At 62.2% G+C, this 57,671-nt stretch carries 39 protein-coding genes and 2 riboswitches (1 of these 41 running past the window's edge); of the genes, 21 read left to right on the forward strand and 18 right to left on the reverse strand.

The genetic code is table 11. From position 1 onward, the window contains the following. Window positions 1–169: 169 nt before the first annotated feature. Complete coding sequence (ileS, locus tag J4721_RS12595; protein ID WP_211002912.1) at window positions 170–3,100, reverse strand: isoleucine--tRNA ligase; 2,931 nt, start codon at window positions 3,098–3,100, stop codon at window positions 170–172. 255 nt (window positions 3,101–3,355) lie between these two features. Between ileS and J4721_RS12600 the strand changes: the two genes are divergently transcribed. Both J4721_RS12600 and J4721_RS12605 read left to right on the forward strand, forming a co-directional pair. Continuing rightward, window positions 3,356–4,921 (forward strand): pentapeptide repeat-containing protein, encoded by a 1,566-nt coding sequence (locus J4721_RS12600; RefSeq protein WP_211002911.1) that lies wholly within the window; start codon window positions 3,356–3,358, stop codon window positions 4,919–4,921. 96 nt (window positions 4,922–5,017) lie between these two features. Beyond that, on the forward strand, window positions 5,018–5,428 hold the full coding sequence (locus J4721_RS12605; RefSeq protein ID WP_027247953.1) for a group III truncated hemoglobin: 411 nt from the start codon (window positions 5,018–5,020) through the stop codon (window positions 5,426–5,428). Between the two features lie 93 nt (window positions 5,429–5,521). On the opposite strand, the gene J4721_RS12610 is transcribed toward J4721_RS12605, so the two are convergent. From J4721_RS12610 to J4721_RS12620, 3 genes are read right to left on the reverse strand one after another with little or no spacing between them, the layout of a single operon-like run. Then, window positions 5,522–6,577: a YcjF family protein gene (locus J4721_RS12610; RefSeq protein WP_102874764.1), complete on the reverse strand. Its 1,056-nt coding sequence runs from the start codon at window positions 6,575–6,577 to the stop codon at window positions 5,522–5,524. Continuing rightward, window positions 6,574–7,128 carry a GNAT family N-acetyltransferase gene (locus tag J4721_RS12615; protein WP_211002910.1) on the reverse strand — a complete coding sequence of 185 codons (555 nt, stop codon included), beginning with the start codon at window positions 7,126–7,128 and terminating at the stop codon, window positions 6,574–6,576. Before J4721_RS12615 ends, J4721_RS12610 begins: the two co-directional genes overlap by 4 nt. Beyond that, on the reverse strand, window positions 7,125–8,540 hold the full coding sequence (locus J4721_RS12620) for a YcjX family protein (RefSeq protein WP_014879214.1): 1,416 nt from the start codon (window positions 8,538–8,540) through the stop codon (window positions 7,125–7,127). Before J4721_RS12620 ends, J4721_RS12615 begins: the two co-directional genes overlap by 4 nt. A gap of 145 nt (window positions 8,541–8,685) precedes the next feature. Between J4721_RS12620 and truA the strand changes: the two genes are divergently transcribed. Both truA and J4721_RS12630 read left to right on the forward strand, forming a co-directional pair. After that, a complete protein-coding gene (truA, locus tag J4721_RS12625) occupies window positions 8,686–9,459 on the forward strand; it encodes a tRNA pseudouridine(38-40) synthase TruA (protein ID WP_211002909.1) in 774 nt (257 codons plus the stop codon). Window positions 9,460–9,613: 154 nt separating this feature from the next. Continuing rightward, entirely contained in the window at window positions 9,614–10,285 is a 672-nt protein-coding gene (locus J4721_RS12630; protein ID WP_211002920.1) for a PAS domain-containing protein, read from the forward strand. A gap of 37 nt (window positions 10,286–10,322) precedes the next feature. On the opposite strand, the gene queF is transcribed toward J4721_RS12630, so the two are convergent. The 8 genes from queF to J4721_RS12670 form a co-directional block, all read right to left on the reverse strand. Then, window positions 10,323–10,787 (reverse strand): preQ(1) synthase, encoded by a 465-nt coding sequence (queF, locus tag J4721_RS12635; RefSeq protein ID WP_014879211.1) that lies wholly within the window; start codon window positions 10,785–10,787, stop codon window positions 10,323–10,325. Window positions 10,788–10,812: 25 nt separating this feature from the next. Next, window positions 10,813–11,610, reverse strand: a complete 798-nt coding sequence (gene queE / locus J4721_RS12640; RefSeq protein ID WP_244915643.1) for a 7-carboxy-7-deazaguanine synthase QueE — start codon at window positions 11,608–11,610, stop codon at window positions 10,813–10,815. After that, window positions 11,607–11,960 (reverse strand): 6-carboxytetrahydropterin synthase QueD, encoded by a 354-nt coding sequence (gene queD, locus J4721_RS12645; RefSeq protein WP_027247959.1) that lies wholly within the window; start codon window positions 11,958–11,960, stop codon window positions 11,607–11,609. Before queD ends, queE begins: the two co-directional genes overlap by 4 nt. Beyond that, window positions 11,960–12,658, reverse strand: coding sequence for a 7-cyano-7-deazaguanine synthase QueC (gene queC / locus J4721_RS12650; RefSeq protein ID WP_211002908.1), 699 nt, complete (start codon window positions 12,656–12,658; stop codon window positions 11,960–11,962). The genes queD and queC overlap by 1 nt, the downstream gene beginning before the upstream one ends. 261 nt (window positions 12,659–12,919) lie before the next feature. Further along, complete coding sequence (locus J4721_RS12655) at window positions 12,920–14,158, reverse strand: acyl-CoA dehydrogenase family protein (protein ID WP_211002907.1); 1,239 nt, start codon at window positions 14,156–14,158, stop codon at window positions 12,920–12,922. 145 nt (window positions 14,159–14,303) lie between these two features. Next, the gene (gene gcvP, locus J4721_RS12660) at window positions 14,304–17,153 is read right to left on the reverse strand and encodes an aminomethyl-transferring glycine dehydrogenase (RefSeq protein ID WP_211002906.1); all 2,850 of its coding nucleotides are present in this window, start codon (window positions 17,151–17,153) and stop codon (window positions 14,304–14,306) included. A 141-nt stretch (window positions 17,154–17,294) separates the two neighbouring features. Then, window positions 17,295–17,657, reverse strand: coding sequence for a glycine cleavage system protein GcvH (gcvH, locus tag J4721_RS12665; RefSeq protein ID WP_014873653.1), 363 nt, complete (start codon window positions 17,655–17,657; stop codon window positions 17,295–17,297). Window positions 17,658–17,981: 324 nt separating this feature from the next. Continuing rightward, window positions 17,982–18,050: riboswitch (glycine riboswitch) on the reverse strand. Window position 18,051: 1 nt separating this feature from the next. Then, window positions 18,052–18,157, reverse strand: a riboswitch (glycine riboswitch). A gap of 123 nt (window positions 18,158–18,280) precedes the next feature. Then, the gene (locus J4721_RS12670) at window positions 18,281–19,732 is read right to left on the reverse strand and encodes a glutamine synthetase family protein (protein ID WP_211002905.1); all 1,452 of its coding nucleotides are present in this window, start codon (window positions 19,730–19,732) and stop codon (window positions 18,281–18,283) included. Window positions 19,733–20,085: 353 nt separating this feature from the next. Here J4721_RS12670 and J4721_RS12675 point away from each other — a divergent pair, with 353 nt between their 5' ends. From J4721_RS12675 to J4721_RS12690, 4 genes are all read left to right on the forward strand, one after another. Further along, window positions 20,086–20,904: an IclR family transcriptional regulator C-terminal domain-containing protein gene (locus tag J4721_RS12675; RefSeq protein WP_014873651.1), complete on the forward strand. Its 819-nt coding sequence runs from the start codon at window positions 20,086–20,088 to the stop codon at window positions 20,902–20,904. A 187-nt stretch (window positions 20,905–21,091) separates the two neighbouring features. Further along, window positions 21,092–21,922 (forward strand): bifunctional allantoicase/(S)-ureidoglycine aminohydrolase, encoded by an 831-nt coding sequence (locus J4721_RS12680; protein WP_199538319.1) that lies wholly within the window; start codon window positions 21,092–21,094, stop codon window positions 21,920–21,922. A gap of 261 nt (window positions 21,923–22,183) precedes the next feature. Then, on the forward strand, window positions 22,184–22,534 hold the full coding sequence (locus J4721_RS19745) for a hypothetical protein (protein ID WP_371816068.1): 351 nt from the start codon (window positions 22,184–22,186) through the stop codon (window positions 22,532–22,534). Window positions 22,535–22,654: 120 nt separating this feature from the next. Beyond that, a complete protein-coding gene (locus J4721_RS12690) occupies window positions 22,655–23,644 on the forward strand; it encodes a type I glyceraldehyde-3-phosphate dehydrogenase (protein WP_211002903.1) in 990 nt (329 codons plus the stop codon). A 105-nt stretch (window positions 23,645–23,749) separates the two neighbouring features. On the opposite strand, the gene J4721_RS12695 is transcribed toward J4721_RS12690, so the two are convergent. The 3 genes from J4721_RS12695 to puuE form a co-directional block, all read right to left on the reverse strand. Then, complete coding sequence (locus J4721_RS12695; protein ID WP_211002902.1) at window positions 23,750–25,177, reverse strand: uracil-xanthine permease family protein; 1,428 nt, start codon at window positions 25,175–25,177, stop codon at window positions 23,750–23,752. Between the two features lie 135 nt (window positions 25,178–25,312). Beyond that, window positions 25,313–25,798 (reverse strand): ureidoglycolate lyase, encoded by a 486-nt coding sequence (locus J4721_RS12700; protein ID WP_102870792.1) that lies wholly within the window; start codon window positions 25,796–25,798, stop codon window positions 25,313–25,315. 28 nt (window positions 25,799–25,826) lie between these two features. Continuing rightward, on the reverse strand, window positions 25,827–27,242 hold the full coding sequence (puuE, locus tag J4721_RS12705; RefSeq protein ID WP_211002901.1) for an allantoinase PuuE: 1,416 nt from the start codon (window positions 27,240–27,242) through the stop codon (window positions 25,827–25,829). 154 nt (window positions 27,243–27,396) lie between these two features. Here puuE and uraH point away from each other — a divergent pair, with 154 nt between their 5' ends. Then, window positions 27,397–27,768 (forward strand): hydroxyisourate hydrolase, encoded by a 372-nt coding sequence (gene uraH, locus J4721_RS12710; RefSeq protein WP_014879198.1) that lies wholly within the window; start codon window positions 27,397–27,399, stop codon window positions 27,766–27,768. An 84-nt stretch (window positions 27,769–27,852) separates the two neighbouring features. Here the strand turns inward: uraH and J4721_RS12715 are convergent, their stop codons facing one another. Continuing rightward, complete coding sequence (locus J4721_RS12715) at window positions 27,853–28,827, reverse strand: LysR family transcriptional regulator (protein WP_102874777.1); 975 nt, start codon at window positions 28,825–28,827, stop codon at window positions 27,853–27,855. 197 nt (window positions 28,828–29,024) lie between these two features. Here J4721_RS12715 and J4721_RS12720 point away from each other — a divergent pair, with 197 nt between their 5' ends. The 3 genes from J4721_RS12720 to J4721_RS12730 all read left to right on the forward strand — a co-directional run bounded on the left by J4721_RS12720 (window position 29,025) and on the right by J4721_RS12730 (window position 36,010). Next, complete coding sequence (locus J4721_RS12720; RefSeq protein WP_211002900.1) at window positions 29,025–30,257, forward strand: urate hydroxylase PuuD; 1,233 nt, start codon at window positions 29,025–29,027, stop codon at window positions 30,255–30,257. Window positions 30,258–30,404: 147 nt separating this feature from the next. Next, window positions 30,405–32,348, forward strand: coding sequence for an autotransporter assembly complex family protein (locus J4721_RS12725; protein ID WP_211002899.1), 1,944 nt, complete (start codon window positions 30,405–30,407; stop codon window positions 32,346–32,348). Further along, complete coding sequence (locus tag J4721_RS12730) at window positions 32,345–36,010, forward strand: translocation/assembly module TamB domain-containing protein (RefSeq protein WP_211002898.1); 3,666 nt, start codon at window positions 32,345–32,347, stop codon at window positions 36,008–36,010. Before J4721_RS12725 ends, J4721_RS12730 begins: the two co-directional genes overlap by 4 nt. A gap of 26 nt (window positions 36,011–36,036) precedes the next feature. Here the strand turns inward: J4721_RS12730 and J4721_RS12735 are convergent, their stop codons facing one another. After that, entirely contained in the window at window positions 36,037–36,987 is a 951-nt protein-coding gene (locus tag J4721_RS12735) for an ROK family protein (RefSeq protein WP_102874780.1), read from the reverse strand. A 172-nt stretch (window positions 36,988–37,159) separates the two neighbouring features. Here J4721_RS12735 and J4721_RS12740 point away from each other — a divergent pair, with 172 nt between their 5' ends. After that, window positions 37,160–38,269 carry a glycosyltransferase family 2 protein gene (locus J4721_RS12740; protein ID WP_211002897.1) on the forward strand — a complete coding sequence of 370 codons (1,110 nt, stop codon included), beginning with the start codon at window positions 37,160–37,162 and terminating at the stop codon, window positions 38,267–38,269. After that, window positions 38,269–39,252, forward strand: coding sequence for a glycosyltransferase (locus J4721_RS12745; RefSeq protein ID WP_211002896.1), 984 nt, complete (start codon window positions 38,269–38,271; stop codon window positions 39,250–39,252). Before J4721_RS12740 ends, J4721_RS12745 begins: the two co-directional genes overlap by 1 nt. Before the next feature lie 19 nt (window positions 39,253–39,271). On the opposite strand, the gene J4721_RS12750 is transcribed toward J4721_RS12745, so the two are convergent. Further along, window positions 39,272–40,024: a WecB/TagA/CpsF family glycosyltransferase gene (locus J4721_RS12750; protein WP_211002895.1), complete on the reverse strand. Its 753-nt coding sequence runs from the start codon at window positions 40,022–40,024 to the stop codon at window positions 39,272–39,274. 161 nt (window positions 40,025–40,185) lie between these two features. Between J4721_RS12750 and J4721_RS12755 the strand changes: the two genes are divergently transcribed. The 7 genes from J4721_RS12755 to J4721_RS12785 form a co-directional block, all read left to right on the forward strand. Next, window positions 40,186–41,649 (forward strand): membrane protein, encoded by a 1,464-nt coding sequence (locus tag J4721_RS12755; RefSeq protein ID WP_014873635.1) that lies wholly within the window; start codon window positions 40,186–40,188, stop codon window positions 41,647–41,649. 266 nt (window positions 41,650–41,915) lie between these two features. Then, window positions 41,916–48,404 (forward strand): type I polyketide synthase, encoded by a 6,489-nt coding sequence (locus J4721_RS12760; RefSeq protein WP_211002894.1) that lies wholly within the window; start codon window positions 41,916–41,918, stop codon window positions 48,402–48,404. After that, on the forward strand, window positions 48,401–49,471 hold the full coding sequence (locus J4721_RS12765; RefSeq protein WP_014873633.1) for a glycosyltransferase family 2 protein: 1,071 nt from the start codon (window positions 48,401–48,403) through the stop codon (window positions 49,469–49,471). Before J4721_RS12760 ends, J4721_RS12765 begins: the two co-directional genes overlap by 4 nt. Further along, window positions 49,468–54,102, forward strand: coding sequence for a MupA/Atu3671 family FMN-dependent luciferase-like monooxygenase (locus J4721_RS12770; protein WP_211002893.1), 4,635 nt, complete (start codon window positions 49,468–49,470; stop codon window positions 54,100–54,102). Before J4721_RS12765 ends, J4721_RS12770 begins: the two co-directional genes overlap by 4 nt. Next, a complete protein-coding gene (locus J4721_RS12775; protein ID WP_014873631.1) occupies window positions 54,099–54,812 on the forward strand; it encodes a 4'-phosphopantetheinyl transferase in 714 nt (237 codons plus the stop codon). Before J4721_RS12770 ends, J4721_RS12775 begins: the two co-directional genes overlap by 4 nt. Continuing rightward, complete coding sequence (locus J4721_RS12780) at window positions 54,809–55,711, forward strand: hypothetical protein (RefSeq protein ID WP_211002892.1); 903 nt, start codon at window positions 54,809–54,811, stop codon at window positions 55,709–55,711. The genes J4721_RS12775 and J4721_RS12780 overlap by 4 nt, the downstream gene beginning before the upstream one ends. Next, window positions 55,708–57,671: the 5' portion of a hypothetical protein gene (locus J4721_RS12785; protein WP_211002891.1), read on the forward strand. Its footprint extends 607 nt past the window's final position; 1,964 of the gene's 2,571 nt are visible here — the first part of the coding sequence; the start codon lies at window positions 55,708–55,710; the stop codon falls past the right edge of the window. Before J4721_RS12780 ends, J4721_RS12785 begins: the two co-directional genes overlap by 4 nt.

Genomic DNA, 57,671 nt, shown 5'->3' on the forward strand with positions numbered 1-57,671 from the left:
AGGCACCCTGACCGCCCACACCAGATGGCCCCCCACCCCCCCCCCCCCCCGCCCAAACCCCCCGCGCCCCCCCCCCCACCGCCCGGCGGGGGCCGCGCAGATCCCGTCTGGGATCTGAGATCACCGCTATCCGGGCCGGATCATCTGCCGATCCGGACTGATCCCTGTCTTAGCTGAGCGCTGCGTCGCAACGACCACAGACGCCCGCGTGACTGTGGTTGCCCACATCCGGCAGGATTTTCCAGCAACGCTGACACTTGTCACCATCGGCCTTCTCAAACACCACCGATACGCCGTCCACCTCGGGCATGCGGAAGGCTTCCGCCGGGGCCGGATCACCGCTAAGGGCAATATCAGAGGTGATGCAGACATCAGCGAAATTCACCGATTTCAGCGCCGCCAGCACCTCCGCGTCGCGCACATGCACCACCGGCGCGGCCTCCAGCGAGGCGCCGATCACTTTGTCCACGCGCTGCACCTCAAGGGCGGCGGTGACGACGCGGCGGGCCTGACGGACCTTGGCCCATTTCGCGGCCAGTGGCTCATTCAGCCAATCCGCAGGGGTGGCCGGAATGTCCTGCAGATGCAGCGAGCTGTCATCACCGGGGAAACGCTCCAGCCAGACCTCTTCCATGGTGAAGACCAGGATCGGGGCCAGCCAGGTAGTCAGGCGGTGGAACAGGATGTCCAGCACGGTGCGGGCCGCACGGGCGTTTAGCGTGTCACCATCGCAGTAAAGCGCGTCCTTACGAACATCGAAGTAGAAGGCCGACAGATCCACGGTGGCAAAGTTGAACACCGCAGAGAACACGCCCTGGAAATCATAGGCCTGATAGCCGGTGCGGACCTTGTGATCCAGCTCCGCCAGACGGTGCAGGACCCATTGTTCCAGCTCCGGCATATCCGCCGGATCTACGCGCTGATCCTCAGAGAAATCCGCAAGGCTGCCGAGCATGTAGCGCATGGTATTGCGCAGGCGGCGATAGCCATCGGCGACGCCTTTCAGGATCTCCGCCCCGATCCGCTGGTCGGCGGTGTAGTCGGTCTGCGCCACCCAGAGACGCAGGATATCAGCGCCATACTGCTGGACGATTTTCTCGGGCACGATGGTGTTGCCGAGCGATTTGGACATCTTGTTGCCCTTCTCGTCCAGCGTGAAGCCATGGGTGACCACGTTGCGATAGGGCGCGCGGCCTTTGGTGCCACAGGCCTGCAACAGCGAGGAGTGGAACCAGCCACGGTGCTGATCGGTGCCTTCCATGTAGACGTCGGCGATACCGTCCTCGGTGCCGTCCTCGCGGTCGCGCAGCACAAAGGCGTGGGTGGAGCCACTGTCGAACCACACGTCCAGCACGTCAAACACCTGATCGTAATCCTCGGGGTTCGCGATGCCGTCGAGCATCTTGTCCTTGAAGCCATCCGTGTACCAGACATCGGCGCCGTGTTCTTCGAATGCGGCCACGATGCGGGTGTTCAGCGCCTCATTGCGCAGAAGGAAATCGGGATCGGTCGGCAGCAGGCCCTTCTTGGTGAAGCAGGTGAGCGGCACGCCCCAGGCGCGCTGGCGCGACAGCACCCAATCCGGGCGGCTCTCGATCATGGAATAGAGACGGTTGCGGCCCGTCTGCGGGGTCCAGTGCACCAGCTGGTCGATGGAGTTCAGCGCACGGGTGCGGATGGTGTCGCCCATCTCGCCCATGCCGTCGTCCAGCTCGCGGTCCACTGAGGCAAACCACTGCGGGGTGTTGCGGAACACGATCGGCGCCTTGGAGCGCCAGGAATGCGGGTAGCTGTGGGTGACGCGACCACGGGCAATGATGCCACCCGCCTCGACCAGCTTGGCGATCACGGCGGTGTTGGCTTTGCCTTCCTTGCCCTTTTTGTCAAAGACCTGAAGCCCGGCAAAGAACGGCACATGTGGCAGGAACTCGGATTCTTCACCCACGTTATGGGTCATCCGGTCGATCCAGTTGCGCGCCACGAAACACTCATAGTCATCCGCACCATGGCTGGGCGCGGTATGCACGAAACCGGTGCCCGCATCATCGGTGACATGGTCGCCGTCGATCATCGGCACGTCATAGTCCCAGAAGCCGTCGGCCCCCTCGATGCCTTTGAACGGATGGTTCAGGATCAGGCCATCGAATTCGGAGGCCTCGACATCGCGGACCTTGGTGAATTCGGTGACGCGGGATTTGCCAAGCGCATCCTCGGCCAGCGCATCGGCAAAGAGATACAGCTCACCCGGAGTGGTCCAGCTTTCCTCCTGCGTGGCATCCACGCGGTAGAGGCCATAAGCCACCTTCGGATTATAGGCGACAGCCTTGTTCGACGGGATGGTCCAGGGGGTCGTGGTCCAAATCACGACGCGGGCCTCCGCCAGATCGCCAGTTGCATTGGCAGTACCGAACGGCACCCAGATGGTATGCGACTTGTGGTCGTGATACTCAATCTCTGCCTCGGCCAGGGCGGTTTTCTCAACCGGTGACCACATCACGGGTTTGGAGCCCTGATAAAGCGTGCCGTTCATCAGGAACTTCTGGAATTCCCCCGCGATCACCGCCTCGGCGTGGTAGTTCATGGTCAGATAGGGATCATCCCAATTGCCGGTGATGCCCAGACGCTTGAACTCCTCGCGCTGGATGCCAACCCATTCATCGGCAAAGGCGCGGCATTCCTGACGGAAGTCGACAACCGGCACCTCGTCCTTGTTCTTGCCCTTCTTGCGGTACTGCTCTTCGATTTTCCATTCGATCGGCAGGCCGTGGCAGTCCCAGCCCGGAACATAACGCGCGTCAAAGCCCATCATCTGGTGCGAGCGGACAATCATGTCCTTGATCGTCTTGTTCAGTGCGTGGCCGATATGCAGGTGACCGTTGGCATAAGGAGGGCCATCGTGCAGGGTGAAGGGCTTGCGCTCAGCATCGGTGCCCTTGGCGGCGGCGGCCTTTTCGCGGAGTTTGTCATAGACGCCAATCTGCGCCCAACGCTCCAGCCAGCCCGGCTCACGCTTGGGCAGGCCCGCGCGCATCGGGAAATCGGTTTTGGGCAGATTGAGGGTGTCTTTGTACTCAGGCGTCTGAGGCGTGTCGGCACACATGTGCAGCGTCCTTTGGATGATCTGGTCGTATTTTGGGATATTCGGTTCGGTGCGATGGCTCAAGCACCTTTGCCCGGCGGCTCACGTCTTCAGAGCGCCGGGGATATAATTCGAATAATGATGGCCGCAACATGGGACATGAGGGCCTTATAGGGCGGCACGGCAGGAGGGTAAAGCGGCAGATCGAGGTTGGCAGATACATATCAATGCGCAATGCTATCAACATTCTTTCAAAATCATTGAGCTATCAAACGTATGCCCTCAACTGATGCCGTTACTATTTCGCTCCCCTTCACGCATCATCAGCTAACAATGCTTCTGGCGACAGTCGGCCTTGTTGGTCTGCTGCTGCTAGCCTGGTACGCCATATCCGTGCCGACCTACAAACAAAAGAAACACCGCTGGACCGGTAACAGTGCTCTGCTGAGTTATGGACTCTGCGTGCTGCCAATCTGGGCCTTTCTCCTGTTCCAGACAGTTTCCGCACTATGGCTTTTATCGGGGAATTTCCCGCCAGATACTGGCGTCGATCTGCGTTGGCATGTGCTTGCCTTTGTGGGGCTGGTGACTGCCACCGGAGGCTTAGTTGGCGCCCCCTTGGCGCTGTTGCGCGTCTGGGCAAATGAGCGTCAGACCCGAACCGCCGAGCAGAACCATATGACCGACCGCATCACCAAAGCTGTGGAACAGCTTGGTGCAGAAAAGACCATCAAACGCGTCATAGGTAATGAGGCTAGTGAAGCGGGATCTGCGCTTTCGCAGATACTAGCAACACCAAAACCAGTCATCGAGGAAGTTACCGAGCCAAACATCGAAGTCCGTATTGGTGGGTTACTTGCATTGGAGCGAATATCACGGGATTCGATCACATATGATCGCGGCCGGGACCACCTGTTGGTCATGGACATTCTCTGCGCCTATGTCTGCAATAATTCACCGCTGAGCGCCGCCGAGGAGGTTGCCAGAGGGCGTTTCATCCGCATGAAAAACAACCATGTGATTTCACCTCCGGATGATCTGCCCGAGTCTGAGTACACGGATATCCACGAGAGAGTTTTCGATATACCAAGCCCTCGCTCCGACATCGCTTTTGCGATCAAGATCCTCGGGCGCCGTACCCCTGAACAGATCCAGCATGAAAGGCGGCATTGCTACCGCCCGACACTATCACGCTGCAATCTTCAGCGAGCGGATTTCTCGGACGGTGACTATTCATACATGAGTTTCTTCGAGTCACGTATGGAAGGAGCCTATCTGAATCGCGCCAATTTCTCTCACTGCAACCTGTCAGGAGCAGTTGTGACACGAGGGTTTCTTAGCAAGACTGTCCTAGATTTCGCTAAGCTGACAAACGTCGATTTTAGTCATGCTCAATTACACTCAGTCTCATTGAGGAAATGCATCTTCTCTTTCACCTATTTCGACCAAGCATATATCGAAGATGCGATTTTTGATATTGAGCTAGAGCCGGGATCGGTAAATGCTGTACGTCTAGTCAACCCAAATCTACGCTCAGCTCAATTCGAGGGTACGATGGAATACACATTTAGCGGCTATCTGAAACCAGTCCATAAACATGTACCGCGCAAATGGAGCGCCGTTGTTTTCAGAAATGCGACGGTTTCCTCCGCTGCGCTGCATTTTTTTGACCCTCATCGCACCTTTGGGGATGGCTCTGTCACTCTGACGAGTGGACAACGGCCGGACCATTGGGTCGATGAAAGGTTGGACGATTTTGCATTTGATGACGCAGTGCAGGTCTGGGGCCAAACCTATGAGAGATTGCCTGAGGAAGACGGTGAAACAGGATTGCCACGGTAGAAATAATTGCACAATTGGTCGCAGGGGTTGCCCTGCGCGGTGGGTGTACCGGCGGGGCGCTCTGGTGTAGCGACGGGGTGGAAAGGCGGAGTTCACATGACCCAGACGTCCCTCGCGCGGTTTGATATTACGGCGGAACAGATCGCCTATGTGGTGGATATATTCTATGCCCGCGTGCGCGGCGACGCGGTGCTGGGGCCGGTGTTTTCGGCGCATGTTGAGGATTGGCCGGAGCATGAGGCGCTGATCACCCGGTTCTGGCGCAATGCGATCCTGCGGGAGAAATGCTATGGCGGCAATCCGATGCGGGTGCATGTCAGCAGGCCGGATGTTAGGCCGGAGCATTTTGCAATCTGGCTGGGGCTGTTTCACGAGGTCTTGCAGGCGGAACTACCGGAACGAACGGCCCTGCAATGGGGCGCTCTGGCGGATCGGATCGGCGAAGGGTTTCGTACCGGGATCGTCGCCATGCGCCAGCCAAAAAACGCCCCACCCAAGCTGTTCTGATCCTAAGACACAGGCCCTCCCGCATCTTAGGATCCCTCGCATCCTTGCAGCCTTGGGCGTGGCTCATGCTCTGCATGAGCCTGAGGCGTGTGGCTAGGCGTCCTTGGTGAACAGGCCGGTGAGGGCGCGCTGAATAACCTTGCGGGTCCGGGGTTTCTGCGCCTTGGAGAAGGCCATCGGGCGGCAGACTTCCATGGCGGCGATGCCGACGCGGGCGGAGAGCGCGCCATTCACCAGACCTTCGCCAAAGCGGCGGGAGAGCTTTGACAGGAGCGATCCGCCGAGCACCGGTTCCAGCAGGTCATCGCCAACTGCAACAGCGCCGGTGGTCACCAGATGGGCGAGCACCGCGCGGGTGAGGCGCCAGGAGCTGAAGAATCCGGACCGCCCGCCGTAGATCTCGGCGATGCGGCGGATCATCCGCAGCGAGGTCACCAGCGCCGTCACCACATCGGCCAGCGCCAAGGGCACCAGCGCGGTGACCGTTGCGACCTGCCGCGCGCCCCCTTCGACCACGCGCAGGGCGCGGGCATCCAGCGGCGCAAGCAACTCCGCCTCTGCCAGCTGTAGCAGCGCGTCGGCGTCCATGATGTCGCTCTTGCGCTCCCCCAGCCGGGCCAGTCCCCATGTGAGATCCTTGCGCCCGCGATAAAACCGTTCCAGCCCCGCCACATAGCTGCGTGCAGCCTTCAGATCAGCGGTGGCATCAGCCGTCTGACCCGGTGCGGAGGCCGAGGGATCCGCTGAGAGCAGCGGCTGCGCGTTGCGCAGACTCTCGACCCGGCGCAGGCGCGAGAGGGCCGCGAGTTCACGCAGGCCCATCAGGAGGGCCAGAAGAACGGCCACGGCAAAGCCTGCGGTGATCGCCCAGCCCAAGAGCGGCACGCGGTCAATCAGCCCGGTGACGAAATCCCAGGCCGCAACCGAGATGACAGCGCCGATCAGTGCTGTCAGACAGGCCCAGAACCAGCGGGCCAGTCGCGATGGGCGACGGCTGGCCAGCGCGGCGGCCTGCGCCAGTGCGGGCTGTGGCAGGTCGCTGCTGGCGCCATCCAGATCCGGGACCGGCGGCGCGCTGGCCACATCCGGGGCGGTGTCTGCGGTGGCGCTGTCCGTGAGGTCGAAGAGGACGGCATCCTTACGGGTCATGCGGTGTCCTTTTTCTTGTCAGGTGACGTCGCGGCGGGCGGTTTTGAAGCGGAGGATTTTGTCGTTTCCGCTGCGCGGGATTTGGGGTCAGACTTTGGCAGGGGTGTGGGCCAGATATACTGAATATCCGGCAACCCTTCGTCATTGCCCGCGCCATCGGTGCGGCTCTGTTCGACAAAGCCTTCGCGCAGGTAGAACCGCTGCGCGCCCTCGTTGGCCGCAAAGGTCCAGAGCTGAAGCGGCGACTGCACCGATTTGGCGTGATCCAGCAGCAACCGTCCAAGCCCCTGCCCGCGCGCCGTGTCGCGCACATAAAGCGCGCAGATCTCCGCGCCTTCAAGGGCCAGAAACCCCTCTACCCGCCCGTCGATCTGCGCGATGGTGACCCAACCGCGATCAATCATGGTGCCGCAAAAGCTGATCGCCTCTGCGCCGGTGTGTTGCTTGGGCATCCAGGGGGTATCGACCTCGAAGCGGTGCAGGATCTCGGCGACCTTGCCGGCATCGGTGCTGCGCGCAGCGCGCAGGATGGGCTGGGATGAGGCTGTCATAGGCGATCTCCGATCAGGAATTCCGCTGCCCGGTCCAGGCGGATGTGAGGCGGGCCATCGCCGGGCCGCAGGGTCAGAGGTGCCGGGGCAAAGGCCATGGCCTGATACTCCCCGTCGAGCCAGCTTTCGGCGCCCTGACGGGCTGGGGTCAGCAGATGCGAGGGATCCTGTGGCAGTGCGCCGGGATAAAACGCGGCGGGCTTGCCACTGTCCAGAAGGGTGCCGCGCACGCAGGGCAGATCACTGCCGTTGTGGCTGCGCAGCTCCTCCGTCGTGGCGCGCAGAGCAGCGAGCGACAGGGCCGCTGTCTCAGCCCCGGCGAAGCGGGCACGGTCACGGGCATCGCGGGTCAGCGCCTCGATGATGGCGGTCAACTGCGGATGCTGCTGGTGATGCAGGTGATCGGCCTTGGTCGCCGCGAACAAGATCTTTTCCACCCGTTTGCCGCGCAGGATCTGGCGCAGAAACCCGTTGCGGCCCGGACGGAAGGCCGCAAGGATATCGGTCATCGCATGCCGCAGATCCTCCACCGCGCGGGGGCCCGAATGGATGGCGCTGAGCGCATCGACCAGAACCACCTGCCGGTCAATGCGGGCGAAGTGATCGCGAAAGAAGGGTTTGACGACCTTGGATTTATAAGCCTCAAAGCGGCGCTCCATCTCGCGGTGGAGGGACCGGCGAGGGGCGCTGTCCGACAGCGGGATCGGGGCAAAGGTCAGCACCGGAGAGCCCGCCAGATCACCCGGTAGCAGGAACCGCCCCGGCGTGCAGTCATAGTAGCCAGCGGCGCGGGCGGCCTGCAGATAGGCCGCGAAGGCCCCGGCCAGCTCCTGCGCCAGCGGCTCGTCATGCGGGGCAGTGGCGTCGGCTTTCTGCGCCAGATCCAGAAAGCCCTGCGCCTGCGATCGACCGCGGATGCGGGTCAGCACCTCATCGCACCACTGAGCATATGATTTATCCAACAACGCCAGATCCAGCAGCCATTCGCCGGGATAATCCACGATATCCAGATGCAACGTACGCGGCCCTTGCAGGCCCGACAGCAGACCGTTGGGCTGAACCCTGAGGCTGAGGCGAAGCTCGGAGACGGCCCGGGTGCTGTCGGGCCAATAGGGACGCGGACCTGTGAGGGCGCCAAGGTGGTTTTCGTAGTCAAAGCGGGGCACGGTATCGTCCGGCTGGGGTTGCAGAAACGCGGTCTCGATCCGCCCTTCCCGCGCAGCGGAAAGCTGCACCATACGGCCCCGGTTCATCAGATTGGCCACCAGCGAAGTGATGAACACTGTCTTGCCCGCACGAGCCAGCCCGGTGACCCCGAGGCGGATCGACGGTTCAAACAGGCTCTCCGATAGCGAGGCGCCCGCGCCTTCGACGCTGCGCAAAACCCCGTCTGCCAGTGATGATAGTCCCAAAGGTTTGCCCCGCCCTGCCGACCCTGCCAAAGGCCGGATCCGTGTTCAATTTGACCAAGATAGGGGCTGGCGGAGCGTGATACCACCCCGGTCAGCTGCTGTCGGGGACTTGTGCCGCAGCCCCGGCCGCGTTACTTGCCCGCCCATGCCGCGTTTTGCTCTGAAAGTCGAATATCACGGCGCCCCCTTCGCCGGGTGGCAGCGCCAGAAGGATCAGCCCTCGGTTCAGGGGGCGATCGAGGATGCGCTTGCGCGGCTGGAGCCGGGACCGCACACGATTGCGGCGGCGGGGCGCACGGACACCGGCGTACATGGTCTGGGTCAGGTTGCCCATTGCGATATGGTGAAGGACTGGGATCCCTTCCGCCTGTCCGAGGCGTTGAATTTCCACCTGAAACCAGCCCCGGTGGCGATTGTCGATTGCGCCCGTGCCGAGGATGACTGGCACGCGCGGTTTTCTGCGGTTGAGCGGCAGTATCTGTTTCGCATCCTGATCCGGCGCGCACCGGCGACCCATGATGCAGGGCAGGTCTGGCAGCTCAATCATGATCTGGACGCCGGAGCCATGCAGGAGGCAGCCAATCATCTGATTGGCCAGCATGACTTCACCACATTCCGCTCGTCGATCTGTCAGGCCGCCAGCCCGCTGAAGACACTGGACGAACTGCGGATTGAGCGGGTTCAAGGCTTCTCCGGGCCGGAGATTCATTTCCATGTGCGCGCACGGTCTTTCCTGCACAATCAGGTGCGCAGCTTTGTCGGTACGCTGGAGCGGGTCGGCGCAGGGGCGTGGTCGCCTGAGGATGTGAAATCTGCGCTAGAGGCCGAGGATCGCGCCGCCTGCGGTCCCGTCTGCCCCGGTCACGGGCTCTATCTGGCACGCGTGGGCTATCCTGAAAACCCCTTTGAAGTCGCGTAATTAGTTCCCTGAACCAGGCCACATTTGGCTGCTCTGGCCAAATCTGAACCACGTGCGCAACTTTTTTGCTCGCGACCGGGAACCAATTCTCACCCCGTGCGTTTTCTTCCCAGATTTCGGTCCAGAACAAACAGGTGGCTACGTGGACAAAGAAATGAATCTTCTTGGCAGTCTACTGCGATATTCTTCGTTGCCTCTGTCGCTGATCAACCCGGAAGCGGAGGAGCTGGAGTTGTCCTTCGTCAATCCGGCCTTTGAAAAAGCGACCGGCTACAGGGCTGAGGACGTGCTTGATCGACCTTGCCCGCTGTTCGATGGGCCGGCGGTGAAGCAGAGTACGATCCGCGAGCTGAAAATCGCCCGCGACCGCTGCAAACGCATCTCGCGTACGCTCTGGAATTATGATGCCAGCGGACGCTCCTTCGAATGCCTGACCTACATCGATCCAATCACCGTCACACCCGGCAATATCGTCTTGCTGGGGTGTCATTTTATGCTGTCACCGGAGCTATCGTCATCCCCGCCTCTGACTCACACGGAAGATACAGGTGTTGCGGATCGGGTATCCGCCAATGGGCCTACCGGTGGCGAGTCGGAGCGCGCGGCTGAACTCCATGATCTGGAGAACCAGAAGGACGAGCTGTTGGATTATGCCCGCAAGGCGCTGCTGCGCTGTCTGGAGATGCGCCGCAACACGCTCTACAGCCGGATTGATCTCTACTTCAATCGCCGTCGCGGCAATCTTCTAGGAGCGGAACCGCAGGATGTTGATGCCGCCGCCATGGCCCGCGATCCGTTGCTGGGGCAGCGTGAAAATCAGGCCTGACGGCCTGATTTCGGGGTCCTGCGCCTGCAGCACCGGGTCAGCCGCGACCGCGGTAAGGGGGTACGCCCTGATCAGGGATCCAGACGCCTTCGGGCAGAGGACCGGTTTGCCAGAACACATCAATCGGGATGCCTCCACGCGGATACCAATAACCGCCGATCCGCAGCCACTGCGGATCAAGGAAATCTGCCAGACGGCGCGCAATGGACACCGTGCAATCCTCATGGAATGCTCCGTGGTTTCGGAACGACCCCAAGAACAGCTTCAGGGATTTACTCTCCACCAGCCATTTCCCCGGCACATAGTCGATCACCAGATGGGCAAAGTCGGGCTGGCCGGTCATCGGGCAGAGCGATGTAAACTCCGGCGCGGTGAAGCGTATGTTGTAGGCCACATCAGCCTGCGGATTGGGCACCCGCTCCAGTTCAGCCTCTTCGGGGCTCGCGGGCATCACAGTAGCACCGCCCAGTTGTTTCAGGTTTTTATAGATATCATCAGTCATCTTGTTGTCTCCTCGTTCCGCGCGTTCAGACGCCGCGTTTGTTGCCCCAGACCAGCACATGCAGCTGCGGCAGCACACGGGGGGCAAACCAGCGGTCAGCGGTTACTTTTTCAATCAGCCAATGCAGCCGTTCGGTGGCGGCGGTCAGATCCACCGGAGTCTCTGGATCGACCTCCGGGTTGCCCGGTTGCAGGTAAAGCGGCAGGTCAGGCCGACGATTTGCCACTGCCTTGGCCCAGTCGTAATCGCAGTCATCGAAGATCACGATTTTCAGCACGATCTGATCACAGCCCTTGGCGGCCGCCAGGCAGTGGTCGAACTTCTGCCAGTCCACACGGTGACCGCTGGAGGGAGGTTTCGGGCTAAGCACAAGGGTGTCGAGCGCGGCAAACCAGGGCTGGCTGATGGAGCCTTGCGTCTCGCAGGCGAAGCGATAGCCGGCCTCCTTGCCCTGGGCGATCAGCGGCGCGAAATTCTGGATTGCCGGGTTGCCACCTGAGAGCGAGACGGTCAGCGGCTGACCACCGCTGAGGCGGGTCACCTCCTGCCAGACCTCATCCGTGGCCATCGGGGCCCAGGTGTCGCGATAGCGGCTGTCGACCGCATGCAGGCTGTCGCACCAGCTGCAGCGATAGTCACAGCCCCCCGCGCGGACAAACACGGTGGGTTCACCAATCAGCGCACCTTCGCCCTGGATCGTCGGGCCAAAGATCTCCGCGATCCGCAGGGTGGTCGGCGCCGACCGACTGGCCCCTTGCCTGTTCACAGGGGATGATGTGTCACCTGCCGCACGCACGGCACGCGGTATCAGAACCTCGGTCATGGGCGGTACTCAGCCCATGTTTTCGGGGTCTCCGACACCCGTACTGCAGCGGTTTCGGGCCAGCGCGCGACACACCATTCGTAAAAATGACGGGCCATGTTCTCAGCGGTGGAGGGGCCCTCCATAACATCGTTCAGATGGCGATGATCGAAGCTGCCGTCGATGTAATTCTTCAGCGGCGCCAACTCGTGATAATCGCGGACAAAACCATCGCTGTTCAGCTCAGCGCCCGCCAATTCGACCACCACGATATAGTTGTGCCCATGCAGTCTGGCACATTGATGATCTGCTGGCAGATGGGACAGCTGATGCGATGCGGAGAAGTGGAATTCTTTGGTAATCCGAAACATCATACGGCTCCTTCTTTGATGGCGGTGCGCCAAAAGTCGGGATCCTGGTAGATTGTCGGATCCTCAACCCCTGCCAGATCGAAGGCCTCACGGCGTTCAACGCAGGTGCCACAGCGCCCGCAGTGGTGCGCGCCGCCCTTGTAGCAGGACCATGTCTCGGCAAAGGGGGTGTTCACGGCTGCGCCTGCGGCGACAATATCCCCTTTCGAGCGATGCACGAAAGGCGTCACCAGCGCGACATCGGCATAGCCATCCAGCGCCATGCGCTGCATCACGTCGAAAGCATCGGTGAAGGCCGGGCGGCAGTCCGGGTAGATGAAGTGATCGCCGCCATGCACCGCCGTTGCCACGGCCGTGTCGCCCTTGGCGGCGGCAATTCCATACGCAATGGTCAGCATGATGGCATTCCGGTTGGGCACGACTGTGACCTTCATGGTCTCTTCGGCGTAGTGGCCGTCCGGCACATCAATATCATCGGTCAGCGCCGAGCCGCTAAGCGCGGCACCGATCGAACGCATATCAATGATCTCGTGGGGAACCCCAAGCCGTTGCCCGCAGGCGGCAGCATAGTCGAGTTCCTTGCGGTGGCGCTGTCCATAGTCGAACGACACCAGCCGCGAGAGCTGCCCTTTGGCAGCAAGAATATGGGCAAGGGACACGGAATCGAGCCCGCCCGAGCAGATGACAAGTGTTTTCAAGTTTTCAGTCCTTGTTTTGATATCCGGGTAGGCTGCGACCGGAAGGCGTGCGTATAGCGACTGCCGTTAACCACGGCAAGATATCCACAGAAAATTTCCGCAACGTCAGGATCTGGAGCGTTCGAATTTCTTGTGACCTATTTTTGTTTTATTTTCAGCGCATTAATCCAAACACAAAAAGCGCCCTCCTGATGGAGGGCGCCTGAGAGTGATTTTGGAGATCCGTTTCGCCAGAGATCCGCGAGGATCCCGGGCAGAATGTTAACCGAGATCTTCCTGGCTGTAGGCTTTCAACTCAGCCCGCGCGACCTGCCTGCGGTGCACCGCATCCGGCCCATCGGCGAGACGCAGGGTGCGCACATGGGTCCAGGCCTGCGCCAGCGGCGTGTCCTGGCTGATGCCCTGCCCGCCGTGCATCTGCACCGCCTCGTCGATCACCTTCAACGCGACACGGGGAGCAACCACTTTGATCTGGCTGATCCAGGGCGCTGCTGCGCGGGCATCCCCCTGATCCATATACCACGCCGCCTTGAGACAGAGGAGACGGGCCATTTCGATCTCCATCCGGCATTCGGCGATGATGTCGTAGTTGGCGCCAAGCTGGGCCAGCGGCTTGCCAAAGGCCTCGCGGCGCAGCGAGCGGCGGCAGAGCTGTTCCAGCGCGCTTTCGGCCTGACCGATGGCACGCATGCAATGGTGAATGCGGCCCGGCCCAAGGCGACCCTGCGCGATTTCAAATCCGCGCCCCTCTCCCAGCAGCATATGGTCTGCCGGAATGCGCACATCTGAGAAGCGGATATGCATATGACCATGGGGCGCGTCATCGTGACCGTAGACCTCCATCGGGCGCAGCACCTCGATCCCCGGCGCATCCGCAGGCACCACGATCATCGACTGGCGCTTGTGTTTGGGCAGGTCGTCGCCGCCGGTGCGCACCATCACGATATAGACCTTGCAGCGCGGATCCCCAGCGCCTGAGGCCCACCATTTCTCGCCGTTCAGCACATAGTCATCGCCGTCGCGCACGCAGGACATGGCAATATTGGTGGCATCCGAGCTGGCGACGTCCGGCTCCGTCATCAGATAGGCCGAGCGGATCTGCCCCTGCAGGAGCGGCGCCAGCCATTGCTGTTTCATCACCTCGGTGCCGTAACGTTCGAACACTTCCATATTGCCGGTGTCGGGTGCTGAGCAGTTGAAGACCTCTGCCCCCAGCGGGGTTTTTCCCATTTCTTCAGCAAAGTAGGCATATTCGACGGTCGAGAGGCCAAACCCCTTGTCACTGTCGGTGAGCCAGAAGTTCCACAGGCCCTGCGCCTTGGCCTCGGCTTTCAGACCTTCTAGGATTTCGGCCTGCCGGTCGGTGTACTGCCAGCGGTCGCCCTTGCCGATTTCCGCGTGATACTCGGCCTCCAGCGGCATGATTTCATCGCGGATCATCGCCGCCACCCGATCCAGAAGCGCGCGGTTTTCGCTCCGCATTCCCAAGTTCATGTCCATCCCGGCGCCTCTTTGTGTTGTTTCCCTTGGGTGCAGCATGGCGCGGGGGTTGTGGCGCTGTCCAGCCGCGTGACGGGACGTCACGGAAGGATGACCGCAGCAGAACAAAAGAAAACGGACCCCGAAGGGTCCGTTTCGTAAGCGGTTACTCTGCCGCCTCGGCGTAGTCTTCCATCGGTGGGCAGGTACAGACCAGATGGCGGTCACCGTAAGCATTGTCGACGCGGTTCACCGGCGGCCAGTATTTGTCGACCCGGAAGGCCCCCGGAGGGAAGCAGCCCTGTTCACGGGAATAGGGGCGATCCCAGTCTTTCACGAGGTCTTCCATCGTGTGGGGGGCGTTTTTCAGCGCGTTATTGTCCGCATCCATCTCGCCTGCCTCGACCGCACGAATTTCCTCGCGGATCGACAGCATCGCCTCGCAGAACCGGTCCAGCTCGGCCTTGGTCTCGGACTCTGTCGGCTCCACCATCAGGGTGCCAGCAACCGGCCAGGACATTGTTGGTGCATGGAAACCGCTGTCGATCAGGCGCTTGGCCACATCATCAACAGTGACATTGGCGCTGGCCTCAAACGGGCGGGTGTCCAGAATACACTCATGCGCGACGCGGCCCGTGGGGCCCTTGTAAAGCACGTCATAGGCGCCTTCGAGACGTTTGGCGATGTAGTTGGCGTTGAGGATTGCCACCTTCGTCGCCTGCGTCAGGCCCGCACCGCCCATCATCAGGCAGTAGGCCCAACTGATGGTCAGAATGGAGGCAGAGCCAAAGGGGGCCGCAGAAACCGGGCCTTCCTGTCCGCCGGTTTCCGGGTGGCCGGGCAGATGTGGTTGCAGATGCGCCTTGACGCCAATCGGGCCCATGCCGGGGCCGCCACCGCCGTGGGGAATGGCAAAGGTCTTGTGCAGGTTCAGGTGGCTGACGTCGCCGCCCAGATCGCCGGGACGGGACAGGCCCACCATGGCGTTCATATTGGCACCGTCGATATAGACCTGACCGCCGTGATCATGGGTGATCTTGCAGACCTCATGCACGGTTTCTTCGAACACGCCGTGGGTCGAGGGGTAGGTGATCATGCAGCCTGCAAGGTTTTCGGCGTGTTTCTCTGCCTTTTCGCGGAAATCCTTGAGGTCGATATCGCCGTTTTCTGCGGATTTCACCACGACAACCTTCCACCCCACCATCTGGGCAGAGGCCGGGTTGGTGCCATGGGCCGACATCGGGATCAGACAGATGTTGCGATGACCCTGACCGTTGGCCCGGTGATAGGCCGCAATGGACAGAAGGCCTGCGTATTCGCCCTGCGCGCCAGAGTTGGGCTGCATGGAGATCGCATCATAGCCGGTGATCTGGCATAGCTTCTCGGAGAGATCGCTGACCATCTCTGCATAGCCCTGCATCTGGTCAGCAGGGGCAAAGGGGTGGATGTTGGCGAACTCCGGCCAGCTGAGCGGCATCATCTCTGCCGCGGCATTGAGCTTCATCGTGCAGGAGCCAAGCGGGATCATCGCACGGTCCAGCGCCAGATCGCGATCTGCGAGGCGGCGCATGTAGCGCATCATCTCGGTTTCCGCCCGGTTCATGTGGAAAATCGGATGGGTCAGATAGTCAGACGTGCGGTGCATATTTTCCGGCACGCGATATTCAGGCGTGAAATCATCGTCGCTGCGGCGAATACCAAAGGCGCGCCAGACGGCTTCGATGGTCTCTGAGCGGGTCACCTCATCCAGGGTGATACCAACGCGGGTTTCACCAACCCGACGCAGGTTCAGCCCCTCGTCCACGGCGGATTTCAGCACCGCCTCTTGCAAGGGACCGACGTCCACGGTGATCGTGTCGAAGAAGGATCTGGGATCCACCTTGAAGCCCGCTTCCTCCAGCCCCTTGGCCAGACGCACGGTCTTGCGGTGGATGCGCTGCGCAATGGCTTTCAGGCCTTTGGGGCCATGGAAGACCGCATACATAGACGCCATCACCGCCAGCAGCGCCTGTGCGGTACAGACGTTGGAGGTCGCCTTCTCGCGGCGGATGTGCTGTTCGCGGGTTTGCAGCGACAGGCGATAGGCGCGGTTGCCATGAGCATCAACCGACACCCCGACAATGCGGCCCGGGATCGCGCGTTTATAGGCATCCTTGGTCGCCATATAGGCCGCATGCGGGCCACCGGCGCCAACCGGCACGCCAAAGCGCTGGGTCGAGCCGACAGCTATGTCTGCACCCATCGCGCCCGGTTCCTTCAGCAGGGTCAACGACAGCGGATCTGCCGCGACAACGCCGATGGCATTATGTGCGTGCAGCTGGGCGATGTGATCGGTGAAATCGCGCACATGGCCATAGGTGCCGGGGTATTGGAACAACGCGCCAAAGACCGCTGAGGCGTCCAGCTTATCCGGGTTGCCGACAATCACCTCGATCCCCAGCGGCGCGGCGCGGGTCTGGATCACGGCGATGTTCTGCGGGTGACAGTCGCGGTCGACAAAAAACGCTTTGGCCTTCGATTTGGAGACCCGCTGGGCCACGGTCATCGCCTCGGCGCAGGCGGTGGCCTCATCCAGCAGAGAGGCATTGGCGATTTCCAGACCGGTCAGATCCGAGATCATGGTCTGGAAGTTCAACAGCGCCTCAAGACGGCCCTGCGAGATTTCGGGCTGGTAGGGCGTGTAGGCGGTGTACCAGGCCGGGTTTTCCAGAATGTTGCGCTGAATGGCGGGTGGGGTCACGGTGCCGTGGTAGCCCTGCCCGATCAGCGAGGTTTTCAGAACGTTCTTCCCTGCGACCTCACGCATGTGATGCAGCAGTTCCCGTTCCGACAGAGGGCGGCCAAACTCCAGCGCGGCGGCCTGACGGATGGTGGCAGGCACGGTGTCGTCAATCAGCGCGTCCAGATTCTTGGCGCCGACCACGGCAAGCATGTCGTCCATCTCTTCGGGAGACGGGCCGATGTGGCGGCGATTGGCAAAGTCGTACGGCAGGTAGTCCGTGGGTTCAAAAGACATATGTCGCCCTCTTCAGCAACAGGAGGTTAAGGCAGCAGGATGCTGCGGGCAGGCCCGATCTTGCGGCTGATGGCCACGATCTATGCGGGAACAGCGATCAAAAAACCCCGCCGCGCAAGAGGCGCAGGCGGGGCAGAAGGATCAGCCGATGAAGTCCTTGTATCCGGCTTCATCCATGTAATCGTCCATCGGGGACAGATCAGCAGGTTTGATCTTGAAGAACCAGGCGTCGCCCTGCGGATCCTCGTTGATCTTGCCGGGATTGTCGGCCAGTGCCTCGTTCACCTCGACGATCTCACCGTCCAGCGGCGCCAGAATATCGGAAGCGGCTTTGACGGACTCGATCACAACGATCTCATCATCCTTGGAAACCTCGGTGCCGACCTCGGGCAGCTCCACAAACACGACATCACCCAGCTGCTCAGCTGCGTGGCTGGTGATGCCCACTGTGATCAAATCGTCGCCTTCCGGCAGCAGCCATTCGTGTTCTTCGGTAAATTTCATCAGTCTCTTCCTTTGGGGGTGGCGCTGGCGTCAGCGTCTGCAGCGGCCCGCCCGGTTGGACGGTCGCGGTTTGGTGGTAATTATCTGCGGCATCATGGGGATGATATCGGCGGCCTCTGCCCGGTCCCGACCGACAAGGTCGACGCAGGGCAGACCAGCGCCGGGGACCCCACGCACATCGGCGAGGGGGATATCTGGTTGTCCCGAGGTCTCAGCAGCCATGCCGATCCATCCCATGTGTATCAGGGCCGGTCCGATCCGCTGTGGTGGCTTGGTCCCGGCATCAAATCGTGCGCGCAGGCAATACCTGCACGATGTGATGCCCCCTCTGTCCCTTTGCCTGAGATCGTTATCCCTTCGGCGCCCTGATGTGGTCAGGATCTCTCCAGAGTGTGTTGCGCCTGCGGTCCCTGTGGCCTGAGAGTTTCCGGGGCGGTTGCTCCTTCGGCACCAAAGTCGACGATGAATTACCGCCGCGTTGGTTCTCCCGCATACGCCTGTATACGCTACCAATAATATCGTTTCTCTTCAAGCTGCAATGCCGTCATCAGGTGGCATTTCCGACAGCTGGCACCGCCAAATCCGACAACCGCCAAGCACCGGGATAGTGTTGCACATAACCATCAGTAAAGATTGAAATATTCGGCCTGTTCCCACTCACTTACCGTATCCAGATAGCGGGCCCACTCGACCTCCTTCAGATGGGTGAGATAGTCGACCACATCCTCCCCAAGCGCGCTGCGAAACAGCTCCGATGAAGAGAAGGCCTGCAAGGCCTGACCAAGCGAACGCGGCAGCTTCTCCGCGTCGTCAGAATAGGGAGAGGCGGTGGGGGCCAGCGCACGCCGACCGGCCATCATCCCCTCGCTGCCCGCGATAATCTGGGCAGCCAGCGCAAAATATGGATTGGCGGTGCTGTCAGGGGCGCGGTTTTCCACCCGGCTGGAGGGGTCACCGGGGCGCATCAGCCCCCGCAACATTGCACCGCGGTTGTCTTCCCCCCATTGCACACGATTGGGGGCTAGTTGATAGGGCAGATAACGTTTGTAGCTGTTCACGGTTGGCGCCACCAGAATTGAGGCGGCCTCCGCATGGGCAAGCAATCCCGCGATCCAGCCGCTGGCTTCGGCGGTCAGCTCGCCCGCGACCTCTGGCATGAAGAGGTTGCGTCCGCTCACGGTGTCGATCAGCGATTGATGGATATGCCAGCCGTTGGCCATGGCGTGGTCCTGCCGGGGCTTTGCCATGAAACTGGCATGCAGCCCGTTTGCGGCACAGACCTCCTTTGCCATGGTGCGAAACATCACCATAGCATCTGCCTGCGTCATGGGGTCAGCGGGATCAAAGGTGAACTCGAACTGGCTCGGCCCCATCTCGATCTCCACGGTGCGCACCGGCAAGCCAAGTGCCTGCGCATGACGCCGGAGGGCATCAAGAATGCCCTCAGCCTCAGCGTAGCGGGTTTCGGTCAGATACTGATACCCCTGGATAAGGTTGCGTGTCTCAATCGGGGCCCCCGGCATGCCCTGCTGGGCGTGGCCCAACGCAGGGTCGACTCGCTCAAAAATCTGGAACTCGACCTCCAGCCCGACGACCGTCTGAAGGCCCTGCTCCGCCAGCGTTGCCACCGCACGCTCCAGCACATGGGCCGAGCCGAAGGGCACGGTTGCACCGTCATGAAAGGCCACATGACAGAAAATCCAGGCCGAATGCGGCGACCAGGGCAGCACGCGAAAGGTCTCCGGACGTGGCACCAGCAATACATCACTGGCGCCCTGCATCGGCGTCACCACCTCTTCCGGGTTTTCGCTCCACACCGGGAAGACGGTGCGATGCGCGGTGTCTTTCAGCAGCAGCGTCGACGGCACCGCAATCCCCTGCTCGAACAGCGACCGCAGACCTGCGGCAACCAAGGTCTTGCCCCGCAGAATGCCATGTTGATCGGCAAACAGCACCCGCACGGTTTCCACCCGCGCGGCCTCGCATTGCGCCAGCACCACCTCTGCGTCGTGACAGGCCTGGTCCGAAAGCAGCCCGTTGCGCGCCAGCGCGCCCCTGTTGAGCGATGTTGTCATCTTGTGATCCGGCCTTCTTCCTGTCCGCTTCCTGTCCGCGCCTTCGAAATCTTCACCGCCAACAGTGACGTTGCGTCCGATGAGCCCATAGCACAACCTCTGCCACAATTCTGTTATGCAAATGGATAATTTAAGCTTGAACTAAAAAACTAGTTCAGGTCCAGTCTCTTATCAGGAGCCAAGTGGAAAAACCGCAAATTTAGCAAAGATTTCCGCACGTAGCCAAAGAACAAAACCAACGTACTACCCAAGGTGGCGAAAACAGGGACACTAATAACCGCGCCGATCATGCAACAGGTCCAATGGACGTCGCGCTAGCTGCGCACAGGCCTGAAACGTTCCAGTTTGATTGCATGTTCCGGCGAACGGAGGGGCGCTGCCGCGTATTTGTGGAAGAGACAATGAGTGAACAAGACCGAAATATTTCCTCCAGCTTTGCCAAGGGGCTGGCTGTTCTGGCTGCATTCGATGCTGCAACGCCAACGCTGACGCTGGCTGATATAGCCCGGCGCACGGGCCAGGATCGCGCCACCGCGCGGCGCGGGGCGCTGACGCTTGTGCAGGCGGGTTATCTGCGCCAGCAGGGCCGTGTCCTGTCGCTGACACCACAGGTGCTTGCGCTGTCGGGCGGTTTTCTTCAGGCCAATCAGTTCGGCCGCAAGGTGCAGCCAGTGCTCAACCGTCATGCGCGCAGTCTGGGTGCGGAAATCACCCTCGCAACGCTGGATCAGGGGCGCGTACTGCTGCTCGCACAGTCCACTGTCGAACATGCGCCTGTCACTTATGGATTTACGGCCGGCGCACATATCCCGCTGGTTCACACCAGTTTGGGCCGGATGCTGATGGGGTGCCTGCCGGAAGAAGACGCCGCTGAAACGCTGGCGACTGCGGATATACCCCGCCATACCGAACAATCGCTGACCCAGCCGGATCAGATCCTTGAGCGGGTCGCAACGGCGCGACAGCAGGGGTATGCAGTCACCGACAGCGAGTTTGAAACCGGCATTATCGGCTATGCGGTGCCAGTGTCGCGCCCGGAGCAACGGCCGATTGTTGTTGGCAGCTCATCTCCGCGTGGGGTGAACCCGGCGCAGGATACCGAACAGTCCCTGCGGGCCCTGCAACTTTGCGCCGCCGAACTGCGCCAGAGCCAGGCGTTGGCAGACCTCTAACCAGAGATGCGGCGAATGGGGGCAGATGCGCGCGCTGCCCTGTTTCACGATTCGCCTCTGCTGCCGCCAGTCACGCGCCTGTCGTCCGATATTCAAAATTTCGCGAAGGATGTTATCCGCAGCGCCCCCCTTGGAGCGCCCCGCGCAAGCCCGCATAAATGCGGTGTGCATCACGAAAGGACCGCCGATGACCGCGCCGCGCTATTACACCCCTCAGGGAGGCCACCCCGGTCAGGAGCAGCTGCTGACCGACCGCGCCATGTTCACCGATGCCTATGCGGTCATCCCCAAGGGAACGATGCGCGATATCACCACATCCTATCTGCCGGGTTGGCAGGGCATGCGCATGTGGGTCATCGCCCGCCCTTTGAGCGGCTTTGCCGAGACTTTCTCGCAATATATCGTCGAGCTGCAGCCCGGTGGCGGGTCAGACGCCCCCGAACATGACATCGCTGCACAATCCGTGCTTTTCGTGACAGAGGGCGAGATTAGTCTGACCCTCGACGGGGCACAGCACACCCTGACGCCGGGCGGCTATGCCTATATTCCGGCAGGCGCGGGCTGGACCCTGCACAACAGCAGCGGCAGCGCGGCAGGGTTTCACTGGATCCGCAAACGCTGGGAGGCGGCACCGGGTGTCGAGCGGCCCGCGCCGCTGATCACCAACGAGCGCGACATTGCTCCGACAGTGATGCCGGACACCGAAGGCCGCTGGGCAACCACCCGCTTTGTTGATCCGGCGGACATGTCCCACGATATGCATGTCACCATCGTGACCTTTGAACCCGGTGGCGTCATTCCGTTTCCGGAGACCCATGTGATGGAACACGGGCTCTTTGTACTGGAGGGCAAGGCCGTCTATCGCCTTAACCAGGATTGGGTTGAGGTGGAGGCCGGTGACTTCATGTGGCTGCGCGCCTTCTGCCCGCAAGCCTGCTACGCTGGTGGGCCGGGGCGCTTCCGCTATCTGCTTTACAAAGACGTCAACCGGCATATGCCGCTGAGCCCACCGCGCTAACCAAGGGCACGCACAACCATTGCCAGAATGCGCAGCACCGTTAAGGTGTCAGGAGAACCTGAACCCTTGAACGCGGGCCGGTCCCGGCCCGCCCAGATGGAGCCTGCGCCCATGTCGATCTTATCTGCCGCGTTCACAGTCTTGGCTCTGGGGCTATCGGCCCTGCTGGCGGGTCTCGGTAGCCATCACAGACAACCAGCATCTCTTGTCGCTTCTGCCCGGCCAAGGCCCGGACCCCCGCGCAGACGATCAGCGCGGCGCGTGGTTGGTCTCGCCCTCGTGGCCGCCCTCGGCCCCGCCATGCTGACCCTGCCCACCGCAGCCGGTGCCGGATCAGACCCGACGGCGCAGGTGAGCGTGGTTCAGGTTCTGGGTCGCAGCTGGCATGTCGCCCCGATGGCTGAAATGCAAAGCGAGAGCGGTCGTCTCAGCTCCGGGCGCTACATGGCGCAGCGCCAGAATGCAGAGCTTGATCCGCTGCGCCCACCTGCGGTTCTGACCGCCAAACAGGCCGTCCGTGCGTTTTACGCGGAAACCGGTTGCCGCGCACGGATCGACACCATGGTCCGCTCGATCAACGGGACATATTTCGCAGATCTGGTCTGTCGTTAGGCCCCGGTCAGACGGGCAGCGGCCCATTGAAACACGACGCGGGAAAATGTGACCGAAACGGGGGGCCGATTGCCGCTGTTGCGGATTGAGCCGGATGCCGCGCCCTGTCATAGCTTGGCCATGAAACTTGCCATCAACGGATTCGGCCGTATCGGCCGCGCTATTCTGCGCCAGATCCTGACGACGCCGCGCGGTGCCGGGATTGAGCTGGTTTGCATCAACGATATCGCGCCCTTGGACATGTGCGCCTATCTGTTTCAATACGACAGCACCTTTGGCCCCTATCCTGACCCGGTGGAGATCGACGGCGACAGTCTGCGCATTGCCGACCGCGTGATCCGGTTCCACCAGAGCGCTGATCTCAGCAAACTGGACCTGTCGGGTGTTGATGTGGTGCTGGAATGCACCGGCATCGCGCGGACCTCGGATGTGGCTGGGCGCGGCCTGTCCGCCGGGGCGCGCAAGGTGCTGATCTCAGGCCCCTCCCCCGCGGCTGAACGTACGGTTGTTCTGGGCGCAAACGAGGCGGATCTGGGGGATGGCAGGATCATCTCCAACGCCTCTTGCACCACCAATGGGCTGGCGCCGCTGGTCAAACTGCTGGACTCAGAGCTCGGCATCACCAGCGCCCATATGACCACGATCCATTGCTATACGAATTCACAACCGATGGTCGATGCACCGCGGGGAGATTTTGCCCGCTCGCGAGGTGGCGCGCTGTCGATGGTCCCGACCACGACCTCCGCGACCCATCTGATCGACGAGGTGCTGCCGCATCTGGCGGGCCGGATCAGCGGCGCTGCTGTACGGGTCCCCACTGCCAGCGTATCCGCCGTGGATCTGGTGGTACAGACAGAGCGCCCGATGCAGGGCGATCAGGTTCAGAAGGCCCTGCGCGCCGCCGTTGAGGCCGCGCCAGTGCTGGGCTGGACCGATCAACCGCTGGTCTCGTCTGATCTGCGGGCGCGCCCGGAATCGCTGGTTATTGCCGGACCGGAAACCCGGGTGACGGGCCCCCATCAGCTGCGGATGTTTGGCTGGTACGACAATGAATGGGGGTTCTCCGCGCGGATGCTGGATATGGCCCGGCTGATGGCTGGGGACGCATAACAAGCAAAGCCCTACCAGACCGGTTTGGTATCTTCTCCACAAAGAATGAGGGCCGCGCAAATCTGCTGCGGCCCCTTTTATTGTTCTGGCCTAGGCCAGCCAGCGCTATTCCCCCGGTAGGCTGCCCCGACCCTGTCCTGACAGACCTCCGGAAACCTCTTCCGTGGACTCGCTGGCAAGCTCCTGCGGCAGCACCAGGTTCAGGACAATGGCGATCAGCGCTGCCGGCAGCAGGCCCGAGGTCATCAGGATCCGTAACGTGTCCGGCAGATGCTGCACCGCGCCCGGCTCCAGCTGCAGCCCAAGCCCGATGGAGAGCGAGATCGCAAAGATCACCATATTGCGGCGGTTCCAGTCCACATCCGACAGCATCGAAATCCCGGCAGCCACAACCATGCCGAACATGACAATAACGCCGCCGCCCAGCACCTCAATCGGAATGGTGCGAATGATCGCGCCAACCTTGGGCACCAGCCCGCAGAGGATCAGGAACAGCGCGCCGATGGTGACCACATGGCGGCTCATGACGCCGGTCATGGCGATCAGACCAACGTTCTGACTGAAGGAGGTATTGGGCAAGCCGCCAAATACACCCGCCAGCGCCGATCCGAAACCATCAGCATAGGTCGCACCTGCGATCTCACGATCCGTGGCTTCGCGGCCTGCGCCCCCGCGAGCAATCCCGCTGACGTCGCCGACGGTTTCCACTGCGGACACCAGTCCCATCAGGCAAAAGCCGACAATCGCGGCAAAGGAAAACTCGATCCCGTATTTGAACGGCACAGGCAGCGCAAAGGCGCTGGCCCGCGACCAGCTGTTGCCGATCGCCTCAGCCGTGACCATACCCATCATCATCGCATAGAGATAGCCGACAATCAGCCCCAGCAGCACAGCCGAGATCGACAGCATCCCGCGAGCAAAGAACTTCAGCCCCAGTGTGACAATGACCACCACCAGCGCCGCTGACCAGTTGAGCAGCGAGCCATATTCGGGTGTGCCAATCGCAGGAACGCCACCGGCCGCGTATTGAATGCCGACCTTGACCAGTGCCAGACCGATCATGGTGACCACCAACCCGGTAACGAGCGGCGGCAGGGCAAAGCGGATGCGCCCGATCACCAGCCCCAATGCGGCATGAAACAAACCGCCGATCAGCACACCGCCGAACAGCGCCGCCAGCGCATCAACCCCCTTGCCCGCGACCAGAGGGATCATGATCGGCAAGAAGGCAAAGCTGGTGCCCTGTACAATCGGCAGCGCTGCGCCAACCGGCCCGATGGTCAGCGTCTGCAGCAGCGTTGCCGCGCCCGCAAACAGCATCGACATCTGGATCAGATAAAGCAATTCGGGAAAATCCGGGGAGTTGGAGCCAAAGCCAAATCCCGCCGCCCCGGCCACGATGATCGCCGGAGTGACATTTGAGACAAACATGGCCAGCACATGCTGGATGCCCAGTGGCACAGCCTTTGCCAGCGGTGGAGTGTAATTGGGATCGCGCAACTGCGCCGGCGTTCCGATTGAGCCATCGGCCATGGATCTGGTCCTCTCTGTTGTTGCTTATTCTGTTGGTCTTGGTCGGTGTTGTGATGACACTCTCATTTGGCGGAGTGCCTGTTGCTAAAGAAAAAGGCGAAGGCCCGGTGGGGCACTGCGCCTTTGTTTGTGAGGTTACGGTCGGATCACCTGATAGGGGGTGTCGAACCAGTGCTCTTCCAGATTGGCGCCCTCTCCGATCCGATCCACCACGGCAAACAGGCCCGGCGCCGTCAGGGGCGTCAGCACCCCGTGCCAGGTGCCCCGGTGGAAGTTGATCGCCTGTCCGGGTTGCGTTTCAAAGGCAAGCGGCTCCCCTGGTGCGCCGCCTGCATCCGGGGCGACGATCACCAGAAATCCAGTCTCGCTCATCGGGATGAAGGCCTGGCTGCCCTCCGGGTGACGTTCCACCATCGACAGAGGCATCGGCAGCGCCCGCGGTTCGGCGTTGAAGAGGCTAAGCCCCGCGCGACCAGTGGTGAACGCCAGCTGCGCGCGGTCATGGTACCGCCCACACAACCCCTGATTGATGATCTTGTCCGGTGCCCCGGTGCAGTCGATCAGATCGCCAAAGGGGGCAAAGCCCTCGGCGGTGATCGGCTGGATCTCAAGCATCTTCATCACGGTCTCCGGCATAGCTGGCAGTCCCTCACGGCAGCACATCCCGCAGGCGGAACTCGGCGATACGTTCGACCTGCCGACAGGCTTCGGCAAATTCGCTGTCGCGATCATTGGCGATACGCCGTTCAAATGCTGCAAGAATCGACGTCTTATCGTGGTCGCGCACCGCAATGATGAAGGGAAAGCCGTGTTTTTCCACATAGGCGCTGTTCAATTGCGTAAATCGTGTGCGTTCCGCGTCAGTTAGCGCATCCAGTCCGGCGGAGGCCTGCTCGGTAGTGCTCTCTGCCGTGAGACGTTTGGCGGCGGCCAGTTTGCCCGCCAGATCAGGGTGCGCGGTCAGCACACCCAACCGCTCCTCCTCGCTGGCGGAGCGGAACATCCGACACAGCGCATTATGCAGCCCCGCCGCGCGGTCATGGGCCGGTCCCAGTTCCAGATCATGCGCCCGTTCGGCAATCCAAGAGGAGTGTTCAAAGATCCCGCCATACGCCTCAACAAACCGTGCGCGGCTCATCTGACTGGGCAGCTCGCGGCGCTGATGCGGATGGGTTTTGGCCCAATGGTCAGCGATATCGATACGGCGCGGACACCACACGCCGTCAAAGCCCTGAATATAGTCGATAAACCGCTTCAACCCGGCCGCTTTGCCCGGGCGCCCGATCAGGCGACAATGCAGCCCGACCGACATCATCTTTGGCGCGCCCGCTTCGCCCTCGGCGTAGAGCAGGTCAAAGGCGTCCTTCAGATACTGATAGAACTGTTGGCCAGTGATGTAGCCGGGCGCGGTGGCAAAGCGCATGTCGTTGGCTTCCAGCGTATAGGGGATGATCAGCTGATCGCGTTCGCCAACCTCAAGCCAATAAGGCAGATCATCGTCGTAGGTGTCCGAGATATAGTCAAAGCCCCCCTCCTCAGCCACCAGACGGACGGTGTTTTCACTGCAGCGCCCCGTGTACCAGCCGCGCGGGCGCGTGCCGACAACCTCCGTATGCAGGCGGATCGCCTCGGCAATAGCGGCGCGCTCCTCCTCTTCGGGCATGTCCTTGTGTTCGACCCATTTCAGCCCGTGGGAAGCGATTTCCCAATCGGCAGCCTTCATCGCGGCGACCTGTTCGGGCGACCGCGCCAGCGCGCTGGCAACGCCGTAGATGGTAAGCGGGATATTGGCGGCGGTGAACATACGGTGCAGCCGCCAAAAGCCGGCCCGCGCGCCATAATCGTAGATCGACTCCATGTTCCAGTGTCGTTGTCCCGGCCAGGGTGCCGCGCCAGCGATATCGGACAGAAACGCCTCCGATCCTGCATCGCCGTGCAGAATATTGTTCTCGCCACCCTCTTCATAGTTCAACACGAACTGCACCGCGACCTTGGCCGCGCCCGGCCAGTCTGCATCGGGCGGCGTTGCGCCATATCCGATCATGTTGCGGGGATATCTGTTCATTGCCGGGGGCCTCTTTGCAAACGACTGTTAGTCATTAATATGGCAGAAGATCATCGCGATTTTTCAAATATTCCCGAATACACTATCTGATCTCACAGGTTTGCAGCCCCCGACCCCATCGGGCAGAGGTAGCGCGACAGCAGGAGGATACAGAATGACCACAAGGACTGAACCCGGTTATCTCACCACACATGTGCTGGACACCGCACGGGGCTGCCCGGCAGCGGGGCTGCCGATCCGGCTCTATCGGCTGGACGGGCGCGGACGGACGGAGCTTGCCAGCATGCTGACCAACGCTGACGGGCGCACCGACAGTCCGATCCTGCCAAAGAAGGACTTTGTGACCGGCAATTATGAGTTGGTGTTTGAGGCCGGCGAGTACCTGCGCGCCAGTGGGCAGGCCTCCGGTGAAGTGCTGTTTCTGGATGACGTTCCCATTCGATTTGGCATCACCGATGACAGCGCGCATTACCACGTGCCTCTGCTGCTGTCGCCCTTTGGCTATTCCACCTACCGCGGCAGCTAAACGCCGCCGCGCCCTGGCGCGGCCATGCCCAACGGCCGCGGCCCTCCGGCAGGAGGGCTGCGGCGGGCGGGAGTGGCTGTTGTCCTAAACGGTTGGCGTCTTAGTCTGATCAGTCCCGGAACCGTCGTCCATGTTGCGATCCGAGGGGGCCTCATCGGGTCGCAGGGCAGAGGCCAACCGGGCGGTCATATACTCCATGAACAAGCGCGTCTTTGGGTCCTGATGGCGGCGATGCGTATAAAGACAAGCCAGTTGCACCGGCACCGGCGGTGTCGCCTCCGCAACCGGAACCAATCGCCCGGCAGCCAGATGTTCGGCCACTTCAAACAGGGGTTTCAGCACCACGCCCTCCCCTGCCAGCGCCCAATCGGTCAGCACATCGCCATCATCGCATTCATAGCGACCGCTCACCGCAAAACGGCGCGGTCCTTCGCTGGTCTGCAGTAGCCACTGAAACTCGCTCGCACCGGGATAGCGCAGGTTCAGACAGTCGTGATCCTCCCGCAACAATGCGGTGCCGTCCTCTGGCATCCCCCGTCTGGCCACATAATCGGGTGCTGCACACAGCACGCGCTGGCAATCGGCAATTTTGCGGATCCGCAGGTTGCTGTCCTCGGGCTGGCCAAGGAAAAACGCCAGATCCAGTCCCTCGCTGGTCAGATCCACGGCCCGATCAGACAGGCGCAGGCGCAGGTTGATTTCGGGATAGGTCGCCAGGAACTCCGGCGTCTGGGGCGCCAGCAACCGCCGCCCAAGCCCCAGAGGCGCCGCCACAAACAGGGTGCCACGTGGCGTATCGGTCAGATGCATCACCTTGGCCTCGGCCACATCGACCGCGTCCAGCACCGCAACAGCCCCGTCATAGAAGGCGCGTCCCTGCTCGGTTGCGGTCAGATTGCGGGTGGTGCGCTGAAACAGACGCACGCCGAGGTATTCCTCCAGCTGCGATATCCGCGCTGAGGTCACAGCAGGCGACACCCTGAGGTCACGGCCAGCCGCCGACATCGACCCCAGTTCATAGACCCGGACAAAGGTGCGGATGTTGTCGAGATAAGACATGACAGAGGCCTGCGATTGTTCCAGAATTTTTGATACAGTTTGGCAGTATATGGGAATACCGAAGAAACCCCGGTTTGCCTAGTGTGGCTGGGCCGCATTGTCCCTGGTGTCTTTGGCATTCTTCCAATCGTCGGCGATGATTTTTACCATGCCCAGGCTGATATTGGCCATGAGAGGCGACAAAGGACCGGATTTGAATGTTTGAGCTGTTGATGATGTGGGATTGGCTGGGCTTTGCCATCCGTTGGCTGCATGTGATCACCGCCATCGCCTGGATCGGCTCCTCGTTTTATTTCATCGCGCTGGATCTGGGGCTGCGCAAGGCACCGGATCTGCCGGTGGGCGCCCATGGCGAGGAATGGCAGGTCCATGGCGGCGGCTTCTATCATATACGCAAGTATCTGGTGGCCCCGGCCGAGATGCCCGATCACCTGACCTGGTTCAAATGGGAGAGCTATATGACATGGCTCTCGGGGTTTGCCCTGTTGATGGTGGTCTATTGGGTCGGGGGAGAGCTGTATCTGATTGATCAGTCCAAAGCAGATCTGGCGCTGTGGCAGGGGATCCTGATTTCAGCCGCGACGCTATCAGTTGGCTGGCTGGTCTATGACCGGCTGTGCAAATCAGGCCTTGCCGAGCGTCCGACCCTGCTGATGGTGCTGTTGTTCGTGATGCTGGTGGCGATGGGCTGGGGTCTCAATCAGGTGTTTACAGGTCGCGCCATGATGCTGCATCTGGGTGCCTTCACCGCGACCATCATGACAGCCAATGTGTTTTTCATCATCATGCCAAACCAACGCATCGTGGTGAAGGATCTGCAGGAAGGCCGCGCGCCAGACGCCAAATATGGCAAGATCGCCAAACTGCGCTCGACCCACAACAACTATCTGACGCTGCCGGTGGTGTTTCTGATGCTGTCGAACCACTACCCGCTGGCCTTTGCCAGTGAATACAACTGGCTGATCGCCGCGTTGGTGTTCTTGATGGGGGTCACCATCCGGCATTACTTCAACACGCGCCATGCCCGCGCCGGGAATCCCACCTGGACCTGGCTGGCCACGGCGCTGCTGTTTCTGGGTGTGATCATCCTCTCCTCGCTGGGGCTTAAGCATGAGGGCGACGATGCGCGGGAAGAAGCGGCGCTGAGCGGTACCGCGCTAGCGATGGCCAACACCGAAGGCTTTGAGCAGGTCCATGAGATCGTTATGGGGCGGTGCAGCATGTGCCACGCGCGCGAGCCGTTCTGGGACGGCATCCGCACCGCACCCAAGGGTGTGCTGCTGGAAACCGAAGCAGATGTGGCCCGTCGTGCGGGTGAGATCTACCTGCAGGCCGGTGTGACCCATGCGATGCCACCGGCGAATATCACCTATATGGAACCAGAGGATCGCGCTGCGATCCGGGCCTGGTTCCGCGCTGCGCAGATGTAAACCGCCCCCTGCGACGCCTGACATCCGGGCCATTGGTTCTGCGTCCAGAGCCACAGGCCGGAACGCACCGCCCACTTTCGGAGAGTTGAACGGAAAATACCCGGGAACTCTTCATGCTCCATTGACGTTACACTTCGGGTTTGCCCTATGCTAGGTGTGATCCCGGTCCCCATGTTTGCCAGCGGCACCAGATATCCGCCGGAGGCTCAGGGCCGATTTTGTCTGTTCGGAGCCTTTATGTTCTACTGCCGCGCCCTCCTCCGCTCCGTTTTCGATATGCCCCGCCGCAGCCGTTTGGGCCAGTTTGGTCGCTGCATCATTTGTGCTGCGAGCCTGAGCTTCGGCAGCGCTGCGGCGCTGTCGGCGGCAGAAGCCCGGCTGGTTGCGCCCGGATCGGACGGTGATCTGCGTGACCTGTTGCAGGATGCCTCTGCCACGCTGGCCACCAGTGCCCGGGGGGAGACCGGTGTCCAGCCCTTGATGGCGGCAGCGTTGTCGGATTACCGGACGCTGGTTCAGGTGCTCTATGATCAGGGGTATTTCTCGCCTGTGGTGCAGATCCGCGTGGATGGGCGCGAGGCGGCACGGATCCAGCCACTGAATCTGCCGCGCGAAATCAAATCCATTGAGATAACAGTGAAAGCAGGGCCGAAATTTACCTTCGGCACCGCCGAGATCACCCCCCTGCCGCAGAAACGCACTGTCGATATTCCCGAAGATTTTGCCACCGGGCGCACCGCAACCACCGCGGTGCTGCGCGACGCGGCGAATGCAGGGGTCGAGAACTGGCGCTATGCCGGCCACCCGCAGGCCGAGGTCGGCGGCCAGTCGATCACCGCCAACCACGTTGCCGCACGGCTTGACGCCCGCCTGCGTCTGGCGCCGGGACCGCAGCTGCGCTTTGGCCGGTTGCAACTGGCCAACCCCTCCGCCGTGCGGGCGGAGGCGATCCAGCGGATCGCCGGCTTCCCGACCGGTGAGGTGTTTCACCCCGATCTTCTGTCCAGATCCGCCACCCGGCTGCGCCGCACGGGCGCGTTTTCCGCTGTCACCATTCGCCCCGCCGAACGCGCCAATCCTAACGGCACTCTGGACTATGTTGCACGGATCGAAGATCAACCGCCCCGGCGCTTCACCTTCGGGGCTGAGCTGAGTTCCTCCGACGGCCTGGAGGTGAGCGGCTCCTGGATGCACCGCAACCTCTTTGGCGGGGCGGAGCGGCTCAGGTTTGAGGCCCGGCTTTCAGGGATTGGCAGCGCCAATGACCTCGACGGGCGTGTCGCTGTGCGTCTGGATCGGCCTGCGGCCTTTGGCCCTGATGACAGCCAGTTCTACCTGCTTGAGGCAGAGAAGCTGGATGAGGAGCATTACTCTGCCACCCGTGGATTGGGTGCCGTGGGTGTCCGCCGGGTCTACTCGGATAAACTCTTCGCCGAGGCCGCCCTGGGGTTCGAAAGCGTCCTGGCTGAAGATGTCTTTGGCAAGCGGCGGTTCAAGTATCTGGTCGGGCAGCTGCGGGCGGAATATGACGGACGGGACAGCAGTCTGAGCGCCACCAGCGGCTATTACCTTGATGCCCGCGCTGTCCCTTTCATCGGGATTGACGGCAGCAAGTCCGGGGTGCAGCTGAAATTTGACGGCCGCGCCTACAAAGGTTTTGGCAGTGACGACCGTATCGTGCTGGCGGGACGGCTGCAGATGGGATCGGTGATCGGCCCGTCGCTGTCCGAAGTATCCCCCACCCTGCTGTTCTACTCCGGTGGTGCGGGCTCTGTGCGTGGTCACGAGTTCCAGTCACTGGGCGTGCCTGCGGGTGGCGGCACCTCAGGCGGGCGCGGATATCTGGCGCTGTCGGGCGAAGTGCGAGGCCGTATCGGTGAGAAGTTCACCCTTGTCGGGTTCTATGACGTCGGACTGGTGGACGCGGATAGTTTTGTCTCCTCGGACTCGGCCCGACATGCCGGGGCCGGCGTTGGTCTGCGTTATGACGTGGCCGGTATCGGTGCCATTCGTCTGGACCTTGCCTATCCGGTGGACGGTGGCAGCGACGATGGTTTGCAATTCTATATCGGCATAGGACAGGCATTTTGAAACATCTCCTCGCAGCCCTTCGCCCTGCCGCCCTGCTGTCGCCACTGCTGATCGCAACCACGCTGACCCTCGCCCCGACGCAAACCTTGGCGCAGGAGCGCGAAGAGTCCGGCGGCCTTTTGGTCGATTTTCTGGAAGACACACTCTCCGGTGAAAGCCGCGCCATCCGCGTCACAGGGCTGGAGGGGGCGCTGTCCTCGCAGGCCACGCTCGAAAAGCTGACGGTGGCTGATAGCGAAGGCATCTGGCTGACCATCGAAGGGGCAGAGCTGGATTGGAACCGGCTGGGGCTGCTGCGCGGCGATTTCTCCGTCAATACGCTGAAGGCGGATCGCATCCACGTTGCGCGCGCCCCGGCGGCACCGCTGGAAGACTCCGATCTGCCGCCCCCCGAAGCAGCGCCGTTCCAGTTGCCTGAGCTGCCAGTGTCGATCAATATCGGCGAAATCAAGGTGGGGCGCCTCACTCTTGGGCAGGATCTGATCGGGGTGGCGGCTGTGCTGAGCCTCGATGGATCCTTGAGCCTGGCTGAAGGCACGCTCGACAGCGCCTTGCAGATCGCCCGCCTTGACCGTGACAGCGACCGGCTCGATCTCAAGGCCGGGTTTGCCAATGATACCGGCAATATCACCATTGATATGGTCCTGGAGGAGGACGATGGCGGGTTGGTCTCCACCGCATTGGCCCTGCCCGGTGGCCCCGACATCCGTCTTGCCCTGCAAGGCAGCGGCCCGGTTGAGGATTTCAGCGCCGATTTGACGCTGGACACGGATGGGGCACGCCGCATCGGCGGCACTGTGGTGCTTGCCGCAGCAGGCGATGCCCCTGCGGACCCGGCCCTAGGCCGCCGCCCGATCGGATTTCGTGCCGATCTGACTGGCGATATCACGGCACTGGTTGATCCGGTCTATCAACCCTTTTTCGGTCCAGATATGCGCGCCCGGCTGCGCGGCCAGACCCGCGCCATGGGCGGCGTCATGATCGACGATCTGGCCCTCACCACGCAGGCGCTGGACATCTCAGGCTTTGTAGAGGTTGCTGCCGGTGGGGCGTTGGAAAGTGCCGATTTGCGCGCCGATGTGACCCCACCGCCCGGGCAAGAGGCCGTCGTGCTGCCGGTGGCTGGCGGCTCCACAACCGTCACCGACCTGTCCCTGCGCGCGGAAAAACCGGCGGGGCGCGATTGGACCATGGCCGCACAAATGGAACGGCTCAACAATCCGGACCTGCGTATTGCCCGCGCTGAACTGGAGATGACCGGCACCCTTGATCAAAGTCAGGGCCTGTCGCTGGACGGGCAGATCGCGGCCGCATTGACCGGACTGGTGCCAACAGATCCCGCGCTCGCAGAGGCTCTTGGTGCAGCGCTTACCTTTGACGGGCGGGTGACCACGGATGGCCCGGGTGCGCTGCGGATCACAGATATGCTGCTCTTGGGCACAGACTATGGCGCCACCGGTGCGGTGACCATCGACGGGCTGGAAAGCGGGTTGCGCATTGCGGCCGATATCGAAGCAAACGCCCAGAACCTCGCGCGGTTCTCAGGTCTTGCCGGGCAATCGCTGGACGGACGGATGACTGCCACCGCTGTTGGCTCTGCGACCCCGCTGTCAGGGGCGTTTGACATTGATCTGTCGGTGCTGGGTCAGGATCTCTCTGCCGGGCTGAAGCCAGTTGACGATCTGATTGGCGACACCACCACCATCGCGTTGAAAGCCGCGCGCGATGAGGCCGGGCTGCGCATTGATCGGTTCGAGCTGGACGCAAAGGCGCTGACCGCCCAGGCAAATGGGCAATTGGGCAGTACCTCTGGCCAGCTTTCCCTGAGCGCAACGCTGAAACAGCTGGAAAAAATCCTGCCACAAGCGCCCGGCCCCTTGGAGTTCAGCGCCGATATTACCCGTGAAAACCAAATTTTCTCCGGCAGTGCAGAGCTGCGAGGGCCCAAATCCTCCCGTGCGGAGCTGACCGGTCAGATGACCACCAATGGCGACGGCGATCTCCAGTTCGATGCGGCAATCAATGCGCTGGAACGCTTTGTGCCCACCCTTGCAGGCTCCCTGAGCGCCAAGGGTACCGCCAGCCGCCGCGCCGGGGTCTGGACCTTTGATGGCGCAGCTGAAGGGCCGACGGGATTGTCTGCGGATCTTGATGGCACGGTCTCAGAGAACAAGGGCGACGCCGATATCACCTTTGACGCGCTGGTGGCCGAAGTGCAGCGGTTTGTGCCCGGATTGCCGGGACGGTTGACCGCCGAGGGCACCGCACGTCGCCGCGACGGTATCTGGCAGATCAATAGCCGCGCCATTGGCCCGGCAGGTGTCACCAGCACCGTTGCAGGCAGCTGGGATGAGGTGCAAGGCCGCGCTGATATCGATGCCAAAGGGCAGTTACGGCTGGAGGGTCTGAACCCGTTCATCTCACCCAATCTGATCCGTGGCCCGGCGCAATTCGATCTGTCGCTGAAGGGAGAGCCATCGCTGGCAAATCTGAGCGGTCAGATCCGCACCAGCGGTACCTCGCTGGCCATTCCAGCAGCGGCGCAGCGGATCGATGCCATCAACGCAACAGTCTCTATTGCGCGGTCCAGAGCCAATATTCAGCTGACAGCTGCGCCCCGCGATGGTGGCCAGCTGCGCGTCACCGGACCAGTCGGATTGACCGCGCCCTTTGATGCGCAGTTGCAGATCGCCCTCGCCAATATCGGGCTGAGCGACCAACTTTCCTATGAAACTGAGCTGTCCGGTGCGCTGACGCTCTCTGGTGGCCTGATCGGCACCAACCGCCTGTCCGGGCGGATCGATGTGGGTGAGACCAATATCAACCTGGCCACAGCTGGTGGTTCCGTGACCGCAGCGCCGATCCCCGATATTCGACATCAGGGCGAACCTGCCGAGGTGCGCCGCACCCGTGCCCGGGCTGGGCTGATCGACAGTGGCAATGGCGGCGGCGACGGATCCGGTCGGACCTTGCTGGATGTACTGATCAGCGCCCCCAATCGCATCAATGCCCGCGGGCGCGGTGTCCGCGCCGAGCTGGGTGGCCAGATCCAGCTGCGCGGCAGCACCGCCAATCTGGCCCCCGCTGGCCAGATCAGCCTGATCCGGGGCACCTTCGATATTCTGGGACGGCGATTGGCGCTTGATGAAGGGCGGATCACCCTTCAGGGCGACTTGAGGCCTTATCTGCTGCTGCGCTCCTCGGCTGCGACTTCTGAAGGCACTGCAACGCTGGAACTCTCAGGCCTGATCGACAGCCCTTCCATCAAAGTGACCTCCGACCCCGAACGGCCCAGTGAAGAGGCATTGGCGCTGTTGCTGTTCGGGGATAATATTCAGGATCTGTCACCCTTGGCCCTGGCCCGGCTGGCCGGATCCGTCGCCAGCCTCAGCGGGCGCGGTGGCAGCAACCGCGCTGAGGGCAAGCTGCGGGACGAAACCGGGGCCAGCAATGTGGAACTCGGGCTCGACAATCTTGGCGCAGGGCTTCTGGATATCGGCGGCTATGTCTCGGAGAACGTCTATACCGATTTCAATGTTAACACCCGCGGCGACAGCGAGCTGAGCATCAATCTGGATGTCAGCAAAAGCCTGACCGTCACAGGCAAGGTCGATGGCGAGGGCGAAACCGGCGTTGGTCTCTTCTTCAAGCGCGATTACTGACGCGCGCCCTCGTCCACCCTCCTGGATCAGCTCTTGCGACCAGCTCTTTCAAGCGCGAAACGCGCCGCACCGCTGACACCGGCTGCATCATCGGTGATCAGCCAGAGCGGCGTGGTTTCACAGCGGCTCTGTACCCCGGTGGCGGGTTGCAGGAAACTGTTGAGGAACACCTCACAGGCGGCGGTGCCAAGAATGCCACGTGCCACGCTGCCAGCAAAGAAAATCCCCTGCCCCGGCATATAGGTCGGCACCAGCTCGCGGGCAAAATCGCCCAGGAGCCGCGCCCAGCTGGTTACGGTTTTGGCCGCAGGGCTGTCGCCATCGGCGAGATAATCCGCCACGATCTGCGCGCCACCTTCGGCCGCGATACCGTGCAGCGCCTGATGATACCGCACCAGCCCCCGCCCCGAAAACAGGTCTTCATTGGTGGCGAACTCACCTGCCCGGTCGCCGAGTAGTTCCGTCAGACCACATGCAACAGGGGCCGAAAGGCTGGTGTGGCCCATCTCCGCCTCTGCGGTGTGACCATCCACTGACAGCGACACATTAAAACCGGTCCCAATGCCCGCCACCAGCGCCTGCGTTCCCCGCTGATGCCCTGCACGCAGCGACGACAGCTGGCCCGGGATCAGCGCGGGCAGCGAATGTCCAAGCGCGGCCAGATCGTTGATCACATCAACCCGCGCGCCCGCACCAAGCTGCAACTGCTGCGCGAGATCCGCAGCACTGCCCTGCCAGTTGCGATTGGTCAGCTGATACTCATTGCCATAAACAGGCCCCGCAACGGCGATGCAGGCACCAGCCAGCGGCGGCAGGTCAGGCTGCGCACAATAGGCAGCCAAGACGTCATCCAGACTAGAAAAGCTATCGTTGGCAAAGCTTTGCAGGGCAGTGACCCCGATTTCAGGCCCGGCGAGGGCCAGCCGGGTATTGCTACCGCCCACGTCGCCAACCAGCACTGTCATATCCGAGCCCATGTGCTCTGCCTTTCTGAATGTTCGATTTTCGCGAGACACTGCCGTATTCAGAGCCGAAATGCAATTCTGTGACCGCCTTAATTTTAGCGCTAACATTACCAGCGACGCCACGCAATATGCTTGCCACAGATGGTTGTTTTGAACAGTTTGGGTCTGTCAGACAGGAGTTCCGATGACCGGCACAACAGATACCCTCCGCACCGCAGCCCTGGTCCGGACCAGCGGCATGCCTGGCCGGGTGCTGTCGCGTCTCTCGGGGTGGCTCGACAGCAAGATCGGCCTGCCGTTTGACCGGTTGCGATTTCGCGTTTCGCTCCGGCATCTGTCGGGACCTCGGAAAATTGACCTGCCGCGCGAGGCTGTTACCGTGGTCGCGCTGGTCCGTGATGGCGCGTATTACCTTGATGTGTTCCTGGCCCACTACCGCGCGCTTGGGGTGTCGCATTTCGTCTTCTGCGACACCGGATCAACCGACGGCACGCTGGCACAGCTGGCACAGGAACCGGATGTTACGGTGCTGCAATCCCGCCTGCCCTGGGGGCGGTTCGAGAATATCTTTCGCGGATATGCGGCGCGGACATTCTCTGCGGATCGCTGGTGTCTTTTTGCCGATATGGACGAAATTCTTGAATTCGAGGGGCAAGCACAGCTGGGCCTGAACGGGCTGGTACGCTACCTCAACCGGCATGGCTATAGCGCGATGATGGCCCAGATGCTGGAGATGTTCCCGCAGGCCCCGCTGCGGTCGGTGGCGCAGCAATCCTACCCTGAAGTGCAGCAAAGTTTTTGCCATTATGATATCAGCGCCGTCCGGGCCCTGCCCTATCATGATCCGGCAACCGGGCTGGGTTTTTTCCTATCCCGAAACCAGATCCCCGATGCGCCGCCGCCCAAGATGCAGTTTGGCGGCATTCGTGGTGCTGTCTTCGGGGAGCGCTGCTGCCTGAGCAAACACCCGCTGGTTTTTGTTGATGCGGACACCGATCCGGCGGTGCATCCGCATGTGTCGACCGGCGTCCGGGTTGCGGACACGATGGCGGTACTAAAACACTATAAATTTGCCAATGATCCGATGGCGCGGGATCAGGCCTCACTGGAGGCGGCTTCCATCCCCCATGGTGAGGATGCACTGCGGGTTGCAGGCTTTGCCGAGAGGCCCGATCTGACGTTGTGGTCGCAAACCGCGCAGAAATACGATGACCCCGAAACCGGGCCTACAGCGCTGCGCGAGGCCGGGTTTCTGCAGGTCTCAGCGCGCTATCTGACGGAGATTTTAGACTAGTGCCTGATCTATCCTCTCCTCCCCCCCCGGTTCCCACACCCCCAATCGTCGACGCGGTGGTGATTGGCCGCAACGAGGGCGCCCGGCTGGTCGCGTGCCTGCAGAGCCTGCAAGGTCAGGTCCGCCGGGTGATCTATGTCGACAGCGGATCAACTGACGGATCGGTTGCCGCCGCCGAGACGATGGGGATCAAGGTCATTAGCCTCGACATGAGCCAGCGGTTTACAGCGGCCCGTGCCCGAAACGCAGGTCTGGCCCATCTTGATGGCGACTGTGACTACGTGCAGCTGGTTGACGGCGACTGCGAAGTGGTGCCCGGTTGGATCGCCACCGCAACCGCACGGCTGGAGGCTGACCCGCAACTGGCAGTCGTATGCGGACGGCGGCGGGAACGCGCCCCTGACGCCTCGATCTACAATCAACTTTGCGACGACGAATGGAACACGCCCATCGGCCCGGCCAAAGCCTGCGGAGGCGATGCACTGATGCGGCTGCGCGCCCTGCAGGAGGTGGGCGGCTATCGCAACGATCTGATTGCTGGTGAAGAGCCTGAGCTGTGCCTGCGGCTGGCACGGGTCGGTTGGGGTATCTGGCGGCTGGATGCGGAGATGACGCTGCACGACGCGCAGATGCACCGATTTTCGCAATGGTGGCAACGCAGTCGCCGTGCCGGTTTTGCCTTCGCCGAAGGCGCAGCGCTGCATGGCGCAGGTCCCGAACATCATTGGGTTGCGGAAACCCGGCGCGCATTGCTTTGGGGGGCCGGTATCCCGTTACTGACTCTGATACTCCTGCCATTTTCAGGCTGGGCGCTGGTCCTGCTGCTGATGTATCCCGCGCAGGTTCTGCGGCTATCGCACCGGATGGGCCGCACCCGCGCGCTCTATTCCGTGCTGGGCAAATTTGCCGAGGCGCAGGGTGCGTTGGAATATCATTGGCTGCGGCTGCGCGGACGCAATCGAGGGCTACTGGAATACAAGTAGCGGCTGAGCGCCCACCCGATCAGGGATGGCGCAGCCGCAACGCGTGCAGCAGCTGACCCGGAAGGATGGCGATGCAGCGCAAATAGCGCGGTCCCAGACGACGCGGGCTGCTCAGCGCGCGCCACAACCATTCCAGTGCCAGTCCGCGCACCCAGGCGGGCGCGCGTTTTTGGTGCCCGCCAAGGAAGTCCAATCCTGCCCCAACCGAGGCAAAACCGACCTCCGGCGCCAAGGCGCGGCCACGGGCGGCCATGATTTCCTGTTTCGGCGCGCCAAGGGCCAGAAAACACAAGCCAATTTTCTGACGCGCCAACTCGGACAGGATTTTCTCTGCCTCCTGGCTGTTGGGGTCAAACACACCGGAAGGTGCGTGGCACCAGGCCACCTCAAGTCCCGGCACCTCAGCCTGCAAGGCGTGGGAGGCATCCTGAAGTGCCACGTCGGTACTGCCCACCAAGGCGATGGGCACCCCGGCGCGCGCGGCCCAACGACAAAGCGGCAGCACCATGTCAGAGCCCGGCATCAACGCCACGGGCCGCTGTGCAAGCTGCGACAACCAGACGATCGGGCGGCCATCCGCGACCACGAAATCCTGCGCGGCATAGGCCTTCAGAAACGCGGGCGAACTGCTCATTTTCACCAGATGGTCGAGGTTGACCGTCGCCAATGCAAAGCCGCGGCGGGTCTGGAAATGCCCCATCACCGCCTGCTCCAGTCGTGCTGGATCGGCAATATTCACATCAATCCGCGTGTCCTTTATGTCAAAATACACCCGCTTCCCCCCAATGCGCCAGAACCAGCCTTCTCCTCGATCACATGGCCCCGCCTCCGTTTCAAGAGTTTACCTCAGAATACGAATGCGGGCGACAGCGCAGGCATCTGGGGCTAAACTTATGTTCATAGGGGCAAATAGGAGCGCAGGGTCCGCACGCGATGCCAAATGCATTAGCCTATCTGATGCTGATCGCCTGGCCGGTGATCACATATAAGCTGTTTCAGCGGGTGTCGCTGCAACAGGCTATTTTGTGGTGCGTGATCGGCGGCTATCTGTTCCTGCCCCCCCTTGCCGTGTTCGACCTGCCATTGGTGCCGGATATGGACAAGGATTCCATCCCGGCTGTCGTTGCCTTTGTTATCTGTGCCTATATCCTACGCAAACGGGTTGAAATCTGGCCGCGCCATCCGGTGATGCGGGCGCTTGTGGCGATCTTTCTGGGATCGGTGATTGCCACCGTGCTGACCAACGGCGACCCGATCGTATTCCGCGTGATCGAAAACGCCGAGCCCATCGTCTTTCCGACCTACGCCCTGCCCGGCCTGCGCTGGCGCGATCTCGGCTCGGTGATGATCAACCAGATGATCGTGCTGTTGCCGTTCTTTTTGGCGCGACGCTACCTGTCGCATCCCGACCAGCAGCGGCAATTGGTCATGGTGCTGATGGTGGCAGGGTTGGTCTACTCCGTCCCTTCCTTGTTTGAGGTCCGGTTCAGCCCGCAGATCAACACCTGGGTCTATGGCTTTTTCCAGCATGATTTCAGCCAGACCATGCGCCAGGGCGGGTTCCGCCCCATCGTGTTCCTGCCTCACAGCCTGTGGCTGGCGCTGTTCGTGCTGATGTCAGTGCTGGCCGCAACATCTCTGGCCCGCAGTGCCGAAGGCCGAGACAAGCGACGCTATACCATGGCGGCGATTTACCTTTTTGCGGTGCTGATCCTGTGCAAGAGCATCGCTTCGCTGGTCTATGGCCTGATCTTCACCCCCTTTGTCGCCATGGCGTCTTACCGGATGCAGATGCGGCTTGCTCTCGCACTGGGCGTGGTGGCGATTGTCTACCCGATGTTGCGCAACCTCGGGCTGGTGCCTGTAGATGCCATCCTTGCGCAGGCGCAGGCCTTCAGCCCCGAACGGGCGCAGTCGCTGGGCTTTCGGTTCACCAATGAGGCGCTGATGCTGGATCGCGCCGCCGACAAACCCTGGTTTGGCTGGGGGGGCTGGGGCCGCAATCTGGTCCGCAATCTGGAAAGCGGCGAGATCGAGTCGATCCCTGACGGGCGCTGGATCCTTGTTTTCGGCACCTTTGGCTGGGTCGGCTATATCGCTGAGATGGGCCTGTTGGCCGGGCCGCTGGTTCTGCTGTGGCAGCAGGTGCGCCGTCATGCGGCGTCTACCCTGTCGCCTTTTGCGGCCCCTCTGGCGCTGATGCTGGCTGCCACATTGGTCGACATGTTGCTGAATGCCACGCTGACGCCGGTGACGTGGCTCTGCGCCGGGTCGGTTCTGGGATATGCCGAGCGGTTGCGATATCCCGGTCTCTTCACACCCAAACGGCAGCTGTTCGATGGCCATCAGGCGTTGGCCACCGCGCCGCCGCCGCGCAAACGGCGCAGCGTGCTATGATGCCGCATTATCTTCGCAATTTTGGCAGGATTGGACACAATCCGTCCCTAACGATACCGTATATCTTTTGCAGGGTTCACACTGCGCACAGGGTTTTCCGTCGGCTTGGGGGCCAGCGGGCGAACGCCCTGTTCACAGATTGGGGACCAATTCGTGCCACTGTTGCAAGACCACCCGGATAGGGCGGTCAGTGTTGTTAATTGGTTGGGGCTATGTCCGGTGCTGCATTCAGGGCCGGGCACATGATTTAAGGACGATTGGGGCAATTGAAGACATCTGGGAAAACCACGGATCGCACTCCGTTCGATGCCTCGCGGTACAGCGGGGATATCGCCATTGTGGGTATGTCGCTCTGCGTGCCGGGCGCTCAGTCCCCCGGCGTGTTCTGGCAGAATCTGCGCGACGGTGTGGAATCGATCCGCTCTGTCAGCGAAGACGACCTGCTGGCCGCAGGCGAAGACCCCGAGACACTGTCCGACCCCAACTATGTTGCCGCCACCGCAGCGCTGGAGGGGTACGCCGAGTTTGACGCCGACTTCTTCGGCTTCAGCCCGAAAGAAGCCGCGATCCTCGATCCGCAGCACCGCAAATTCCTGGAGGTGGCCTGGAGCGCAATGGAGGATGCCGGTCATCCCCCCGAGAGTCTTGACGGTCCGATCGGGGTCTATGCCGGCTGCGGCATGGGGAGTTACTTCTACTTCAACATCTGCTCCAACAAGCCGCTGGTCGATGATGTTGGTATGTTCCTGCTGCGCCATACTGGCAACGACAAGGATTTCCTGTCCACCCGCGTCAGCCATGTGTTCGATCTGAAAGGCCCGTCGGTGAACATTCAGACCGCCTGCTCAACCTCGCTGGTGGCAGTGCATTACGCCAGCAAGGCGCTGCGCGAGGGCGAGTGTGAGATGGCCCTTGCCGGAGGCGTCACGATTGAGCTGCCGCAGGGCCGGGGCTACCTGTTCAAAGAGAACGAGATCCTGTCGCCGGACGGCCACTGCCATGCATTTGACCACCGTGCGCAGGGGACCGTTTTTGGCTCCGGCGCGGGGGCGGTTGCATTGCGCCGTCTGGAGGATGCACTGGCGGATGGCGATCACATCTGGGCCGTCATCAAGGGTTCGGCGATCAACAATGACGGCGCCGACAAGGCGGGCTATCTCGCCCCCTCGGTTGAAGGGCAGGCCAGCGCCGTGCGACAGGCGCTGCGCGCCGCCAAGACCCCGCCGGATACCATCGACTATGTCGAATGCCACGGCACCGGAACCTATCTGGGCGACCCGATTGAGGTCACTGCCCTGACCGAAGCCTACCGTGAGACCACGCCCGCGGTCGGCTATTGCCGTATCGGCTCGGTGAAGACCAATATCGGGCACCTTGATACTGCCGCCGGTGTTGCCGGGTTGATCAAGACAACGCTCGCACTGCACCACGGCCAGATCCCGCCCAGCCTGGGGTATGAGGCACCGAACCCGGCCATTGATTTTGAAACCTCGCCTTTTGTGGTCAACGACCACTTGCGCGACTGGACCTCTGCCAAAGGGCCCCGCCGCGCGGCGATCAATGCGCTAGGGGTTGGCGGCACCAACGCCCATGCGGTGCTGGAACAAGCCGCCCCCCGTCCCGCCTCAGACGAGAGCGATTTCCCGTTCCACGTGCTGTGCCTTTCCGGCCATTCGAAAGCAGCGCTCGATGCCAATGCCACCGCTCTTGCGGCGCATCTACGCGCCAATCCCGATCTGCCGCTGGCGGATGTCGCCTATACGCTGAAGGAAGGCCGCCGCGGCTTTGCCAAGCGTCGGACATTGGTCGCCGAAACCCCGGAGGAGGCGGCCACCTTGCTCGAGGCAGGTGATCCGAGGCGCGTGTTTGACCATACTTGCGCAGAAAGCACACCTGAGGTGGTCTTCATGTTCCCCGGCGGCGGCGCGCAATATGCGGGCATGGCGCGGGATCTCTATGAAACTGAACCGGTTTTTGCCGATTGGATGGACCGGGGGTTGGATCACCTTGAGAGCCAGCTGGACTATGACATTCGCGCGCTCTGGCTGCCTGATCCGGGACAGGAGGGCGCCGCCAATGCGCGCCTGCAACAGCCATCTGTGCAGCTGCCGCTGATCATGATCGTTGAATTCGCGCTGGCGCAACTGTGGCTCAGCTGGGGCGTACGCCCCGCCGCGCTGGTGGGTCACTCCATGGGGGAGAACACCGCAGCTTGTCTGGCCGGGGTGCTGTCGTTTGAGGATTGCATCGATCTGGTGCTGCTGCGTGGACGGCTGTTCGACAAGGTGCCTGCGGGCGGCATGCTGTCGATCTCGCTGCCGCTGGAGGAGGTGGAGGCCAGATTGCCACCGGAGCTGGACATTGCCAGCGTCAATGCCCCGCGCCTCACAGCCGTCTCCGGACCGCAGGAGGCACTGGATGCGCTGGCGGCGCAGCTGACTACGGATGAGGTGGATCATCAACGCATCCAGATCGACATTGCCGCCCACAGCCGCATGCTGGAGGGTATCCTGGAAGAGTATCGCCAGTTCCTGCGCGGGTTGACCCTGACGGCACCCGGTCGCCCGATCCTGTCCAACCGCAGCGGCAGGATCTTGAGTGACGCCGAGGCCACCGACCCCGAATACTGGGTCGGTCAGCTGCGCAATACGGTGATGTTTTCTGCCTGCCTGGACACGCTCGCCGAGCAGCCGAACCGGCTCTATCTTGAGGTTGGCCCCGGCAAGGCCTTGTCCTCTCTGGCGCAGATGGCCCCGGCAATCAAACCCGGTCAGGTGCTCAGCTCGCTGCGCCATCCCGACCAGACGATGGCCGATGATGCCTATTTCTTTGGCGTGATCGGACGGCTCTGGGCCGCCGGGCTGGAGGCAGATTGGGATCAGATCTGGGGTGATGCCCGCCGCCAGCGTCTGCCGTTGCCAACTTATGCGTTTCAGCGCAGCCGCTATTTCATCGAACCCGCGGCCCCGACCACTGCGGAAACCGCAATCAGCGCGCCTCTGCGCCACGACGATCTGTCACAATGGGGATCGCGCCCCAGCTGGCGACCGGCGCTGGCCAGCTGCGATCTCGACGTCACGGCGGAATTGGATCAACAGCCTGAAACCTGGCTGCTGTTTGAGGATGACACCGGGCTTTGCGCAGATCTGGCGCCACGGCTGGAGCAGGCAGGCCACAGAGTGGTCCGGGTGGCCCCCGGCGACACCTATGCACAGCTGAGCGAGAGCCGCTATATGCTGGCCCCCGAACAGGGGCGCGCGGGCTATGATGCGCTGCTCGCCGATCTGACGCTGGCGGATCTTTTGCCCAGTCGTATCGGTCACTTCTGGCTGGTCACTGAGGGCGAGAGCTTCCGTCCCGGCGCCTCCTTCTTTGATCGCAATCTGGAAATGGGCTTTTATGCACTCACCGCGCTGGGGCAGGCGCTGGCCCAGATCGACCTGCCGCAGCCTTTGCATATGACGGTTTTCACCACCGGGGCAGCACAGCTGCGCAATGAGCCGCTACCCTACCCGGAAAAGGCGATGATTGCCGGCCCTGCGGGCGTACTGCCGCGCGAGATCCCCGGCCTGACCTGCGCCACGGTGGATATCGAGCTGCCAACCCGCCCCAATGGCCTGCGCCGCTGGCTGTCGGAGGACGCTCCGGTGCCGATTACCGACCGCCTGCTGGAGGAGGTGCTGGCGGACCCGGCAAACGACACGGCGCTCTGGCGCGGCGACAAGCGTTATGCCTTGCGATGGCGCCCCGTGGCGCTGCCAGACAGCGAGCAAGCACCATCGTCCAACCCTGCCTTCCGCGAAGGCGGCACCTATCTGATCACCGGCGGTTACGGTGGGATCGGGCGCACGATTGCGGCGGATCTGATGCAGAGCTACGGCGCCAATGTCGTGCTGGTCTCGCGCGGCGGGTTGCCACCGCGCGATAACTGGGAAAGCTATCTCAATCGTCACAGCCCGGCCAATACAACCGCGCAACGCATCCGCGCGGTGATGGCACTGGACGCGATCGGCAGGGGACGGGTGTTGCCGCTGGCCGCGGATGTCTGCAACAGCGAGCAAATGCGCGCCGCTGTTGCAACGGCTGAGGAGACCTTTGGCCCGATCACCGGCGTCATCCACGGCGCCGGGCAGATCAACGATGCGCCGGTTCTCGCCAAAACAGAAGACGATATCGCGCAGATTCTCGCTCCAAAGGTCAGCGGCCTCAGGGTACTGGACGCCATCTTCGAAGCGGGCCAGCTGGAGTTGATGGTGCTGTTTTCCTCCTCCTCGACGGTGACGCGCCCGATTGGTCAGGTGGATTATGTCGCGGCCAATGAATACCTCAACGCCTTTGCCAAACATTGCACGGCTCTCTCCTCACCGGATCAGAGAACACATGTGGTCGCTGTCGACTGGGGGGTCTGGGCGGACGTCGGGATGGCGGCGGATGCCCTCGGCTCACACCAGCCCGAGGCAGGCAGTGACCCAAGCCCCTGCGATCAGCCGCTGTTGGACATCCGTCAGTTTGCCCATGACGGCAGCTTGCTGTTTCACCGCCGATTGACCAATGACCAGTGGATTCTGGATGAGCATCGCACCAAGAATGGCACCGCGCTGATCCCCGGTACTGGGTATATCGAATATGCCGCTGAAGCGCTGGCAGAGTTGGGGCATGACGCGCCTTTCGCGCTGCGCGATCTCTATTTCCTGCGGCCTCTGGTGGTCACTGGAACACCTTGCGATATGACCGTCCGGTTGACCCCGGTGGAACGCGGCTATGACTTTGCGGTCTACAGCCGCACCGCGGAAGGCTACGCCCTTCATGTGCAGGCGCTACTGGAAACCGATATCGATGGGGGCACGCCTGCGCCGGTCGATATCGCTGAGCTGAGGCTCCGCATGCCAGAGATTTCGGTGATCACCCCCGCAGAACGACTGAAAACACCGCAGGAAGCGCATCTGAAATTCGGTCCTCGCTGGCATGTTCTGGAAGAAACACGCCACGGTGCTGCAGAAGGTCTTGCCCAGCTGAAACTGCCGCAGATTGCCAAAAAAGACGGCACACTGCTGCCCCCCGGGCTGTTGGATCTGGCCACCGGCTGGGCCATTGATCTGGCCCCGGCCTATCGGGGCACCGCGCTTTGGGTGCCGGTATCCTATGACAGCATCCAGATCTTTGCCCCGCTGCCCGTTGAGTTGCTGAGCCATATGCGGCTGGTCGACAGCACCGCAAGTGGCGCACGGTTTGACATCACGCTGGCGGCAGCTGATGGCACTGTTGTGGCAGAAATCCGTGGGTTTCAAATGCAGCAGCTGCCCGGCGCGACCAATCTGGCCCCGGCAGAGGGCGCAGACGCCAGCGCTGAGGATCTGGGCCTGATCGCTCCCGGCAGCGCGCAGCCCTTGTCACCGGAGGAACGTCGCCTTCACCGCAATATCGCCCAAGGGATCCGCGCCGAGGACGGCCCCGAGGCGCTGCGCCGTGCGCTCGCCACCGGGCTGTCGCAGGTGGTGGTCTCTTCTCTGGCGCTGCCAGATCTGATTGCACAGGCCGATCAACCGCCGCCGCAGAATGCCGACACCAGCCAGAGCTTTGAGCGACCACAACTGGACACCGATTACCTTGCCCCGCGCAATACCGTGGAGGAAGAAATCGCGGCTCAGTTCGCACGACTCCTTGGAGTGGCGCAGGTTGGGGTTGAGGACAGTTTCTTTGACCTCGGCGGTCATTCCCTGATCGCGGTCCGGCTCTTTGCACAGATCAAGCGCAGCTTTGGCGTTGATCTGGCGATCTCCACCCTGTTTGAGGCCCCCTCGGTTGCCAAGCTGGCAGAGCTGGTGATTGCGCGCACCGGTGGCGGTCTCACCACCGAGGCTCCGATTGATGCCGCAGGCGACACACCGACTGAGGCCCCCAGCTACACCCATCTGGTCCAGCTGCACCCCGGTGATGGCACCGGGCGGCGACCGTTCTTCCTGGTCGCTGGCATGTTTGGCAATGTGCTGAATCTGCGCCATCTGGCATTGATGGTTGGGAAGGACCGCCCCGTTTACGGGCTGCAGGCCCGCGGCCTGATCGGCGAGGATGCGCCACATGACCGTTTGGACGAGGCCGCACGCGATTATCTTGTCGAAATCCGCAGCGTCCAGCCCGACGGCCCCTATCTGCTGGGCGGCTTCTCCGGCGGCGGGCTGACCGCCTATGAGATGGCCCAGCAATTGCAGGCTGAGGGTAAAGAGACTGCCGCGCTGATCCTTTTGGACACGCCGCTGCCGCTGCGCCCGGACCTGTCGCGCCGCGACAAGGCGCTGATCAAATGGGCCGAACTGCGCAGCAAGGGGATCGGCTACCTGGGCGAATGGATCGGCAATCGTATCGCTTGGGAGATCGAGAAACGTCGCTATGCTGCCAGCGGCGACAGCGCAGCACCTGTGTTCAACAACCGCAAGGTCGAACTGGCCTTCCGCGCCGCCCTGCCCGTTTATGACCTGCAGCCTTGGTCCGGGCCACTGACGCTGTTCCGCCCGCCGCTTGACCGGCACTGGCAGGTCTCCGCCGGGAATTGGGTCAGCCGCGAGCGGGAATATGTCTTTGATGACAACGACTGGACCCGCTGGGCCCCCGCAGTTGAGGTGGTCGAAGTCCCCGGCGATCACGACAGTATGGTTCTGGTGCCCAATGTCAGTGTACTGGCAGGAGAGGTGAAGGCGCGGCTGGATGCTGCCGACGCCGCAGCGCTGGCCCGCAGCACAGCAGAGGCCGCAGAATGACCAAAGCCGCCGCTCCCTCCGCCGCGCAGACGTTGGACACCTCCTCGGGTGGTGCAGAGGCACGCATTCTGACCATCATCCTGAATTACAAGACGCCTCAGATGACGCTGGACTGCGCCGCCGCCGCGCTGGAGCAGATGGAAGAGCTGCCCGGTGAAGTGGTGATCATCGACAACGGCTCCGCCGATGGCTCTTATGAGCAGTTGCTCACGGCGGTGCAGGAGCGCGGCTGGCTGGACAGCGGCCGCCTGCGCCTGATCGCCAGCGACCGCAACGGCGGGTTTGGGGCGGGGATGAACATCGGCTTTCGCCTCGGTCTCGCCGATGGCAGCGCGCCTGAGTTCTATTATCTGCTGAACTCGGATGCCTTTGTGCAGCCCGGCGCGATCCGCGCGCTGCGGGACTTCTTGCAGGCGACACCGACAGCCGGGCTTGTTGGCTCCTACGTGCGGGGCACTGATGGGACGCCTCATTGCACCGCCTTTCGCTTTCCCACCATCGCGGGCGAGTTTGAATCCTCGGTGCGAACCGGCATTGTGACGCGCCTGCTGAAAGATGCCGTGGTGCCGATGGAGATCCCCACCGAGCCGACACAGCTGGACTGGACGGCCGGCGCTAGCCTGATGATCCGCCGCGAGGTGATTGATGCGGTTGGAGGTTTTGACGAGACATTCTTTCTCTACTTTGAGGAAACCGAGCTGTGCCATCGCGCTGCCCGCGCCGGGTGGAGCACGCATTATCTGCCCACAAGCGAGGTCGCCCATGTGGGATCCGCCTCAACCGGGATGAAGGATTGGCAGCGCACACCGCAATACTGGTTCGACAGCCGGTTGCACTACTTTCTCAGCACCCATGGGCGCGCTTACACGGTCGGGGCCACATTAGCGCTGATTAGCGGCAGCCTGCTCTATGGGCTGCGGCGGCTGGTATCGGACAAACCAGCCTCGGACCCACCGTATTTTCTGCGGGATCTGATCGTTCATCATAGCCGCGCGATCTTTCGCCGCCGCAAAACCCAGCCTATGGAAACCCGCCAGACCCCGTCTCAACCGGAGGAGCAGAAATGACCCCATTCTCCTGTATCGTTCTTGGCAATGAATCACTGCTTGTCGCCTGCGCGGACATATTGCTGGCCCGCGGCCACAGCATCGCCGCCGTGGTAACCAAAGACGCCGAAATCCGCCAGTGGGCCGCTGACAAGGGCCTGAGCGTACTGGAGGATGCACGCGACTTTGGCGGATCCGTGGACTGGCTGCTGTCCATCGCCAACCTTGAGATCATCCCCGACAGCGTGCTGGCCCGCGCAGCGAATGGCGGCGTTAATTTTCACGATGGTCCTCTGCCGCGTTATGCCGGCCTCAATACACCGAACTGGGCCCTGATCGAAGGCGCGGCGGAATACGGCATCACCTGGCATATGATCGAGGGCGGGGTGGATGAGGGCGACATCCTCGCCCAGCGCCTGTTTACGATTGCCGGGGATGAGACGGCCTATAGCCTCAACGCCAAATGCTACGCTGCCGCGATGGACAGCTTCGGCGATGTGCTGGGCCAGCTGGAAACCGGCACGCTAGCGCGGCAGGCGCAGGATTTCAGCACCCGCAAACTCTATACACGGGCCGACCGACCCGAAGCGGGCGCCCTGCTGGATCTGACGCAGCCTGCAGCTGATTTGCACCGGTCGATACGTGCGCTTGATTTCAACGGCTATTGGAACCCGCTCTGCGCCGCCAAGATGCAGCTGGGTGCGAACAGTGGCGTGCCGACAGCGCTGATCGGCACCGCAGAGATCGCAGAAGGATCCGGGTTGCCGGGCACCGTGCTGAGCGTCGACGCCAAGACGGTGACACTGGCCTGCGGCGACGGTGCGCTGCGGCTTGGCGGATTGCACCACAGCGACGGGCGCCCGATCCGCGCCACCGATCATGTCAAAACGAGGGATATTCTGCCGTCCCTTAATGCAGAAGACCGTCGCGATCTGACCCGACAACTGACAGCAACCCAGGCGAGCGAGAGCAAATGGCGCAAGGCGCTGGCCGCCCTGCCCGCTGTGGATCTGCCGTTGGCAGGTCCGGCGGTTGATGCCCCCGCGGACATTGCGCATCACACACTCTCCCATAATGTGGCCCTGACAGAGATTGATGTGCTAAGCGCCGCCCTTGCCCTCACGCTATCCAGCACCGGGGCGGAGGCCGCCGGGATCGCGCTCAGCACCGATGCGCTGCAGGAGGCTGCCATCGCCGGGATGATCTGTGACTGGGTGCCGGTGCAGGCCCGCCGCGATGCACCCCTTGACGATTTGCGATCCCGGTTGACTGCGGAGTTGGACAGCACCCGCAACAACGGTGGATTTGCGGCCGATCTGATCGCCCGCGCGCCGGAGCTGCGACGGACCGGGGGCAGCGGCCTCTGCCCGGATATCGGCTGCATGCTGGGGCGCGCGCAACATATCGAAGGATGTGCGGCGACCCTTTCCCTGACAGAGGGCGCGCTGACCCTGCATATCGATACAGGCCGACTGAATGCGCAAGCTGTTGAGCTGCTGGTGGGCCGGGTCGAAATGCTGGCCAACGCGCTGGCCTCGGCGTCCGGTGGCACCATGGCCGATCTACCCGTCCTGCCAGAGGCCGAACGGCGGCAGATGTTGGTGAACTGGAACAGCACCGCCCGTTCCGACACCGGGCAAAGCACCATACCGGCGGAGTTTGCGGCCCAGGTTGCACGAACCCCGGAGGCCACGGCGCTGGTTTATGAGGGCGAGAGCCTGACCTATGCCGAACTCTCCGCGCAGGTCGATGATCTGGCTGCCATCCTGCGTGACCGCGGCGTGGCACCGGGCAGCCATGTCGGCATCTATCTGGGACGCGGACCTGATCTGGTGATTGCCGCCCTCGCCACGATGGCGGCGGGCGGGGCCTATGTGCCGCTGGATCCGGCCTATCCGGCGGATCGCATCGCACATTTCATCACCGATAGCGCCGCAAGCGTGATCCTGACCGACAGCGGACACCGGGACCAGCTGCCCGGCACATTGTCAGCCGATATCCTGTGCCTTGACGCCCTGCCCGAAGTGCCCGCCGCGGCTGAAACGGCTGCCACAGCGCCCGGCCCACAGGATCTGGCCTATCTGATCTACACGTCCGGCTCCACCGGCACGCCCAAAGGCGTGATGGTGCGCCATGGCAATGTTGCGAATTTCTTTGCCGCCATGGATGACCGCATCCCGCATCAGCCGGGCGATTGCTGGCTGGCGGTGACGAGCCTGTCATTCGACATCTCCGTGCTGGAACTGTTCTGGACCCTGTCGCGCGGCTTCAAACTGGTGCTGTCCAGTGATGAGGCGCGGTTGCAGCTGTCCAATGGGCCGATTGCCACCAGCGACCGGGGCATGGACTTCAACCTGTTTTACTGGGGCAATGACGACGGCCCCGGTCCGCGCAAATATGAACTGCTGCTGGAGGGTGCGAAATTCGCCGATCAGCACGGGTTCAACGCCGTCTGGACACCGGAGCGGCATTTCCACGCCTTTGGCGGCCCCTATCCGAACCCGGCAGTGACCGGCGCGGCGGTAGCTGCGGTCACGAAAAATATCGGTGTGCGTGCGGGCTCCTGTGTGGCGCCGCTGCACCACCCGGCCCGCATTGCCGAGGAATGGTCGGTGATCGACAATCTGACAGATGGGCGCGCGGGCATCGGCTTTGCCTCTGGCTGGCAGCCGGATGATTTTATCCTGCGCCCCGAAAACACCCCCCCCGCCAACAAGCCAGCGCTGTTTGAGGCGATCGAGACCGTGCGAAAACTGTGGCGCGGCGAGGAGGTTGCCTTCCCGCGCAAGGATGGGGGCGACCACGCGGTGCTGACCCAGCCGCGCCCGGTGTCAAAGGAGCTACCCGTCTGGGTCACCACTGCCGGTAACCCCGAGACCTGGCGCGAAGCTGGCAGCATCGGGGCCAATGTGCTGACCCATCTGCTGGGCCAGAGCATCGAAGAGGTCGCGGGCAAGATCACCATCTATCACGACGCCCTGCGTGCCGCCGGTCACGATCCGCGCGATCACAAGGTCACGTTGATGCTGCACAGCTATCTGGCCGACACCCGCGAAGACGCGCGCGCCACCGCACGTGAACCGATGAAGGATTACCTGCGCGCAGCGGCTGGTCTGATCAAGCAATACGCCTGGGCCTTCCCCGCATTCAAGAAACCTGAAGGGGTGAAAAACCCGTTTGAGATGGACCTCGGCATGCTGTCGGCAGAAGAGCTGGAGGCCATTCTGGACTTCGCCTTTGAGCGGTATTTTGAAGACTCCGGCCTGTTTGGCACCATTGCCGATGCCCTTCAGCGGGTGGAACAGCTCAAGCAGATCGGCGTTGATGAGATTGCCTGTCTGATCGACTATGGCATCGCGCCGGAGATCGTACTGGAGGGGCTGAAGCCCCTTGCGGAGGTGCTGCGCCTTGCCAACGCCCCGCAGGAACTGGCGGCGGAGGATGTCTCGCTTGCGGCGCAGATCCTGCGCCATGGCGTCACCCATATGCAATGCACCCCATCGATGGCGCGGATGATCACGGCGGATGCCGATGCGCGCCCCGTGCTGGGGCGGCTTTCGCATCTGCTGATCGGAGGGGAGGCGCTACCGGGCGACCTGGTGGCCAGCCTGCGCGCGACAACCCGTGCCGAAATCCACAATATGTATGGGCCGACAGAGACCACGATCTGGTCAACCATGCAGACCCTATCCGGCGTGCCCGCCGGGACCGCGCAAATCGGGGCGCCGATTGCCAATACCACTGTTTATGTCGTCACGGACGATCTGACTCCGCAGCCAGTTGGTGTGCCCGGCGAACTGCTGATCGGCGGCGGCGGTGTAACCGCCGGTTACTGGCAGCGCCCCGAGCTGACGGCGGAGCGTTTCATTCCTGATCCCCTTGCCGATGCGGGGACGCATGTGCCCTCAACCCACCTATACCGCACCGGGGATCTGGTGCGCTGGCGTGGTGACGGTCAGTTGGAATTCCTGGGCCGCAGCGATCATCAGGTAAAAATCCGCGGCCAGCGGATCGAACTGGGTGAAATCGAGGCCGCGCTGGCAGCGCTAGACGGAATTACTGGGGCCGTAGTCATCGCACGTGAAACCGCTGGAGACACCCGGCTGATCGCCTATGTAACCGGGCCTGTGGCACCGGATCAGGCGGCGCTGAAGGCCGCGCTCACGCAACAACTGGCTGCGGTCATGGTGCCGAGCCATATCGAACATCTCGCTGCCTTCCCGCTGACCCCAAACAAGAAGATCGACCGCAAGGCCCTGCCGGATCCCAAGCCGGTACAGATTTCCGTGCCCACCTCCGACGCACCGCTCAGCGCCGGGGCCCAGAGCAAGATTGCCGAAATCTGGAGTGGCATCCTTGGCATCAGCGGCATTGGGGCGGAGGATAATTTCTTCACCCTCGGTGGCCATTCCCTGCTGGCGGTACAGGCCCACCGCGATATTCGCGGCGCGCTTGATGTACCGAAGCTGTCGATTACCGATATTTTCCGCTTCCCGACGCTGTCAGGATTGGCCGGGCATATCGACGCGCTGACAGGGGCCCCTGCGACCGAGGACGCGACAGCAGCCCCGGCGGTTGATCCGGCCGCGAAATCCGACATGATGTCCAAGCGCCGCGCAATGCGGGCCAACCGAAAGGCACGCAGCGGATGACCCTGGTTGAGCCATCCTTGCGCAGCGCCCGGCACCGGGCGTTGATCCGTCCGCTGTTTGATGGCAGCGTTGCAGTCGAGGTCTGTGACCCGCAGGCCGATCCACCTCCGCCCTTACCTGAGGAGGCCACCTGCCTGTCACCAAACGCAGTGGAAAAACGGCGGCGCGAGTTCGCAGCAGGCCGTGCAGCGGCGCATCAGGCGATGGCAACGCTCGGCCTGAAACCAAGCGCGATTCCCGTCGGCCCCAAACGCGCGCCGATCTGGCCGTCTGGGCTGGTCGGGTCGATCAGCCATTGTCGCAGCACCGCCGTTGCCGTCGTCGCCCTGCCGCAGCAGATGCGGGGGCTTGGCGTTGATGTCGAGGAAGACACCCCACTCGCCGATGATCTGATCCCGCAGATCTGCCGCCCGGCAGAGCGTCTCTGGCTGGCACAGCAGAACAATCCTGGCCAGTTGGCCAAAGTGATATTCTCCGCCAAGGAAGCCGCGTATAAATGCCAGTATCGCCTGAGCGAGCGGTTTTTCGGCTTTGACGGGATGGAACTGGAGATGAATGTGGCAGACGACACCGATCAGATCAGCGGGCAGTTTTCGGCGCGGTTTACGGCTGATCAGCTACCCTTCCTGACGGGGGATAGGATTGAGGGACGATTTGTCATTGGGGAGGGGCTGATCGCGACCGCCGCACAGCTGCCGCAGGTGCGATGATCGGACGGCGCGGTTTTCTTGCACTCCTGTCTCTGCTGCCGCTCGGCGCGCAGGCGACACCCTTTGCGCTGCCACAACTAAGCCCCCCGGCAGGGCCGATGCAGGTGTTTCACCTCGGCCACTCACTGGTGGGTCCGGATATGCCGCATATGGTGCAACAGCTGGCGCCGGAGGGGCATCGTTATAACAGCCAGCTTGGCTCCGGCACGCCCTTGCAGGATCACTGGGAGCCGGATCTGGATATCCTGCATTTCGATCAGGTGAACAAGCCTCCGGTTTGGCGCGACGCGCGCGAGGCGGTTGGATCGGGCGACTATGACGCCGTCGTCCTGACAGAGATGGTCGAGCTGCGCGATGCGTTGCGTTATTTCAAAGGCGCGCGGTATTTTCGTCGCTGGGCGGATCTGGCCCGCGATGGCGCGCCGGAAACGCGGATCTATCTTTATGAGACCTGGCACCCGCTGGACACCGCTGATGGCTGGCTGTCGCGGATCGACAACGATCTGGATCAGCTGTGGCTTGGCGGGCTGGCCGGATCTGACAGCCGTCGCAACCCGAAGCGCCCCGCCTATCTGATCCCTGCGGGACAGGTGATGGCGGCGGTTGTGCGTGCTGCAGAGGCCGGACAGATTGACGGGTTGACCCGCCGCGAAGACCTCTTTGCCCGCACCGATGAGGGCGCGCTGGATCAGATCCATATCAACGATCTGGGCGCCTATATCGTGGCGCTTACCCATGTGAGCACATTGTATCATCGCTCCCCGGTTGGCTTGCCCCATCAACTGCAACGGGCCGATGGCACCCCAGCTGACGCATTTAGTGCTGAGGGCGCGCGGCAGGTGCAGGATATCGTCTGGCAGGTGGTCACCAGCCACCCCCGCACTGGTGTGTCCCCATGACGCTGGCGGATCTGGTCGCCAGTGTGGTCATGGTCGGGCACTCCCTGTTCGGCCCCGACAATCCGGTGATGCTAGAGCAGCTGCTGGCGCAGCAACCTGCCCTTACCTCCGGGCAGACCGGGGACACCATCACGGTCGAGGCGCAAATCATCAATGGCGCTCCGCTCAGCTATAATTGGGCCCATGCTGATCAGGCCGAGGGGATCAACGCCCGCACTCGGTTAACCGACGGCATCGATGTGCTGATCGTGACCGAAGCGATCCCACTGGCCAACCATCTGAAATGGAGCGACACCGAGGGGGCGCTGGCAGAGTTCTACACCCTTGCCCATGGTGCCAATCCCGAGGTGGAGGTCTATCTGCAGGAGACCTGGCACAGTCTGAGCAGTGGCACCGGAGCTGAGGTGCCGTTCGACGCCGGGGCAGCGATACCATGGCGTGACCGTTTGTCAGCGGATCTGCCCCGCTGGCAGAACGTTGTCGATACGGTCAACCGCAAAACCGGCGGCGATATCAAACTGCTGAAGGCGGGACAGGCGATGGCCAGGCTGGATGACGCCATTCAGGCAGGAACCGTGCCGGGCCTGAGCCGGATCGAAGAGGTCTTCGCCGACGACATTCACCCCAATGATCTGGGGTTCTATTTCCTCTCTGCCCTGCAATATGCGGTGCTGACTGGCCAGTCGCCAGTTGGCCTGCCGTATCAGCTGCGTTCGGCATGGGGTGGTCGCTACGAGGCACCCGCGCCTGCACTGGCGCGACGGCTGCAGGAAATCGCCTGGGATGCGGCACGGGACCGGGTTCAACGGACATCGCTGCCCTCAGATCCACCGCCCCTGCCCGCGGATCCGGTTCTGCCCGCTTTGAACCAGCCGGTGCAGGCCAGCCAGACCATTGCATCTGACGCGGCCACGGTGCGGACAGACCCCGCTCTGATCGACGTGCCCAAGCAACCGATTGCGATGAACCTTGCCTCTATCGCCGATTGGAGTCCGCAGGCCCCCTTCCTTGATCACTTCAAGACCGCGCGCCCCTGGATTGGGCATCTCGCAGGTCAATGGGGGGGCGCGGATTACTCTGATCTGGCGGCAGCGGGGTATCTGGATCCGGACGGCTGGCCCACTGCCATCCCGCCGGAACTGGGCTCAGTCGGAACCCTGATCCTCACGGATCTGCCGGAAGAGGCCAGCAGCCTCACAGGGCGGTATGTGCTGCAGTTTGAAGGCGACGGGATTGTCGAGGTCACGGGCCGGGCAAGAAACATCCGCTATGGCAAAAGCGAAATCCGATTTGATTATGCGCCAGGGCCCGGCGCGGTTGAAATCCGCATTCAGCGCAGTGACCGGCAAGGTGTCGGTGACTACATTCGTAACATCACTGTGGTGATGGAAAGACACCTGCCCGACTGGCAGGCCGGGGTCGTGTTCAACCCGGATTGGATCGCCCGGATGCGCGGGTTTGCTGCGCTGCGTTTCATGGACTGGATGGCCACCAACGACAGCACTCAGGTGGGATGGGAGGATCGCCCGCGAGTGCAGGACTACAGCTGGACCGCGAAAGGCGCCCCGGCGGAGGTGCTGGTGGACCTGGCCAATCGCCTGCAGGCCGATCCGTGGTTCACGCTGCCGCATATGGCCGACGATGTCTATATCCGCAACTATGCCCGACTGGTCCGCGACCAGCTGGATCCGGGACTGACCGCCTATGTGGAATACTCCAACGAGGTCTGGAACTGGCAGTTCGAACAGGCGGTCTGGGCCGATGATCAGGCGCGCGCGCGCTGGGGCGGGCAGGATCTGTGGATGCAGTTCTACGGGGGCCGCGCCGCCGAGGTTGCGATGATCTGGACCGAGGTATTCGGCGACGCGGCAGAGGACCGTCTGGTGCGTGTCGTCTCTACCCAGACCGGTTGGTTGGGGCTTGAAGAGCAAATACTGGCCGCTCCCCTGTGGGTGGCCGA

The organism is Phaeobacter sp. HS011, from assembly GCF_018101215.1.
Taxonomy (GTDB): Bacteria; Pseudomonadota; Alphaproteobacteria; order Rhodobacterales; family Rhodobacteraceae; genus Phaeobacter; species Phaeobacter inhibens.

What these genes read in the sequence shown, in the direction of transcription:
- ileS (WP_211002912.1), bottom strand. Translation starts at nt 3,100, where the DNA reads ATGTGTGCCGACACGCCTCAGACGCCTGAGTACAAAGACACCCTCAAT.
- J4721_RS12600 (WP_211002911.1), top strand. Translation starts at nt 3,356, where the DNA reads ATGCCCTCAACTGATGCCGTTACTATTTCGCTCCCCTTCACGCATCAT.
- J4721_RS12605 (WP_027247953.1), top strand. Translation starts at nt 5,018, where the DNA reads ATGACCCAGACGTCCCTCGCGCGGTTTGATATTACGGCGGAACAGATC.
- J4721_RS12610 (WP_102874764.1), bottom strand. Translation starts at nt 6,577, where the DNA reads ATGACCCGTAAGGATGCCGTCCTCTTCGACCTCACGGACAGCGCCACC.
- J4721_RS12615 (WP_211002910.1), bottom strand. Translation starts at nt 7,128, where the DNA reads ATGACAGCCTCATCCCAGCCCATCCTGCGCGCTGCGCGCAGCACCGAT.
- truA (WP_211002909.1), top strand. Translation starts at nt 8,686, where the DNA reads ATGCCGCGTTTTGCTCTGAAAGTCGAATATCACGGCGCCCCCTTCGCC.
- J4721_RS12630 (WP_211002920.1), top strand. Translation starts at nt 9,614, where the DNA reads ATGAATCTTCTTGGCAGTCTACTGCGATATTCTTCGTTGCCTCTGTCG.
- queF (WP_014879211.1), bottom strand. Translation starts at nt 10,787, where the DNA reads ATGACTGATGATATCTATAAAAACCTGAAACAACTGGGCGGTGCTACT.
- queE (WP_244915643.1), bottom strand. Translation starts at nt 11,610, where the DNA reads ATGACCGAGGTTCTGATACCGCGTGCCGTGCGTGCGGCAGGTGACACA.
- queD (WP_027247959.1), bottom strand. Translation starts at nt 11,960, where the DNA reads ATGTTTCGGATTACCAAAGAATTCCACTTCTCCGCATCGCATCAGCTG.
- J4721_RS12655 (WP_211002907.1), bottom strand. Translation starts at nt 14,158, where the DNA reads ATGGACATGAACTTGGGAATGCGGAGCGAAAACCGCGCGCTTCTGGAT.
- gcvP (WP_211002906.1), bottom strand. Translation starts at nt 17,153, where the DNA reads ATGTCTTTTGAACCCACGGACTACCTGCCGTACGACTTTGCCAATCGC.
- gcvH (WP_014873653.1), bottom strand. Translation starts at nt 17,657, where the DNA reads ATGAAATTTACCGAAGAACACGAATGGCTGCTGCCGGAAGGCGACGAT.
- J4721_RS12670 (WP_211002905.1), bottom strand. Translation starts at nt 19,732, where the DNA reads ATGACAACATCGCTCAACAGGGGCGCGCTGGCGCGCAACGGGCTGCTT.
- J4721_RS12675 (WP_014873651.1), top strand. Translation starts at nt 20,086, where the DNA reads ATGTTCCGGCGAACGGAGGGGCGCTGCCGCGTATTTGTGGAAGAGACA.
- J4721_RS12680 (WP_199538319.1), top strand. Translation starts at nt 21,092, where the DNA reads ATGACCGCGCCGCGCTATTACACCCCTCAGGGAGGCCACCCCGGTCAG.
- J4721_RS12690 (WP_211002903.1), top strand. Translation starts at nt 22,655, where the DNA reads ATGAAACTTGCCATCAACGGATTCGGCCGTATCGGCCGCGCTATTCTG.
- J4721_RS12695 (WP_211002902.1), bottom strand. Translation starts at nt 25,177, where the DNA reads ATGGCCGATGGCTCAATCGGAACGCCGGCGCAGTTGCGCGATCCCAAT.
- J4721_RS12700 (WP_102870792.1), bottom strand. Translation starts at nt 25,798, where the DNA reads ATGAAGATGCTTGAGATCCAGCCGATCACCGCCGAGGGCTTTGCCCCC.
- puuE (WP_211002901.1), bottom strand. Translation starts at nt 27,242, where the DNA reads ATGAACAGATATCCCCGCAACATGATCGGATATGGCGCAACGCCGCCC.
- uraH (WP_014879198.1), top strand. Translation starts at nt 27,397, where the DNA reads ATGACCACAAGGACTGAACCCGGTTATCTCACCACACATGTGCTGGAC.
- J4721_RS12715 (WP_102874777.1), bottom strand. Translation starts at nt 28,827, where the DNA reads ATGTCTTATCTCGACAACATCCGCACCTTTGTCCGGGTCTATGAACTG.
- J4721_RS12720 (WP_211002900.1), top strand. Translation starts at nt 29,025, where the DNA reads ATGTTTGAGCTGTTGATGATGTGGGATTGGCTGGGCTTTGCCATCCGT.
- J4721_RS12725 (WP_211002899.1), top strand. Translation starts at nt 30,405, where the DNA reads ATGCTAGGTGTGATCCCGGTCCCCATGTTTGCCAGCGGCACCAGATAT.
- J4721_RS12735 (WP_102874780.1), bottom strand. Translation starts at nt 36,987, where the DNA reads ATGGGCTCGGATATGACAGTGCTGGTTGGCGACGTGGGCGGTAGCAAT.
- J4721_RS12740 (WP_211002897.1), top strand. Translation starts at nt 37,160, where the DNA reads ATGACCGGCACAACAGATACCCTCCGCACCGCAGCCCTGGTCCGGACC.
- J4721_RS12755 (WP_014873635.1), top strand. Translation starts at nt 40,186, where the DNA reads ATGCCAAATGCATTAGCCTATCTGATGCTGATCGCCTGGCCGGTGATC.
- J4721_RS12765 (WP_014873633.1), top strand. Translation starts at nt 48,401, where the DNA reads ATGACCAAAGCCGCCGCTCCCTCCGCCGCGCAGACGTTGGACACCTCC.
- J4721_RS12770 (WP_211002893.1), top strand. Translation starts at nt 49,468, where the DNA reads ATGACCCCATTCTCCTGTATCGTTCTTGGCAATGAATCACTGCTTGTC.
- J4721_RS12775 (WP_014873631.1), top strand. Translation starts at nt 54,099, where the DNA reads ATGACCCTGGTTGAGCCATCCTTGCGCAGCGCCCGGCACCGGGCGTTG.
- J4721_RS12780 (WP_211002892.1), top strand. Translation starts at nt 54,809, where the DNA reads ATGATCGGACGGCGCGGTTTTCTTGCACTCCTGTCTCTGCTGCCGCTC.